Source organism: Roseivirga pacifica (assembly GCF_900111145.1).
Classification (GTDB): domain Bacteria; phylum Bacteroidota; class Bacteroidia; order Cytophagales; family Cyclobacteriaceae; genus Roseivirga; species Roseivirga pacifica.
Genome location: NZ_FOIR01000001.1, coordinates 930,244 through 987,914, shown reverse-complemented (window position 1 = coordinate 987,914; position 57,671 = coordinate 930,244). Strand labels below are relative to the sequence as shown.

The 57,671-nt window shown below is 42.7% G+C and carries 41 protein-coding genes (2 of these 41 only partly in view); 15 read left to right on the top strand and 26 right to left on the bottom strand.

Features of this window, described 5'->3' with window-relative positions; genetic code table 11:
- A protein-coding gene (locus BMW98_RS04355) for an anti-sigma factor (RefSeq protein ID WP_222843601.1) crosses the window boundary here: on the bottom strand, positions 1–815 show its 5' portion. It extends 73 nt beyond the left edge of the window; 815 of the gene's 888 nt are visible here — the first part of the coding sequence; its start codon is at positions 813–815; the stop codon falls past the left edge of the window.
- 112 nt (positions 816–927) lie between these two features.
- Here BMW98_RS04355 and BMW98_RS04350 point away from each other — a divergent pair, with 112 nt between their 5' ends.
- The 7 genes from BMW98_RS04350 to BMW98_RS04320 all read left to right on the top strand — a co-directional run bounded on the left by BMW98_RS04350 (position 928) and on the right by BMW98_RS04320 (position 22,886).
- Positions 928–1,428 (top strand): hypothetical protein, encoded by a 501-nt coding sequence (locus BMW98_RS04350; RefSeq protein WP_090257221.1) that lies wholly within the window; start codon positions 928–930, stop codon positions 1,426–1,428.
- A 37-nt stretch (positions 1,429–1,465) separates the two neighbouring features.
- Entirely contained in the window at positions 1,466–3,538 is a 2,073-nt protein-coding gene (locus BMW98_RS04345; protein WP_090257219.1) for a CHU_0125 family OmpA-like outer membrane integrity protein, read from the top strand.
- A 71-nt stretch (positions 3,539–3,609) separates the two neighbouring features.
- Positions 3,610–4,773, top strand: coding sequence for an AIR synthase related protein (locus BMW98_RS04340; RefSeq protein ID WP_090258208.1), 1,164 nt, complete (start codon positions 3,610–3,612; stop codon positions 4,771–4,773).
- A gap of 274 nt (positions 4,774–5,047) precedes the next feature.
- A complete protein-coding gene (locus BMW98_RS04335; protein WP_090257217.1) occupies positions 5,048–5,251 on the top strand; it encodes a hypothetical protein in 204 nt (67 codons plus the stop codon).
- A gap of 351 nt (positions 5,252–5,602) precedes the next feature.
- The gene (locus BMW98_RS04330) at positions 5,603–11,131 is read left to right on the top strand and encodes a DUF8202 domain-containing protein (protein ID WP_162844675.1); all 5,529 of its coding nucleotides are present in this window, start codon (positions 5,603–5,605) and stop codon (positions 11,129–11,131) included.
- Positions 11,132–11,370: 239 nt separating this feature from the next.
- Positions 11,371–17,076 carry a DUF8202 domain-containing protein gene (locus tag BMW98_RS04325; protein WP_090257214.1) on the top strand — a complete coding sequence of 1,902 codons (5,706 nt, stop codon included), beginning with the start codon at positions 11,371–11,373 and terminating at the stop codon, positions 17,074–17,076.
- A 296-nt stretch (positions 17,077–17,372) separates the two neighbouring features.
- Positions 17,373–22,886 (top strand): DUF8202 domain-containing protein, encoded by a 5,514-nt coding sequence (locus BMW98_RS04320; protein WP_139177412.1) that lies wholly within the window; start codon positions 17,373–17,375, stop codon positions 22,884–22,886.
- Here BMW98_RS04320 and BMW98_RS04315 read toward each other — a convergent pair.
- Both BMW98_RS04315 and BMW98_RS04310 read right to left on the bottom strand, forming a co-directional pair.
- Positions 22,872–23,489, bottom strand: coding sequence for a class I SAM-dependent methyltransferase (locus tag BMW98_RS04315; protein WP_090257210.1), 618 nt, complete (start codon positions 23,487–23,489; stop codon positions 22,872–22,874). The two genes, BMW98_RS04320 and BMW98_RS04315, sit on opposite strands and share 15 nt — an antisense overlap.
- Positions 23,486–24,295, bottom strand: coding sequence for a hypothetical protein (locus BMW98_RS04310; RefSeq protein WP_090257208.1), 810 nt, complete (start codon positions 24,293–24,295; stop codon positions 23,486–23,488). The genes BMW98_RS04315 and BMW98_RS04310 overlap by 4 nt, the downstream gene beginning before the upstream one ends.
- A gap of 473 nt (positions 24,296–24,768) precedes the next feature.
- On the opposite strand from BMW98_RS04310, the gene BMW98_RS04305 reads away from it, so the two are divergent.
- Positions 24,769–25,875: a BF3164 family lipoprotein gene (locus tag BMW98_RS04305; protein WP_090257207.1), complete on the top strand. Its 1,107-nt coding sequence runs from the start codon at positions 24,769–24,771 to the stop codon at positions 25,873–25,875.
- 65 nt (positions 25,876–25,940) lie between these two features.
- Here BMW98_RS04305 and atpG read toward each other — a convergent pair whose 3' ends face one another.
- The 10 genes from atpG to BMW98_RS04255 all read right to left on the bottom strand — a co-directional run bounded on the left by atpG (position 25,941) and on the right by BMW98_RS04255 (position 32,924).
- Positions 25,941–26,819: an ATP synthase F1 subunit gamma gene (gene atpG, locus BMW98_RS04300; RefSeq protein ID WP_090257205.1), complete on the bottom strand. Its 879-nt coding sequence runs from the start codon at positions 26,817–26,819 to the stop codon at positions 25,941–25,943.
- A 26-nt stretch (positions 26,820–26,845) separates the two neighbouring features.
- Complete coding sequence (gene atpA, locus BMW98_RS04295) at positions 26,846–28,420, bottom strand: F0F1 ATP synthase subunit alpha (protein WP_090257204.1); 1,575 nt, start codon at positions 28,418–28,420, stop codon at positions 26,846–26,848.
- Positions 28,421–28,439: 19 nt separating this feature from the next.
- Entirely contained in the window at positions 28,440–28,997 is a 558-nt protein-coding gene (atpH, locus tag BMW98_RS04290) for an ATP synthase F1 subunit delta (protein WP_090257203.1), read from the bottom strand.
- A gap of 9 nt (positions 28,998–29,006) precedes the next feature.
- Positions 29,007–29,510: a F0F1 ATP synthase subunit B gene (atpF, locus tag BMW98_RS04285; RefSeq protein ID WP_090257201.1), complete on the bottom strand. Its 504-nt coding sequence runs from the start codon at positions 29,508–29,510 to the stop codon at positions 29,007–29,009.
- 71 nt (positions 29,511–29,581) lie between these two features.
- Positions 29,582–29,845: an ATP synthase F0 subunit C gene (gene atpE, locus BMW98_RS04280; RefSeq protein WP_090257199.1), complete on the bottom strand. Its 264-nt coding sequence runs from the start codon at positions 29,843–29,845 to the stop codon at positions 29,582–29,584.
- 35 nt (positions 29,846–29,880) lie between these two features.
- On the bottom strand, positions 29,881–30,915 hold the full coding sequence (atpB, locus tag BMW98_RS04275; RefSeq protein ID WP_090257197.1) for a F0F1 ATP synthase subunit A: 1,035 nt from the start codon (positions 30,913–30,915) through the stop codon (positions 29,881–29,883).
- 3 nt (positions 30,916–30,918) lie between these two features.
- The gene (locus BMW98_RS04270) at positions 30,919–31,320 is read right to left on the bottom strand and encodes a hypothetical protein (protein WP_090257195.1); all 402 of its coding nucleotides are present in this window, start codon (positions 31,318–31,320) and stop codon (positions 30,919–30,921) included.
- A 100-nt stretch (positions 31,321–31,420) separates the two neighbouring features.
- On the bottom strand, positions 31,421–31,651 hold the full coding sequence (locus BMW98_RS04265; protein ID WP_162844674.1) for an AtpZ/AtpI family protein: 231 nt from the start codon (positions 31,649–31,651) through the stop codon (positions 31,421–31,423).
- Positions 31,620–32,042 carry a bactofilin family protein gene (locus BMW98_RS04260; protein WP_090257191.1) on the bottom strand — a complete coding sequence of 141 codons (423 nt, stop codon included), beginning with the start codon at positions 32,040–32,042 and terminating at the stop codon, positions 31,620–31,622. Before BMW98_RS04260 ends, BMW98_RS04265 begins: the two co-directional genes overlap by 32 nt.
- 27 nt (positions 32,043–32,069) lie before the next feature.
- Complete coding sequence (locus BMW98_RS04255; RefSeq protein ID WP_245733478.1) at positions 32,070–32,924, bottom strand: M23 family metallopeptidase; 855 nt, start codon at positions 32,922–32,924, stop codon at positions 32,070–32,072.
- 105 nt (positions 32,925–33,029) lie between these two features.
- Here BMW98_RS04255 and porW point away from each other — a divergent pair, with 105 nt between their 5' ends.
- From porW to uvrC, 3 genes are read left to right on the top strand one after another with little or no spacing between them, the layout of a single operon-like run.
- On the top strand, positions 33,030–35,597 hold the full coding sequence (gene porW, locus BMW98_RS04250; RefSeq protein WP_147407714.1) for a type IX secretion system periplasmic lipoprotein PorW/SprE: 2,568 nt from the start codon (positions 33,030–33,032) through the stop codon (positions 35,595–35,597).
- A gap of 2 nt (positions 35,598–35,599) precedes the next feature.
- Positions 35,600–37,924: a penicillin-binding protein 1A gene (locus BMW98_RS04245; protein ID WP_090257188.1), complete on the top strand. Its 2,325-nt coding sequence runs from the start codon at positions 35,600–35,602 to the stop codon at positions 37,922–37,924.
- A 9-nt stretch (positions 37,925–37,933) separates the two neighbouring features.
- Complete coding sequence (gene uvrC / locus BMW98_RS04240; protein ID WP_090257186.1) at positions 37,934–39,742, top strand: excinuclease ABC subunit UvrC; 1,809 nt, start codon at positions 37,934–37,936, stop codon at positions 39,740–39,742.
- 34 nt (positions 39,743–39,776) lie between these two features.
- Here the strand turns inward: uvrC and BMW98_RS04235 are convergent, their stop codons facing one another.
- The 8 genes from BMW98_RS04235 to BMW98_RS04195 all read right to left on the bottom strand — a co-directional run bounded on the left by BMW98_RS04235 (position 39,777) and on the right by BMW98_RS04195 (position 49,278).
- Positions 39,777–40,841 (bottom strand): hypothetical protein, encoded by a 1,065-nt coding sequence (locus BMW98_RS04235; RefSeq protein ID WP_090257185.1) that lies wholly within the window; start codon positions 40,839–40,841, stop codon positions 39,777–39,779.
- 6 nt (positions 40,842–40,847) lie between these two features.
- The gene (porM, locus tag BMW98_RS04230) at positions 40,848–42,659 is read right to left on the bottom strand and encodes a type IX secretion system motor protein PorM/GldM (RefSeq protein WP_090257183.1); all 1,812 of its coding nucleotides are present in this window, start codon (positions 42,657–42,659) and stop codon (positions 40,848–40,850) included.
- 10 nt (positions 42,660–42,669) lie between these two features.
- Positions 42,670–43,488, bottom strand: a complete 819-nt coding sequence (gene porL, locus BMW98_RS04225; RefSeq protein ID WP_090257182.1) for a type IX secretion system motor protein PorL/GldL — start codon at positions 43,486–43,488, stop codon at positions 42,670–42,672.
- Positions 43,489–43,531: 43 nt separating this feature from the next.
- Positions 43,532–44,818 carry an SUMF1/EgtB/PvdO family nonheme iron enzyme gene (locus tag BMW98_RS04220; RefSeq protein ID WP_121505231.1) on the bottom strand — a complete coding sequence of 429 codons (1,287 nt, stop codon included), beginning with the start codon at positions 44,816–44,818 and terminating at the stop codon, positions 43,532–43,534.
- Positions 44,819–44,968: 150 nt separating this feature from the next.
- Entirely contained in the window at positions 44,969–45,937 is a 969-nt protein-coding gene (locus tag BMW98_RS04210; protein WP_090257178.1) for a PorP/SprF family type IX secretion system membrane protein, read from the bottom strand.
- A gap of 92 nt (positions 45,938–46,029) precedes the next feature.
- Positions 46,030–46,806, bottom strand: coding sequence for a uroporphyrinogen-III synthase (locus BMW98_RS04205; protein ID WP_090257176.1), 777 nt, complete (start codon positions 46,804–46,806; stop codon positions 46,030–46,032).
- A 31-nt stretch (positions 46,807–46,837) separates the two neighbouring features.
- Positions 46,838–47,527, bottom strand: coding sequence for a DUF4271 domain-containing protein (locus tag BMW98_RS04200; RefSeq protein WP_090257173.1), 690 nt, complete (start codon positions 47,525–47,527; stop codon positions 46,838–46,840).
- Positions 47,528–47,529: 2 nt separating this feature from the next.
- A complete protein-coding gene (locus BMW98_RS04195) occupies positions 47,530–49,278 on the bottom strand; it encodes a BamA/TamA family outer membrane protein (RefSeq protein ID WP_090257172.1) in 1,749 nt (582 codons plus the stop codon).
- 35 nt (positions 49,279–49,313) lie between these two features.
- Between BMW98_RS04195 and hemW the strand changes: the two genes are divergently transcribed.
- The gene (gene hemW, locus BMW98_RS04190) at positions 49,314–50,453 is read left to right on the top strand and encodes a radical SAM family heme chaperone HemW (RefSeq protein WP_090257171.1); all 1,140 of its coding nucleotides are present in this window, start codon (positions 49,314–49,316) and stop codon (positions 50,451–50,453) included.
- Here hemW and BMW98_RS04185 read toward each other — a convergent pair whose 3' ends face one another.
- The gene (locus BMW98_RS04185; protein ID WP_090257169.1) at positions 50,454–51,233 is read right to left on the bottom strand and encodes a hypothetical protein; all 780 of its coding nucleotides are present in this window, start codon (positions 51,231–51,233) and stop codon (positions 50,454–50,456) included.
- A 114-nt stretch (positions 51,234–51,347) separates the two neighbouring features.
- Here BMW98_RS04185 and BMW98_RS04180 point away from each other — a divergent pair, with 114 nt between their 5' ends.
- Entirely contained in the window at positions 51,348–51,662 is a 315-nt protein-coding gene (locus BMW98_RS04180; RefSeq protein WP_090257167.1) for a DciA family protein, read from the top strand.
- Between the two features lie 61 nt (positions 51,663–51,723).
- Here the strand turns inward: BMW98_RS04180 and BMW98_RS04175 are convergent, their stop codons facing one another.
- Positions 51,724–52,293, bottom strand: a complete 570-nt coding sequence (locus BMW98_RS04175; protein WP_090257165.1) for a DUF4287 domain-containing protein — start codon at positions 52,291–52,293, stop codon at positions 51,724–51,726.
- An 86-nt stretch (positions 52,294–52,379) separates the two neighbouring features.
- On the opposite strand from BMW98_RS04175, the gene BMW98_RS04170 reads away from it, so the two are divergent.
- Positions 52,380–53,477: a DegT/DnrJ/EryC1/StrS family aminotransferase gene (locus BMW98_RS04170; protein ID WP_090257163.1), complete on the top strand. Its 1,098-nt coding sequence runs from the start codon at positions 52,380–52,382 to the stop codon at positions 53,475–53,477.
- Positions 53,478–53,513: 36 nt separating this feature from the next.
- On the opposite strand, the gene BMW98_RS04165 is transcribed toward BMW98_RS04170, so the two are convergent.
- Positions 53,514–54,425, bottom strand: coding sequence for an ROK family protein (locus tag BMW98_RS04165; protein WP_090257162.1), 912 nt, complete (start codon positions 54,423–54,425; stop codon positions 53,514–53,516).
- Positions 54,426–54,517: 92 nt separating this feature from the next.
- On the opposite strand from BMW98_RS04165, the gene BMW98_RS04160 reads away from it, so the two are divergent.
- The gene (locus BMW98_RS04160; protein WP_090257161.1) at positions 54,518–55,672 is read left to right on the top strand and encodes a DUF4221 family protein; all 1,155 of its coding nucleotides are present in this window, start codon (positions 54,518–54,520) and stop codon (positions 55,670–55,672) included.
- On the opposite strand, the gene BMW98_RS04155 is transcribed toward BMW98_RS04160, so the two are convergent.
- Both BMW98_RS04155 and BMW98_RS04150 read right to left on the bottom strand, forming a co-directional pair.
- On the bottom strand, positions 55,669–56,337 hold the full coding sequence (locus BMW98_RS04155) for an SGNH/GDSL hydrolase family protein (RefSeq protein ID WP_090257160.1): 669 nt from the start codon (positions 56,335–56,337) through the stop codon (positions 55,669–55,671). The two genes, BMW98_RS04160 and BMW98_RS04155, sit on opposite strands and share 4 nt — an antisense overlap.
- Positions 56,338–56,395: 58 nt before the next feature.
- Positions 56,396–57,671 carry the 3' portion of a vanadium-dependent haloperoxidase gene (locus BMW98_RS04150; protein ID WP_090258205.1) on the bottom strand. 53 nt of this gene lie beyond the right edge of the window, so only the last 1,276 of its 1,329 coding nucleotides appear in the window; its start codon lies beyond the right edge, outside the window — the gene reads right to left on this strand; the stop codon is at positions 56,396–56,398.

Sequence of the window (57,671 nt, the reverse complement as noted above, 5' to 3'; positions counted from 1 at the left end):
GCCGCATCTACAGGTAAGTTAGCTATTAATGGCTTGAGTAAAAATGGCCCAGCTGCATTATCTGGCTCAGGCTCAACGGTAATCACCACTGTTCTTCCCCTTAAATCCAATGGAAAATTCTCTCCTGCAGGGGCATTGTTAAAAAAGTCTTCTCCCGGAATTGGAGGCCCGGCATTGTTTTCCGTTCCACTAAACGCGTTGCTTTCGTCCATTTCATCAAAGGCAGTAAACCTACCAGTAGTAATTGGTCCAGCCTCGCCAATAACCCAACCTTCGTACACCCAGCCCTCAGGCAAAACAGGCAAATCTAAACCTGATGTAGGCGGTGTTCCAGGGTTGCCAAACCACACACCAAATTGGTCGTTTCCATTATTCCCATCGGTTTCATCTGTTGGAGTTCTTAAAAAGAATTTACCCGAAGCATTTTCAAAGGCACCTAAAGCTGGTGCCACACCCGTAGATAAGGCGGCTTGTCCATTGGCAATATCTCCGGCCAACAGCTTTTGAGCAGAAGGAGCAGGGTCTGTATCTGGTATCGGCTCTACGGTTAATACAAACTTTGTGGCGTTGGCTGCATTGGCCGCATCAACACTAAAAGCCGATTGAGAAAGGTTTCCGCCATCGGTAACTGTAAATACCCCGGTGCTTATTGGGGCACCATCAACAATTAGCCAACCCTCGTATTGCGCGCTACTCCCCAAGTCCTCGAGTCCATTAATACTTAAATTTAAGTTGGCCTCACTTGGCGCATCATCATCGTTGCAAGCCACCAAAAAGAGCGCTGCAAGCCCTAAAGTCAAAAACTGTTTTTTCATGATTTTATGGTTTTAGTTCAACCTTCTAACCTTTGTATCGGAATTTTTGTGTCATTGGATTGGTTACAAATGACAACAGCCCGACATTTGGGCAGAAGAACTGTAGAAAATCATGCTAACACCATTCGAAAAACTAAGTGACAACGCCAGAATTTGGATCTATCAAGCTGATAGAGTGCTCAATGCGAGTGAGCAAAAGGAAATTCTTGCGCAAACAGAGTCATTCCTTCACCAGTGGGCCGCCCATGGCCAGGCGCTTTTAGCTTCGGCCAAAATTGAGCATGGCCACTTCCTTATCATTTGTACTGATGAGTCTTTTAACCTAGCTAGTGGATGCTCTATCGACAGCTCGGTTCGATTTGTTCAAGAATTGGGCGAGCAGTTCAAAGTAAACTTTTTCGAGCGAAGCAATCTGGCGTTTTTAATTAACAGCACTGTTAAGCTTGTACCAATGCAAGCTGTTAAGGCTGAAGTGGCCAACGAAAACATTGCTGCCAATACTTTGTTTTTCAATAACACCGTTGGTACTAAAGCAGAACTTGATACCAAATGGTGCGTAAAAGCGAATGAAAGTTGGCTAAAAAGATACTTTCAGCAAGCCGAGAGCGTATAATATCTAAGCATTCAGCTTAATTCATTATTTTACAAGCATGATTAAAAGGAGATTCATACTCGCTACATTGACGGTTGCCCTTGTTTGGGGCTGTGGATCGTCAAAAGTGAATTTCTTGGGGGTGCAAGAACCTCCTAAAAAAACAGCCGCTCCACCTGCAAACCCTACCTTAAGCCAACCAACTTCGGCAGCCGCTGTGGCCAAAGCGCAAGAGGAGGAAGACAAAACACCAAAATACATGGAGAGCTATGTAGAGGACGAAAACTACATACAAGCCATTGCAGATTTTGAAGAAGAGCTGAAAGAAAACCCTGATGCTGCTGACCTGAATTTCTACACTGCCGAGTCTTACAGAAAGTTAGGCAACATTAAAGCTGCTTTACCTTACTACACCAAAGCACGCGAAAACGGATACGACAACGAGCAACTAGAAATTTATTACGCACTCTCGCTAAAAGCTCATGAACGCTATGACGATGCCAAAGAAATTTTGGAAGAATACCTGACTTACGGCACTACCGAGATCTATAAAGAACGCGCTCAAAAAGAAATTGCCAACCTGGCCAAGCTAGACTCAATTAGCCTGTATGTAAGAGACGTAGACCTCAATTTGTTAGGCGAAATCAATACCGAACAATCTGAATACAGCCCTTTTTATTTTAACGGGGAGCTTTATTACGTAGCACTTTCAGAGCCAGAGAAATTTGCCCGCTATGACATTCCTTACAGTGATTTGCGCAAGGTTAAAATGAACGGCCTTTCTCCCGAAGCTGGCAGTATTGAAACCCTATCTGAGATTTTTAATGAAGTGAACATAAACGAAGGCTCCATCACCATTTCGCCCGATGGAACCAAAGCCGTATTCGCAAAAGGAAACACAAACGATAAAAAAGGCCGAAGAAGTGTAGACCTCTACATTTCAACCAAAAGAAACGGCCAATGGACACAGGCGCAAATTATGCCTATTAACAGTGCCGACTCTTGGGACACTTCCCCAGCCTTTAACAACTCTGGAGAAACCATTTACTTTGCCAGCGATAGACCAGGTGGCTATGGCGGTTCCGACATCTACAGAGCTACAATAAACGCCCGTGGACGTTGGGCCGATGTAACCAACATGGGACCAGACATCAACACAGCTGGAGATGAGGTTTTTCCGTACGTTTCGCCTGACAATAAACTATACTTTGCCAGCGATGGCCATGCAGGTTTCGGTATGCTCGACCTTTTTGAAGCAGTGAATAGCGGTGGAAATGTAACAGTACGCAACCTTGGCCCTTCGTTCAACTCGCCTGCCGATGATTTCGGACTGGTTTATTCCGATTTTCCTTTTGAGGGTTTTTATAGCTCGAACCGTGAGGGCGGAAAAGGTGGAGACGACATCTACAGCTTTATTGATAATTCTAGCGATCTAAAGCAAATCACCTATTTACTAAAAGGCACCACTTATCAGAGAGGTGAAGACAGTACGGTTACTATTCTGGGCAACGTACAAGTAAAACTTTTAGATGAAAACGATCAACTGGTTGACGACATTTTGAGTAGCCGAGGTGGTTCATTTAGCTTCCCTGTTGACCCTGAAAAGCGTTACACCTTAGTGGGTGAAAAAGAAAATTACTTTACGGAAAGAACCCTGTTTAGCACCGTTGGTGAAGGTGTAGCGCAGGAAGATCTGGTTGAGCGATTTACAGAGAAGGTATTCAATGCAGATGTTACGCTTGACGAGATAGTGCTTAATAAAGCCATAGTGGTTCCTAATATTTACTACGATTTGGATAAAGCCGAAATTCGTGCTGATGCTGCTGTAGAGCTCGACAAACTTGTGATTCTGCTTAAAGATAATCCGGAGATATCAATTGAATTGAGTTCACATACCGATGCCCGATCAGGAGATGATTACAACCAAGACCTTTCTCAGCGAAGAGCACAAGCCGCGGTTGACTATATTGTTTCGCAAGGCGTTCCACGCAACCGACTTGTGGCCAAAGGCTATGGCGAATCGCAGTTGATAAACGGCTGTACCAATGAGCGGATTGACGAATGTTCGGAAGAAGAGCACCAGCAAAACAGGCGTACCGAATTTAAGGTAACCAACATTGACAAGAATTGATCTGAGATAATCTCATGAATTGAGCCTCCTTTTGGGAGGCTTTCTTATTTTTGCACCATAATTCATTGATGATGAGCGACCGTTACATGCAGCGAGGTGTTTCAGCCTCTAAAGAAGATGTGCACAATGCAATTAAAAACCTTGACAAAGGCCTTTTTCCAAAAGCTTTTTGTAAGGTAGTACCCGATTTTATGGGTAATGATGATGCCTATTGCAACATTATGCATGCCGATGGTGCCGGTACAAAGTCCTCTCTGGCTTACATGTACTGGAAAGAAACCGGAGACCTCAGCGTATGGAAAGGCATAGCACAAGATGCCATCATAATGAATATTGACGACCTACTTTGTGTAGGTGCCACCGAAAATATTCTGCTTTCTTCAACCATTGGTAGAAACAAGAACTTAATTCCTGGCGAAGTAATTTCTGCACTAATTAACGGTACAGAAGAAGTACTGCAAATGCTGCGCGATAATGGAATGAACATTATAAGCACAGGTGGAGAAACTGCCGACCTTGGCGACTTGGTACGTACCGTTGTGGTAGATTCTACCGTGATTGGCCGGATGAAGCGTGAAGACGTAATTACCAACGAAAAGATAAAGCCGGGTCAGGTAATTGTTGGCTTAGCCTCTTTTGGCCAAGCAAACTACGAAAGCGAATATAATGGCGGTATGGGTTCCAATGGACTCACTTCTGCCCGCCACGATGTTTTCGATAAATATTTAGCAGAAAAATACCCTGAAAGCTTCGACCCAGATGTACCAAACGATTTGGTTTATGCTGGCACGAAAAAGCTAACTGACACCGTAGACGGAAGCCCACTCGATGCTGGTAAACTTGTGCTTTCTCCAACAAGAACTTACGCCCCTGTAATCATAGAGATTCTGAAGCAATTCAGAGATCAAATTGGCGGCCTTATTCACTGCAGCGGTGGCGCACAAACTAAGATTCTTCACTTTATCGATCAGCTTCATGTAGTGAAAGATAACCTCTTTGATGTGCCTCCACTCTTCAAAATGATTCAAGAAGAAAGCGGTACCGATTGGAAAGAAATGTACAAGGTTTTCAATATGGGCCACCGAATGGAAGTGTACATTGATGAAACCCATGCTGAAGACATTATTGCCATCTCCAAGAGCTTCGGCATTGATGCACAAGTAATTGGCCACACAGAAGCCCTTGACAAAGCCCAAGTAACTATAAAGGCCAACGGCAACAGCTACATTTACTAAACTCTCTTATTCTTTTCGCTTGGTCGTTTAATCACTCAACGGCCAACAAGCAAGCATTACAACCTATTTGGGCTGTAGTAGCATCTCTGTGCTCATTTTACAGAAATGAGAAATTGTGATACCTTCTACATGGATAATTAATTATAAATACACATATTTGGGTTACTCATCCAAAAACCTGTCATTTGTCACGCCAACTATACACTAGTTGGTAAATTATTATTCACCTAAACAAAATGTAGGGCTCTAAAAAGCTCTGCAAGAGACAAACTACATGCGACAAATTGCCAAAACGGTAGCCCTTGATTCATCAAGAGGCTTCTACATCACCCGTGGTACCTTAAAAACTATCAATAGCTGGGGAGAACAGCTATTTCAACTACAGCTATCACTCAAGCTAAGCGAGAGGTTGAAGACAGCTCCAGCACCCATTTTTTTCGATCATTCGGCATTCAGCAAATCATTTGATTTAGCATAGCCGAATTGGAACGCGCTCTGATTTTGACGAGCACTTTTACTATGCGGGCATCAAGGAAAACAACAACTACACTCTTACTAAAAGACTAATTTTTCAGTAAATCATTCCATAAATGAGTTGATTTTTCCCGATTTGGGAAGCACCATTTATGGCGTCAGTTGCTAATTCCTTACGCATAGGCTTTAAACCTGCTTCCAATACATTTTTAATGCGATGGCATGGTTTTCACTCGAAAGAAACCTCCTGTCTCTGATAGTTGAGTAAACAGAGACAGTAAAAAAGTAATAGCATTCTAGCACCTAATAGATGGTATTAATTTCTTCACCTAAACACCAAATAAGAGGCCTTCTTATGGCTTCCCTATTGCTCATTGCCTTTTACGGAAAAGCGCAAACGGGCATTAGTGCAATCAATGTTTCACCTGTTTCGGCAGATTCTACCGGCTATGTACAAAGTTCGCCCAGCGATGCCAGCAATGACATTCAGGCTAACTCAAGCTACACTATCCACAATGGTGTAGGCAATAACCTTTTTGTAAATAGCTACGAAGTTTCCGGTACCATCTACGATAACTTTCTTGAGCCCGATACACTTGCTATAAGAAGAACGGATGGTAGCCGTTTCATCAATATTTGGTACACCCTAATTACAGACCCTAATGGGGTTTTTACACTAAAACTAGACCCTGATGCAGTTACAGATGCTGATGAAATATATAAGCTAAGAAGTGTAAATGCTGGATACGATAACATATTGGTGAATGAAGATGATCAGGCTGCGGGCAGTATTCAGGCACAAACGGAAAGGGTTGATATAATTTGGTACAATGGCATTGTTACTTGTGCACCAGAAAATGCCGTTTTCCCTGTGGTAGAAAGAGGCGGAAATGATGAGATCAAAGTAGCTGCCATTACATCGTTAGATGCCAACGGTGACCCCAATGGCTACAGTGACATGGTGCTTATTGAAGACAGCGATTGGCCACAAGTAGGCCAGTCCTTCAACAATTACCTTGTTTTTAGAAGGCAAACAGTTGGTCAAGATCCACTCCCCTTACTTAACATTGGTACTTTTGTGGGACAAACTGGGCAAACAGTTCAAGGCGTAGCCGTTTCGTTTACCGAACTCGGCATTGCTGCCAACCAAGTTGTTTACGGATACTCCATTTTCGCATCGGATGTAGACGATGTTTCTCACGACCTAACAGACATAAGTACCTTCCCCACAACTACAACAGCAGCCAACTCTGGTATTGACCTAGTGGCAGGGGTTACCGCTGCGGTTTCTTCAGACAATTGTTTAACAAATGCGCACGGCCCTGGAGGCTATAAAGCCGCTCTATCTACTTGGTTGAAAGCCAACGAAACCGATGAAGTAACCACCTCAACTGATGGTTCCTTGGTTAGCCTTTGGGAAGATCATTGGATAGCCGAAAACGACTTTAGCACTGGCAATGGCTCCCCTACCTACAGAAGCACATCAAGTGCCATTAACTTTAACCAAACCGTAGACTTTACCGGAAGTACTTCTCTCACAACAAGCAACAACGATGAGATGAACGACTTTACTTCCTACACCAAAAAGGGAATAAACCTAGCATTCAGAACCGATGCATCGGACATAAATACAAGGCAGGTAATTTTTGAGCAAGGAGGCGGTAGCCGAGGACTGAACGTTTACATATTCAATGGTTCGCTATACGTAAGCGCTTGGAACAGAAACAACGATGGCCCTGGCGCACCATGGAACAACGGATCGCTACTTACTGCCAGCGGAAGCATAGCCACCGACACCGAATATTTGGTAACGTTGGAGCTAGATGGTAACAGCGGTGGATCAGGTAAATTATATGCTTATTTAAATGGCCAACTTATCGGCACTATCGACAATGTGGGGCTTTTATACAGACACACTGGCGGGGTTGAATTAGGCGGCTCTGACAACTCAAGATATGAAGATGGTTCTACAGGAAGTGGTCACTATTTTCAGGGAGAAATTTCTGAAATGATTTACTGCAATGAACCAGGCAGTTTCTCAGTAGCCCAACGCAACAAAATTGAATCGTACTTAGCCATTAAGTATGGCATTACGTTAAACCAAAGCCCTTCGGCTTACAACTATGTAAACTCGAAAGGAAGTATCATCTTCAACACTACCCTCGATGCATCTGTAGGTGGCTATTTGCAATACAATAATGACATTGCCGGAATTGGTAGAGACGATGCTTCCGAGCTAGAGCAACAGGCCTCGCGAAGTGAAAATGATGGATCGGTAGTAACTATTGATAAAGGCAGCTCGTTTACAAGCGACAATAAGTGGCTTATTTGGGGAAATGATGGCGGCTTGGATACAGATACCGAAACAACAGACGTACCTCCTATTGTAAGCCAAAGGCTTGAAAGAGTTTGGCGTGTAGCTGAAACTGGAGAAACAGGCACTTCATCAATCACCTTCGATCTAAACGAACTAGGCATTTCTGGAACTCCTGGTGAATCGGACTATAGCTTACTAATTGCTGCTCAATCTTCTGGAGCAGATTTTACCGGTGCACAAGTAATTACCGGAGGGGTACTTTCTGGTAATACCATAACTTTCAACAATATTAACCTTGAACATGGCGAATACTTTAGCCTTGGCACTGGGTTTATCGCCTGTGCCCCTGGTGGAGTAACCAGCAATTTGGCGCTATGGTTAAAGGCCGATTTAGGCCCGAACAATACCACAAACGGAGGTAATGTTTCTACTTGGAACGACAGAGCAGGCAGCAACGATGCTACGGTTGGCGCAGCAAATGCACCGAACTATGCTACTAACTCCATCAACTTTAACCCAGCCATTAACTTCGACAACGCCAACAGCGAACAACTTACAGGTTCTGCCGGTTTCTATTCGAATGCCTACTACATGATTATGAACTCAAATAGCACGTTTACCAGTGCTACAGATGAGCAAATACTTATTGGCTTTAATGTACCTGCCGGAGCCTCCGATGAGTTTGGCGCACTGGCCTTAGGTTCTGTAACTGGTGCCTTTACTGAAGAAGTGATCACGCATGCAATTGGAGGTACCGGAACAAGATGGAGAAGGGGTATTTCTAGTGCCAACGTATCTTCTGTAAATGCCAACCAAACCTATATGTTGAGCATCAAGAACAACTCTGGCAATTCTAGCACAGACATGTTTGTAAACGGACGCTCACGTGCCAACCTGAGCTCTGGATCATTCTTAACTTCGGCTAATGTTGATTATGAAATTGCAAGTTATACCGCAACCAACGACTTTCTAACGGGCAATCATTTTGGTGGTAGAATTGGGGAAATCATATCATTCTCTTCAAGACCAAGCAATGCTGAACACAACCGAATTCAATCGTATTTGGCTATAAAGTATGGCTTAACGCTAGATCAGAATACTGCGCAAAACTATGTGGCATCTGATGGTGGCACAATTTGGAACGCATCTACCCATGGAAGTTACGATGCCGACATAGCAGGAATTGGCCGAGATGACAACTCTTGCCTAGAACAAAAACAATCTAAAAGCACAAACGCTGGTAGCATAGTTACTATTGGTAATGGTGGCATTTACACAGATAATGTGAGCAACCCAAATAGCTTTGGAGCAGACGACTCTTTCCTAATTTGGGGAAGCGATGCCGCTTCTGCTACGGAAGGTAACGCCATTAATAGCGGAGATGGTGATGACGACCTTCCAACCGGTGTTGATCAACGCATGCGTAGAGTCTGGCGCGTGGATGAAACCGGAACGGTGGGTGAAACATCTATTTCATTCGACTTAACAGGCCTTGGCTATGGTACTCGCGCTTCAGACTTTAAATTACTAATAGACTCTGATGATGGAGATATGTCGAATGCTACAACCGTAACAGGTGGAACAGTAAATGGCAACGTAATTACCTTCGACAATATAGACTTTGCCGATGGCGATTACTTTACACTGGGTACATCGAACAGCATTACATGTGGCCCAGGCGGAGTTACCACAAACCTTGCACTTTGGCTTCGTGCAGACGAAAGCACAGGCACCACCACCGATGGTGAAGACCTAAACACTTGGGATGATCAAAGTGCCGCACTAAGAGGTGCCGTAGAAGTAGACGGAGGCGGTACAGTGCCAGTGGAGCCAACCTACGAGGCCAGCGAGATCAATTTTAATCCTGCAATAGAGTTTACGGATCCAGGCTCTTTGAATGCTTCTTATATGGAAACCACTAATGGAAACGATGTTTCGGGTAGCATGACACTGATCACCATTTTCGAAACTGGTCAAGCAGGAGGCTCTACCTCCTCGTTTGAATCGGCTCCGACCTTAATTGGTGCCGGAGATGCAGCCAGCAACCAAGACTATGGCTTGGGGATGAGCAATGGCCGACTACACTTTAACGCTGGCAATAACAATACGCTTGGCGATGAGAACGCAACAACAAACAATGCCCGCACACCAGCAGGCACCCTATACAACAACTTTGAGCCTTATATGGTTACAGGCACCAGAATTAGCTCTACGGCAAATGGTTCGGTCCAGCTCTATGTAAATTCTGCCAACGTGGCTTCCGGACGTTCAACCAATACGGCACTTACCGGCCCTACCAGCTTTGGTATTGGTAACCACGATGACTTTAATGTTAATGCCCAATTTGCGGGAAGAATTGCCGAAGTAATCGTATTTAGCAGTGTGCTATCAACTACTCAACGCCAACAGGTAGAGTCGTACTTAGCTATAAAATACGGCATAACACGAAATAGTACTGCCAATTACTTGGCTTCCGATGGCTCCACTTCAATCTGGACATTCAGCGAAGCCTCAGGCAACTACAATAGCGACATTGCCGGTATTGGCCGTGACGATGGTAGCTGTTTGGTACAACGAAAGTCAAAAAGTGAAAATGACGATGCCCTAGTTACAATGTCGGCTACCGCTTTTGGAGCAGATAATTCTTGGCTCATTTGGGGTAATGACGATCAAGAAATTGAAGGAACACGCGAAGATGGAAATACAGAATACAATTCCTCGCAAGTAAGTAGTAGACTATGGAGGGAGTGGTATGTGCAAGAAACCGGAACTGTGGGTAACGTTACACTTACCTTCGACTTAAATGAAATCACAGGTCCTATGGGACAAGGAACGAACAACTTGAACCAACTGAGGCTGATGATTGATAATGACGGTGACTTTACCTCAGGAACTAGCTTGCTTAGTCCATCGTCAATCAACGCAGTTGACAATACCGTGAGCTTTACCGTAAACTTTACCGATGGGCAGTACTTTACCCTAGGTTCGGAAGAAACAGCTGCCTTACCAATTACCTTGGTGAGCTTTAATGCAGAAAAGCTGAGTAGTGGTAAGGTTAGGCTCAATTGGACAACAGCATCGGAAACCAATAACGCCTACTTTGCAATTGAGAGAAGCCTTGACGGACGAAACTTCCAACAAATCGGAACAAGAGATGGAGCCGGAAACAGTACTGCAATCAATGACTACAGCTTTTTGGATACACCGACCCAAGGCTTTAATTACTACAGACTAAAACAGGTAGACTTTAATGGAAACCATGACTATTCTAGCATTAAAGCCATTTATGTAGAAGAGACTGCTACTATATCATCATTTGCTATTTACCCTAACCCTGTGGTGCAAGGAGAAAAATTCAACCTCTCCTATGCTGTAAGCGAAGCTACCCCAGTTACAATATCCATTGCAGATGCAACAGGACGAATGCTTTACCAATTTGGGACAATATTGAACCCAGAAAGTGGAGTATTAGAACTCACTTCTTACAAGCTGAACAAGGGTTTAAACCTAGTTAGGGTTACTGATGGAAGATCCAACACGCATTCATTCAAACTAATAGTACAGTAATCACTCCTTTAAACACCATTTTATACCAAAAATGGTGTTTAAAGCCCGCCTATTAAATATTAACAAAACGTAACATAAATTATAAACACGGTCTTTGTTAATGTTATAAAAAATACATTTTTTTGCACTTCATACCTAAGAAAACGTTCTTCGAGCTATTTTCTGACTTGTAAGAAGTCTGAAAATTCTCAGATAAACACTGCTTAACCACCAACGTACCAACAACCTATCAACCAGAAATGCCACGCAATTATTGCACTCGGTACATTTCCAGCATGTCCTACGCGCTGCCAAGGGGAGTATTCTCCTTGATGATATTGCTATGTAGCTACAACATAAGCATATCCCAAACCGGCATTAATAGAATTGACACCCTACGCGTATCACCCGTTGAAACTACTTCAAACCAAACCGCTCCAAGCGATGCAAGTGGAGATATAGTTGAAAATACTCCTTACACGCTGAATTTCGGAAGAGGACATGATGTAATTGTAGAGTCTTACACCATAGGCTCCACAGTTTATAACAACTTTTTAGCTCCAGATACACTCATTATTAGACGCACCGATGGAAGCCGTTTTATAAATATTTGGTATGAGCTCCTAACCGACCCATCGGGACAAGTAGAAACACTCGATTTGGCGCCTTCTGAATCTGAGGACGCTGATCTAATTTATCAAAACAGGGTGGTTAATGCTGGTTACGACAATATTTTGGTGAACGAAGATGACGAACTTGCGGGAGCCCAAGCCGAAACAGAAAGAGTAGACATTATTTGGTTTACAGGTGTAGTTACTTGCGAACCAAACAATGCCATCTTTCCGGTGGTAGAACGTGGAGGAAACGACCACATTAAAGTTGCGGCCATTACCTCGCTCGATGCCAATGGAAACCCAGATGGTTTTTCTGATTTAGTGGAGATTACTAAATCTGACTGGCCTTATGGAGTCGGAAAAACCCTTACGACAGATGGAGAGTTAACCACATTTGACGATTTTTTGCTTTTAAGAAGGCAAACCTTAGGGCAAGATCCATTACCCCTTATAAACATTGGTACCTTCAGAGAAGAAGCAGACCCTCCACAAGGAGAGCAAACTGTACAAGGCGTTGCAGTATCATTTACCGAATTGGGGATTAGCGCTAGCCAAGTAGTTTATGGTTACTCCATTTTTGCGGCCGATGTGGACGATTCAATTCACGACCTTACCGATATCACCACATTCCCTACAGATACAAAAGCGAGTGTATCGGGTTTAGATTTAGTTGCCGGAGTTACCGCTGCTGTATCTTCCGACCAGTGTTTAACACCAGCCAAAGGACCAGGTGGTTACAAGTCTTCGCTTTCTACCTGGCTAAAAGCAAATGCTGAAGATGACATTACAGCATCTGGTGGAGAATTAACCGATTGGCAAGATCATTGGATTGGGAACAATGATTTTAGTACTGGCAGCACGAGCAACCCAGACTACTATGCCAATGGAGATGCCACCAACATAAACTTCAACGCAACAGTAGGTTTTTATTCATCGCCAAGTGATGCCACTTTAACACTCAACTCTCCAAGTAATGAAGATGGTGATGCCAATAGCGATACAGATATTGACTTTAATTCTGCAGCCTCTTACACGCGAAAAGGCATAAACATCGCCTTTAGAACAGACGCCTCCGATATAACTTCAAGACAAGTGCTCTTTGAGCAAGGTGGCGTTTCTCGCGGTATTATCATTTATGTAGAAGGCAGTGATATTTATGCTAGTGCCTGGAACCGCACCGCTGATGGCGTTGGATCCCCTTGGAATAATGGCACTAATATTAGTACGGTATCTGACACCATAAACCAAAATAGAGAGTACATTATTACACTTGAACAGAACGGAAATACAACACCAGGTAGTGGTAGCATTACCATATACAAAAACGGACGTAGCATAGGCACCCTTAGTGGTGGCGCTGGCTTGCTCTATGCAGATACAAATGGTGTTGAACTTGGTGGGTCGGACGGTAATACGCAGTATAATGATGGTACAAACAGTGCCACCAATGCCTTTGAAGGCCATATTTCCGAGTTTATCTACTGCAATGAACCGAACAACTTTACTGTTGCGCAGCGCAACCGAACAGAAAGCTATTTAGCCCTAAAGTATGGTATTACGCTAGATCAAAGCATTGCCTACAATTACGTTAACTCAAAAGGGAATGTAATTTTTAACACCACCACCGCGGCCAGTGCAGGAGGTTACCTAGAGTACAATAGCGACATAGCCGGAATTGGCAGAGACGATGCCTCCGAGTTTGAGCAAATAAAGTCTAAAAGCGAGAATGACTATTCAGTTGTTACAATAGAAAGAACTGGGTCTTTCCCAAAAGATAACACCTGGCTCATTTGGGGGAATGACAACGAATCTAAAGACGATTCGGATTCTGAAACAAAGCCATCATTAATAAGCAGAAGAATTATCCGCACTTGGAGGGTTGCCGAAGAAGGCGAATCGGGTAGTTTAACCATGACTTTCGATGTTAGTGAGCTTAACCCAAGCGCAACAGTAGATCTAAACGACCTTACACTCTTAGTCGCATCAAGCGATTCGGATGGAGATTTTAGCGCAGCCGAAATTATAACACCAGTTTCATACGACAGCGGTAGTGGCATACTAGTTTTTGAAGGAGTTGATCTTGAGGGTGGAGAATATTTCACCTTAGGCACCGGCTTTATTAGCTGCGCCCCGGGCGGAGTAAGCACCAACCTTACACTCTGGCTGAATGCCGGAATTGGCACTAGCACAAAGCAAGACGGAAACGATGTAAGCACTTGGCTAGATAGATCTGGTGGAGGTAATGGTCCGGAACAATCTGGCAACAGACCAAACTATGTGAGCAACAGCATTAACCACAACCCTTCTGTTAATTTTAATGCCAGCAATAGCGAAACACTAAGAGGAGATGGAGGATTTAACACCACAGGCTACTACCTTGTAACGAAACCAAAAGAGAACATTAGTGCATCAACGGCCTTCAGGCCTGTTATCGGATTTGAAACATCCACTAGCAATAACCTGGGCGGACTTTGGCTTGGAAACTTCACCGGTGGCGTTGACGAGCTAATTACCCATGCAGCCAATTCATCATCTCCAACTAACTCTTACCGCAGAGCAGTTAGACAATCGCTTTATTCCGACTATAATGGCACCAACACCATCGTTCAAGATCAAACTTACCTCTTTGGCATTAGAGATAATAGTGCAGGAACCTCAACACAAGTATACGTTGATGGTAGAGATTTCTCGGTTCTGACAGGTGGTAGCAAGGTAACTTTTACCGATAGTTATTACAATATCGCTCGACTAGGTGATCCAAACGCATCTGGATACCCACAACACTATAATGGAGAGTTTGCCGAAATCATTTCATACTCTGGGAGACCTACAGATACAGAGCACGCCAAAATACAATCATATTTAGCCATAAAATACGGGGTTACGCTATCAAACAATACCGATAATGATGGTACACCTGGTGAAAGTATTGGTTCATTTACCGAAGGCGATTACCTGAACTCTTCATCAACAGTTATTTGGGATTACTCCGCCAATAGCACTTACCATAATGGCGTGGCAGGAATAGGAAGAGACGATGGTTCTTGCCTAGAGCAAAAGCAATCGACAAGTGATTATGCTGATGCCATTGTTACAATTGGGAACAATGCTATTGCCGCAAGCAATGCAGCCAACACTAATGCTTTTGGTACAGATAACTCCTTCCTTATTTGGGGGAACGATGCTGGCGACACTGATGCGGCTAACGTAGAAACCACAGATGTTCCGGCCGATATTTCTGAAAGAATGACCCGCGTGTGGAAAGTGCAAGAAACAGGCACTGTAGGCAACACTTCTGTAGCCTTCGACCTCACCGATTTGGGCTATTCCACGGCTTCTTCCGACTTTAAACTAATTGTGAGCAACTCGTCTACCATGGCTTCGGGCACTACATATGGAGGCGGAACATTTAGCGGAAACACCATTACTTTTAACAACATTGATTTTAGCAATGGCGACTTTTTTACATTAGGCACTGGCACTAGCATTACTTGCGGCCCTGGAGGAGTAGAAACTGACTTAGCATTATGGCTTAAAGCGAATGAAGGCACCGTAGGAAATATGGATGGTGAAGCGCTTACTAGTTGGGCAGACAGAAGTGGTTCTCCGGTAAGAAATGGTGCTAACCAGACTTTGGGCGGTAGCGTACCGGTTGATGTTCAATACACAAGCCAATGGATAAACAACAATGCCGCTTTAGAATTTATAGACCCAGAATCTACCAATGCCACCTACATCAAAACAAGTAATGGTAATACGGTTGAGGACGATCTTACAATGGTTGCCGTTTTCAGAACAGGCCAAACCACAAGCAGCGATCAAAACTTTGAGCTGGCTCCTGCACTGGTTAGTACTGGAACAGACGCCACATTTGCAGACTATGGCTTAGGAATTTCAGGAGGCAAGGTGATTTTCAATGCCGCCAACAATTCTTCGTTCACCGTTGAAAGTCCAGGGACTTACAATGATCACCAACCATACATTGCCACCGGAACTAGGGTGAGAAATGGCGCGGTTGAGTTATATATGAATTCATCAAATGTTGATTCTGGAACTTCGGCAGATGTAGCCTTAGATGGTTCTTCGGCCTTTGGAATTGGCAACCATGCCGATGCCACTGTAGCAGGCCAATTCAACGGATACATTTCAGAAGTAATTGTCTTCTCAAAAGCACTATCGGCAAGTGAAAGACAAAGGGTAGAATCGTATCTGGCCATTAAATACGGTATTACTAAATCGGCTTCGGAAAACTATTTGGCATCAGATGGTACCACAGAGGTTTGGGACTTCTCTGAAAACGCTACATATAACAATGACATAGCGGGAATTGGAGTAGATGAAGGCGCTTGCTTGGTTCAAACAAAATCGAAAAGTGAAAATGACGATGCCATTGTAACAATGGAAGTCGCATCCTTTTCGGCAGACAACTCATGGTTAGTTTGGGCAAATGACAATGTAGCTTTGGAAGGAACCAAGGAAGAGGGCAACACAGAGTTTAACCCTGAAGAAATAAGTAGTAGGTTGTTTAGAGAATGGCGTGTTCAAGAAAACGGAACTGTGGGAGCCGTTTCCATTACATTCGACCTTTCGCAGGTAAGTGGTCCTTCAGGTATAGGTACCAACAACTTAAGTCAGTTAAGACTTATGGTTGACAACGATGGAGACTTCACCTCAGGGACAAGCTACATAACGCCAACTAGCACTAATGCAGCAGAGAAAACCGCTACGTTTACTGTAGATTTTACCGATGGGCAATACTACACCCTCGGCTCAGCAGAATACGCTGCTCTGCCAATTACCTTGGTTGAGTTTTCCGCTAATCTCTATTTGAGAAACCAAGTGAAACTAGATTGGACCACCGCTTCAGAAAGCAACAATGCATTCTTTGCCATAGAGCGTAGCACAGATGGCAGAAACTTTGAAGTCATTGGCTATGTAGAAGGTGCTGGCAATAGCAACAGTTTACTTTACTATGATTATGTAGACACTAAACCCGCTTCTGGATTCAACTTCTATAGGTTGAAACAAAATGATACTGGGGGTGAATTTGAGTACTCAAAAGTGCGTTCTGTGTACATTGAGGCAGCAAATGACGAGATCTACACCCTATTCCCTAACCCAAGTATTAAGGGAGAAGATGTATACATAGACTACTCCGTTTCGGAGGATAAAGAGGTAAATATTAAGATATTAAACACAGCAGGAACCCTCTTCCTCAACCACCAAGAACAGCTTTCAAAGGCCGGTGGAAAGTTGGTAATTTCATCAACCAACTTACCACGCGGCATGCTGCTCGTTCGTATCACAGATAAGTCCAATAAATACAAAACTCTCAAATTGGTACTTAAATAGCCTCTAAAACATTTCCATTTTACTCAAATCGATTTTTATTAATTACAAATACATTTTTTTGTCGTTCAAAAACATTGTCAATTTCTCTTATTGACTTTGCATGTATTTTTTTGTTGTTTTCTAATGTGTTCGAGTCATTCAACCAGACCGAACCTTACCTGCCAATAATAGATAAATCCTAATTACTTATTAAAAAACATGTGCTAATGGAGTGTCCAAAACACTTCCGTTATACGCATGAATTTGCTGTTCATTGAAACTCAACCTGATAGACTGAAACCGTAAAATGGAAGTTTATGCAGGTACAAAATAATTCACACTGTTCTTTTGCCATTGCATGTATATTCATGCTACTATGGGTGTTTTGTGTCAAATTGAATGGTCAAACGGGAATCTCATCCTTTAACACCACCACGGTTAACCCACCCAATACGACCTACTCAGCCACCGCGCCTAGCGATGCCTCCAACGACATAAACCCCGGTCAAACTTACGATGTAAGCTATGGGCAAGGCAATGACTATACGTTGCTCAGCTATACCATTGGCGGCACTACTTACTCCAACTTTCTTGAACCTGACACGCTTATGCTACAGCGCACAGATGGAGGCCGTTTTGTGAATGTTTGGTATACACTTATTGATATTGATGTGCCCCTCCTTTTCGGCACAACTGAACTGATTATGGATGGACAAGAAGTAGACGATGCAGACGCATTATATCAGACTGGTAGCCTAATTAGTGGCTACGACAACATTCTGGTTAATGTGGACAACGAAGCTGCTGGAAGTATTCAAGCCCAAATAGAACGCGTAGATGCCATTTGGTACACAGGCATAGTAAGCTGTGCTCCAGAAAACGCGGTATTCCCAGTGATAGAACGTGGAGGAAATGACAGCATAAAAATTGCTGCCATTACTGCGCTAGACATAAATGGAAACCCTTCTGCCTATGGCAACATGGTGGAAATTGTAGATAACGATTGGCCAAACACCGGCCTAACTTACAGCGATTACTTAGTACTAAGAAGACAAACCGTAGGCGAGAACCCTTTGCCTTTATTAAACATTGGTGATATTGCCGGCCAAGCAAGTCAAACCATTCAGGGGGTAGCAGTTTCTTTTGACGAATTGGGAATAGCTGCAGGCCAAGTGATCTACGGTTACTCTTTATTTGCCTTCGATACTGACGATGCCCTTCACGACCTTACCGATATCTCCACCTTCCCGGAAACCACTACCGCAGCAGCCTCGGGTATCGATCTAGTGGCAGGAGTCTCTGCGGCAGTGTCTTCGGATAATTGTTTAACACTAGCAATAGGCCCTGGCGGGTATAAAGGTGCACTTTCTACCTGGTTAAAAGCCAATGCTACCGATGATGTAACCACCTCTACAGAAGGAGCCACAATTACCGATTGGCAAGACCACTGGATTGGTGATAACGACTTTACAACTGCCCAAAGTGCCCCCACCTATCGCAGCAGTTCTTCAACCATTAACTTTAATCAAACTGCCGATTTCACTACAGGAACCCGAGGCCTAACAACCTCAAACAATGCCAGTTTTAACAATAATGGTAGCTCCTACGAGCGAAAAGGCATTTCAATCGCCTTTAGAACAGAAAGCGATGTAACTACCAGGCAGGTACTCTATGAACAAGGTGGAAACACCAGAGGCATCAACATTTACATTAGAAATGGCAGCCTATACGCACACGCCTGGAACCGCAACAATGATGGCGCAGGCGCCCCATGGAACGAAGGCGATGTTACTGCCTCTGCAACGGTTGAACCCAATTCCGAATACATTCTAACCTTCGAATTTGACGGCAATGTTTCAGAATCCGGCACATTTTCGGGTTACCTGAATGGACAGCTGTTCGGAACAGTATCTTCCATTGGCCTACTTTTTTCACATACTGGAGACATTAACATTGGCCTATCGGGCAGTAACCAGCGCTATGATGACGGAACCAACGGTAGCTTCAACTCCTTTAGGGGAGAAATACCCGAGTTTATTTATTGTAACGAACCAAGTGGTTTTTCTATCAATACTCGAAACCAAATAGAAAGTTATTTGGCCATAAAATATGGTATCACCTTAAACCAAGCTACCCCTATTAACTATGTCAATTCTAGCGGAGCGGTAATCTTTAACACCACACAAAGCGCAAGCTTAGGCGGCTATTTAGAATATAATAACAACATAACAGGTATTGGCCGAGACGATAATTCAGAGCTCGATCAACAACAGTCTAGAAGTGAGCATAATGAGTCTGTCATCACTGTGTCGAATGGTGGTAGCTTCTCGGCCAATAACACATGGTTTATTTGGGGAAATGATGGGGAGGCCTTAACCGATACAGAAACAACCGATGTTCCCTCAGTGATTAATCAGCGCATTGAAAGAGTTTGGCGCGTATCGGAAACTGGTGAAACCGGAACGAACCAAATTACTTTCGATTTAGACTCGCTCATTATTTCGGGAAGTCCTATGGCAGCCGACTATAGTTTGTTGGTTGCCAGTAATTCATCTGGAGGAGCATTTACTGGCGCCACAATTGTTTCGGGAGGCGTACTCGATGAGGTCGAAAACACCATAACATTTACTGTTGACTTAAGTCACGGTGAGTATTTCACCTTAGGAACAGGTTATATCGATTGCTCTCCTGCTGGCGTTGGTACTAACCTTTCCTTATGGCTTAAGGCAGATTTGGGGCCGAACGCTAGTGCCGGAGAAGTAACCGAATGGAGCGACTTAGCGGGCGCCAATCATGCAGAGGGCAGTGGAGGCACATCGCCTGCTTACAGCGCCAACGCAATTAACTTTAATCCGGCACTAGACTTTGATGGTACCGCGGATTTCCTTGCGTCAGCCACAGGCTTTCATACCCCAGCGTACTACATTGTACTAGTACCCGATGACAACCTAACAAGTGCCTCTGCGGCACAAGTACCTCTTGGCTGGGACACCCAATCGGCATCGCCAACAAACGATATTGGTGGCTTTTTCCTTGGGGGAATCTATGGTTCTGCAGATGATGTGGTAGGCCATATAGTTGGTAATGGAACCATTGGTTACGGCAGTTATGAAAACAACAGTGCTAAAACCATCAGCGCGGGCGTACCATTAGTTTTTGCTACGCTCGATAATAATGTGCCTACCGCAACGCAGTCCGTTACACAGCAAAACGGCACAACCATAACCACAACGGGTACTGGCTCATTTCTTGGGCTTTCGAACGAAGATTATGTACTAGGCAGGTTCTTTACACCAAACGACTTTGGGTTTACCAGGTTCTTCGATGGAAAAATTGCGGAGGTCATATCATACAGCGCACGACCTACCCTAACTCAAAACAGTCAAATCACATCTTACCTCGGTATAAAGTATGGCATAACACTAAGCATTGACTATTTAAATGCAGCTGGGAACACCGTGTGGAGCAGAACCACCAACACTTCTTACAACAACGACATCGCAGGTATAGGTCGTGACGACAACGCCTGTCTTAATCAAAAACAATCTACTAGTCAGAATAGCGATGCGGTTGTTACGATTGGGCTAGAAAGCATAGCCACCACCAATGCTGCCAACACTAGTTCGTTCGATTCCGATGCCTCATTTCTCATTTGGGGCAACGACAACGCAGCGCTTACGCAGGCCGCTGCCAATACGGTAGATGTACCGGGTACGGTTACTGAAAGAATAAGCCGAGTTTGGAAAGTACAAGAAACAGGCACTGTAGGCAGTGTTGACGTTTCTTTCGACCTTACTGGGCTAGGATACACCACGGTGTCATCCAACTTTCAGTTAATCATTTCCTCAACTTCAACCATGGCTTCCGGAGTTACTTACTCCGGAGGCACCTTTGATGGTAATGTGATAACATTTGAAGATGTGGATTTCACCAATGGCGATTTCTTTACCCTTGGCACCAACAAAACAGCGTGTGCCCCAGGTGGGGTTACTACGGACTTGGCCCTATGGCTTAAGGCCAATGAAGGAACAAACACCGTAGTAGACGAGGCAAACATTAGCAGCTGGACAGACTTTAGCGGCAATGGCCGAAATGCGGCTGTGGTAGGTTTAGGCGGATCGAACCCGGTAAGTCCAGTGTACCATACTTCTGAGATCAACTTCAATCCAAGTATAGAATTATTCGATCCCAACTCTACCAATGCCACTTTTATTGAAACAAGCGGAGGCAACAATGTGTCGGAAGACTTGAGCATTGTAGCCGTATTCAAGTCGGGATTAGGTGGCGGATCTACGACCAATTTTGAGGCCGCGCCAACAATTATTGGTGGTGGCGATAGCGGTGGAAACAACGACTATGGCTTGGGTATGTCTGGAGGTAGACTCCATTTAAATGCAGCCAGTAATGCCACTTTAAACGCCAGATCCCCTTCGGGCACTCTGTACAATACGCAAGAACCGTTTATTGTAACGGGTACAAGAATTAGGTCCACTGCAAGTGGCGCTATACAACTCTATGCCAACTCAACAAACATTGCCAGCGGCATCTCTACCAATACGTCATTGTCTGGGCCAAACACTTTTGGTATTGGCAACCATGACGACCCACAAGTGGCGGCACAATTTCAAGGTCATGTGGCCGAAGTAATTGTGTTTTCCGATGACCTAACAAGCACCGAAAGAGCACGGGTTGAGTCTTACCTAGCCATAAAATACGGTATCTCAAGGCTTAGCACCACCGACTATTTAGCTGCCGATGGCGGTGCAATTTTTAGCTATACCACTAACACTGGTTACACCAGCGATATAGCCGGAATTGGCCGAGATGATAATAGCTGTTTAGTTCAGAAAAAGTCGAAAAGCGAGAACAATGATGCGCTTGTTACCATGTCGGTAAGCAACTTTTCTGCTGATGACTCCTTTTTAATTTGGGCAAATGACAACGCAGCTATAGAAAGCAGCGAAAACACTGAGTTTGACGCGAGTCAAGTGAAGGGCCGTCTAAACAGGGAATGGAAGGTACAAGAAACAGGAACAATAGGTAACGTTACACTTACCTATGACCTATCGGCTATTAGTGGGCCAAGCGGAATTGGAACGAACAACCTTAATCAGGTAAGATTAATGGTAGATGCAGATGGCGATTTTTCCGCAGGAGCTACTTTAATATCGCCAAGCAGCATTAATGCTGTGAATAAAACCGTTTCATTCACTGTGAACTTTAGTACTGGCCAGTATTTTACCTTAGGTTCTGAAGAAAAATATGCGCTACCTATAGAGTTGCTGGCATTCGATGCCCAAAAAATAGCGCGTAACCATGTTAAGCTAGACTGGGCTACACTTTCTGAATCGGACAATGCTCAGTTTGTAATTGAGAGGAGTGCAAATGGCAGAGAGTTCGAGGGCATTGGAAGCTTAACCGGAGCCGGAAATAGCGAGGCCATTAAGTATTACACTTTTACTGATTTTGAACCAGAAACGGGATATTCATTCTACAGGTTAAAACAAATCGATTTTAATGGTCAAACAGACTATTCCGAGATAAAATCTGTGTTTGTTGAAGCGGAATTTGAAGAAGAATTTGGCCTTTTCACCAACCCCATAAGAATGGGAGATGAAGTGAAAATCAACTATAACTTAAAAGAAGACAAGGAGACACTGATACAGGTTTTGAGCCCTAATGGTCAACTGCTTTGGGAGAAAACACATTGGTTAGACGCATCAAACAATCACGTTCGCCTAAGCAGCGACAGGCTTATAAAAGGGTTGAACGTTATTAGAATTATGGACAACCAAAACCGTAGCAAAGTGCTAAAGCTACTTCTTCACTAGTTTGAATGCGGCCGTAAACACAAAGCCTCTCAAACCAAAACTAAGGTAATGCTCGTTAAAACCTGCCGCTTTAAGCTTCTGTCTTATTGGTTGCAATTTGCCTGCCTCAAGGTTTGAAGCATGCTTGAAAAACTTAAGCATGCTTGCGAGTAAAACCTTGTGCCATAGCATTTGCGGTTGCTTAAAATCCGTGACCAAAAGTACTGCATTGGGGCTCATAAGAGACTTCAGATGTATCACCATTTCTTCAAGCGATTCGGCATCAAAACAATCTAAAAAGAAGTTGGCAACAACTGCATCGTAACTTCCTGTCAACTCTGCTATATCTGCATGAATAAAGTTGACTTTAGCACTATTGCACCTTACTTTAGCTTTCCGCAGCATTTTGGCCGAAAGCTCCACATAATCAATATGCTTTACTTTGTTTAGTAAATCATCGCACAGAATTTCTCCAGAGCCACCGCCAACGACCAGCACATTCGCACTAAGGGGAACATTTACCAAATTCTTCTTTTGGGCGTTTATTAATGCGCTACCAAATACCAATTTGGACAGGCCATCGTAAACTGGAGCAACCCTATCGAACTGATTCTTTTGGCTCATACAAACATTAATGCAGGTAGAAAAAAAATGCCATCGCTTAGTATTCTATACAGTTGAAACTTCCTGAACCATTCTGGTTTAATCAAAATAACCAATATGGTCAGGTGCATTAGCAATAGAATAAGATACGGTTTTATTTCCTGCAACTGAAAAAATGCCACCTGGTTAAGCCCCAAACCAATTACAAGCAACACACCTATCAGCTTTTTAACGGTCGGCCCACCCAACCTGGTAACAATGGAGTGTTTGCCATCGCGGGAGTCTACACCCTCTTCGAAAATCGGAATGAGTAAAAGGTTAGCATAGGCCAAAAGAAAAAAACAGCCAACAACCAGCATTGGCAGCAAAGTGAACACCTGAAGCTGACTTATTGGAGCCGTGGCAATACCCGCAGTGTAGACAAAAGCCGCAAAGAGCTCCTTGCTACTATGCTTGCGTACAAACGTGATGTAGAGAAAATACAGACCACTTAAGGCTACCAAAACACAACCCAATATGAGCGTGCTTTTCGGCAAGAAAAACAGATTGTAAACACCTAAACCGAAAACCAACACCGCCAAAGCCACCATTAGTTTAAAGTGTCTTTGGTGGAACGCATGCCGTGGATTTGTGGCACTTCCTTTAGTACGATAGGCATCGCTTAGGTGGTCGAAGGTGTAAATAAGCCAAATGGCAACCGCCAAACCTATGGCCATAGCACCATCCATGGTTACGCCCATTATTTCCGACAGAAAAAGTGCCGATATTACCGCACCAGCCGTAATATCCAAACTCAAATTCTGAACAAAGTGAATGACTCTAAGCATAAAAAAACCCTGATTCCGACAATTCGCAATCAGGGTTTAAATATAAAGTAAATCCAACCACTACAATACCACTAATAGTAACCAGTATACTTCGAACAATTGCCACTCATACAAACTCTTAAGGATATTTAGTATTTTTCTTTGTCTTCATTGGCTTTATTAGCCTCATTAAACAAATAATATTATTCATAAGAAGCAACTTTAAAAAATGGATTCTGGCAATTGCATTGCTACCGGGTACTGTATTTATGTTTAATGCCAATGAGTCTAACGGACGAATATTAGTTGATCCAGATGGGAACCAATATGTTTGCCGCCAAAAACAGTCTAATGGCTGTACAGATTTACTAGGCAACTATCACCCCGAAGATGAAAAGAAATTTGCTGAGACATGCTATTAGTTTGTTTAGCATTGACTTTTAGTAATGTCAGGTTAACAACCTGACGTTTTTACTTTGAATAAACAAAACCACATGCAAAAGAAAAGCCTTTATCAATCACTCCTGATCCTTATACTCATCGCATATTCCTGTTCAAAGAAACCTGTTTCTGACTTTAATATCTCAGAGCAAAGTACATTTGCTCTCACAGGTAACAAAGTCTATTTACCAAAATTAATAATGCCCTATAAAATAGAGCGAAAAGATAGCTTCTTGATTGTTATTGAGTCATCAAGACTTCCTGAAAACAAACCCCTTATTCACATTATCAATAAAAAAGACTTAAGCTATCATTCAGGGAAAGGTGTAATGGGTATTGGTCCAAATGAAATTACAGATGCCCACTTATTCGACCCCGGGTTCTCAGATTCTACTTTTTGGGTTAACAGTACAATTAGCAAGAGGATGGCCGAATTCTCTCTTTATGACTCATCAAAGCTATCAATATCTGAGTTTAAACAGCCTCAAAACATGTACTCAGCCATCAATATGCAATTGATAACAGACTCTAGCTATTTATGTGTGATGGCTGCGGATCCTAATAAATTGGTTGCATTTAATAGGAACGGAGAAAGGCTCGGAGGTTATGGAAAATGGGAAACTCTAGAAAGTAGGAGCATTGAAAGTGACGGTAGCCAAATCAATAATTACATTATTTCCGAGGTGAACTCTGGCTGGTTTAAGAGATCATCCTTTGGCAATTTATATGTTAAAGCAGGCATACACCGAGACAGGTTAGAAATCTTTGACTTTGAAACAAAAAGGTTTATCACTCTGGATGGGCCTAGAATGCAACTGCCAGACTTTGACATTGTTGGCTCAGGAGTAAATACAGCAGTAATAATTGCTGATAACCATGCATATGGACATAGGGATATTGCCTTTAGCGAAGACTTCATCTATGATTTATATGGTGGCTATTCCGAACAAGACTATTTATCTGAAGGAATCTTAGCCAAAACAATCTATGTCATAGAAAAACGTGGTTCCGTAAGATACAAACTAGATTTAGATATCTCGATACGTTGCTTAACAGTCGATCAAGCCCTCGGCAAAATCTATGGCATTACAACCGATGAGGATCCAGGCATAGCAGTATTCGATATGCCGCAAGAACTGCTGGACCTATTAGCGGAGTAAAACAAAAAACCCTGATTCCGAAGTATCGAAATCAGGGTTTAAATATAATGGTTTTTAAGAACGGCTTAGCTAGATGCTAGGGCTTCTGCACCACCAACAATCTCTAGGATCTCTTTGGTAATGGCCGCCTGACGCGTTCTGTTATATGTCAACTTAAGTTCTTTCAGCAATTCGCCAGCGTTGTCAGTTGCTTTGCCCATGGCTGTCATTCTAGCGCCATGTTCCGAAGCATTTGACTCCAACACTGCTTTGTAGAACTGAATCTTTAAAGACTTAGGAATAAGCTCTTCAATAATAAATGTTTTTGAAGGCTCATAAATATAGTCTGTATTGGTAGTTGCTTCGCCAGCCTCAGGTGCAATTTCCTGAATTGGCAAGAACTGCTCAGTTCTTACAATTTGCGTAGCTACGTTTTTGAATTCGTTGTAAACCAACACTACTCTATCGTAGTTCTCATTCACAAAACCCTCCATTGCAAACTCTGCCGCCTCGCGCACATTGTCGAATGTTAAGTCTCCGAAAACCTCATAGTAATTGTCTATTACTGTGAAGCCTTTCTTACGGAAGAAGTCATAAGACTTTCTACCGATAGGAAGAATCTCAACATCTCTATCGCTAAGATTGTTCGTTTGCATCATAGCACGAACTGCCTTGAAAATATTGGTATTGAAAGCACCACAAAGTCCTCTGTCTGATGTTACAGGAACGATCAACACTTTCTTTACTTCTCTTTCTACAGCGTACGTATCGAAACCAGCATCACTGTTGCCAGAAGAAACATTGGCTAGCAAAGCACTCAGTTTTTCTGAGTACGGACGTAGCTGTACTGTTCTATCTTGGGCTCTCCTCAACTTAGCAGCCGCAACCATTTTCATGGCCTTGGTAATCTGCTGAGTAGATGATACCGACTTAATACGTTCTTTTACTTCTTTTAAGCTTGCCATAAGCTATTAGTGGCCACTGGCCAAGATTAATATTTAGAAGAAACCTCTTTTGCTACCTTTACTAATGCATCGATAGCTGCATCGTCAAGCTTACCAGCCTTCAACAAGTTCAAGGCATCTGCATGACTATTTCTCAAAACAGTTAAAAACTCTGTTTCGAATTCTCTTGCTTTATCTACAGGCACGCTGTCCATCAAACCTTTAGTAGAAGCGTAGATAATAGCTACTTGCTCTTCTACAGGTACTGGAGCAAACTGTCCTTGCTTCAAAATCTCCTGGTTTCTTCTACCACGATCGATCGTCAATTTAGTAGCAGCATCAAGGTCAGAACCGAACTTAGCAAATGCTTCTAGCTCGCGGAACTGCGCTTGGTCTAGCTTCAATGTACCAGCTACCTTTTTCATTGACTTGATCTGAGCCGAACCACCTACACGAGATACAGAAATACCTACGTTAATGGCTGGTCTTACACCAGAGTTGAAAAGGTTAGTTTCCAAGAAGATCTGACCATCGGTAATTGAAATTACGTTAGTCGGGATATACGCAGAAACGTCACCAGCTTGCGTTTCGATAATCGGAAGGGCCGTTAATGAACCACCACCTTTTACTTTTCCTTGCAATGAAGGAGGAAGGTCGTTCATAGCTGCTGCGATTTCATCGTTATCGTTCAGCTTGGCAGCTCTTTCCAAAAGTCTTGAGTGAAGGTAGAATACATCACCTGGGTAAGCTTCACGTCCCGGAGGTCTTCTAAGTAGAAGAGAAACCTCACGGTAAGCAACAGCTTGTTTAGAAAGGTCATCGTAAATCACAAGTGCCGGACGACCAGTATCTCTGAAGTACTCACCAATAGCAGCACCAGTAAATGGCGCAAAGAACTGCATTGGAGCAGGGTCAGCAGCAGAAGCTGAAACTACTACAGTGTAGTCCATAGCACCACCTTTTTCAAGGGCTGCAACCACACCAGCAACAGTAGAAGCCTTTTGACCTACAGCAACGTAGATACAGAATACAGGCTCACCAGCTTCGTAAAATTCTCTTTGGTTAATGATTGTATCAATAACAACGGCAGTCTTACCAGTCTGACGGTCACCAATTACCAACTCACGCTGACCACGACCGATCGGAATCATTGAGTCAATCGCTTTGATACCCGTTTGAAGAGGCTCGTTTACCGGCTGACGGTAGATTACACCTGGCGCTTTACGCTCCAATGGCATCTCGAAAGTTTCGCCTTGGATAGGGCCTTTTCCGTCAATTGGGTTACCTAGTGTATCAACAACACGACCAACCATGCCTTCTCCTACATTAATAGAAGCAATTCGGCCGGTTCTTTTTACCGTGTCACCTTCTTTAATTTCTGCTGAGTCACCCAACAATACCGCACCCACATTGTCTTCTTCAAGGTTCAATACCAATGCGTTCAATCCGTTGTCGAATTCCAAAAGCTCACCAGATTGAGCCTTAGAAAGTCCGTAGATTCTGGCTACACCATCACCTACTTGCAACACGGTACCTACTTCTTCAAGCTCAGCTTCTGATTTAAAGTTCGAGAGTTGTTCTCTCAAAATTGCTGATACTTCATCAGGTCTTACATCTGCCATTTTATGATACAGTTAATTTTTAATATGCTTTTTGATAATGGTTTTTCAAGAAATCTACCTTTAGGGCACGTAATCTTGAGCTTACAGAGTCGTCTATCTGGCGGTCGCCAATTTTTAATACAAAACCACCGATCAACGATTCGTCAACCACTTCTGTTAATTCTACTTCTTTCTTAGTAATACTCTTTACCACTTTTTCGAATTCAGCCTTGGTTTTAGCATCCAAAGCAAATGTAGTGGTAACTGTAGCTTCCTCTATGCCCTTGTGCACATTGTACAAGTGATGAAACTCTTTGGCAATTAGAGGTAAATAACCTTCTCTGTGCTTCTTTGTAAGAATACTGAAAATAGAAAGGCTCAACTCATTCACCTTACCTTTGAACACATCGTTCAAAATGGCCAATTTTTTACCATGAGTAACAATTGGGCTTTTCAGCATCAACACAAAGTCTCTGTTCTCGCTGGCAAGATCAGAAAGCAATTTCATGTCGGTATGTACTTCTTCCAACTTGCCTTGCTCTACTGATAGCTCGAGTAGAGATTTAGCGTAACGGGAAGCGATTCTATATTCAGACATGCGTCAGAATTAGTTTAGGTTCAATTCTTTGATATACTCATCTACAAGAGACTCTTGCGCTTTCTTGTCGGCAAGTTCTTTACGTAGAATTTTTTCGGTGATTTGGAGAGACAATTCAGCCACTGTAGTTTTCACTTCAGCCAAAGCAGCTTTCTTCTCATTCTCAATGGCAAGTCTAGCATCTTCCATCATCTTAGCGGTGATTTTGCTAGTCTCTTCTTTTGCTTCTTCCTTAATAGAATTAGCGGTAGCAACAGCTTCTTTCAGTAGGCTATCTCTTTCAGCACGTGCGTCTTTCAACAACTGCTCGTTTGCCTGCTGTAGCTTGGTCATGTCTTTTTTGGCTTGCTCGGCAGCTAATAGTGCTCCCTCAATGCTTTGCTCTCTTTCTTTCAAAGAAGCAAGAATTGGTTTCCAAGCGAACTTGCCTAATAAAAACAACAAGATTAGAAAGCCTATCGCCTGATAAACAATTAAACCTGTTCCTGGTGATAATAAATCAGCAGCAATCATAATATATCTCTCTTTAGTAACTTATTTCAACTAAAAAAAGGAGAGACCTAACGCCCCTCCTTTAGTACTTTTTATAGCGCCTCTGCAATAGTTGGGTTAGTAGCGATCAAAAGACATACTACAACACCGAACAGAGATACTACCTCGATCAAAGCAGCGATGATCAACATAGCTGTTTGAATTTTACCTGCAGCTTCTGGCTGACGAGCAATACCTTCCATTGCTTGTCCACCAATTCTACCAATACCAAGGCCCGCGCCTATCGCAACGATACCAGCACCGATACCAGCTCCAACTAGAGCATAACCTGCAGTAAGTAAGATTGTAAGTAACATAATCTGTAGTTATATAAATTAAACAAATAAGTTTCTTAGTGATGATCGTGATCTGCAACAGCAGCACCAATGTACATGGCTGAGAACAGCGTAAATACATAAGCCTGAATAGTTGCTACAAGTATCTCGATCAGATTAATAAAAGTAACCATAATGGTACTTGCCACACCCGCTGCGTGAGATTGGAAGATAAATACCAAACCAATCAAACTTAAGATCACAATGTGACCTGCAGTAATTGCCACAAACAAACGTACCATTAGAGAGAAAGGCTTGGTAAACAAACCAACAAACTCTACCGGTACCATAATAAGTAAAAGTGGCTTTGGCACGCCCGGAGTAGCGAACACGTGCTTCCAGTAATCTTTGTTACCATTTACATTGGTAACTATAAATGTAAACACAGCCAAAGTGAACGTAACCGCAATGTTTCCTGTTAGGTTGGCAGCTCCTGGCAAAAGACCAAGGATGTTACCAATCCAGATAAAGAAGAAAAGGGTTAACAAATACGGCATAAAACGCTCGTACTTTTTGCCAATGTTTGGCTTAGCAATTTCGTCTCTTACATAAAGAATAATTGGCTCTAAGAACGATGCAACACCTTTTGGAGCAGTGTTAGGGTTCTTTTTGTAGTGCCTAGCAGCACTTAAAACCAAAAGAAGAACAACAGCCATGGTAACAAATAACATAGCAGTGTTTTTAGTGATAGAAAGATCAGTAATACTTCTGTCATGATCTACAGCAGCAATATGACCATCGTGAATTTCGTAACCGTTGTAAGCTACAAGCTCATGGTGCTCGCCATAAAAATGGTGCGATGAGAATACTTCTAAACCACGATCTTGTGAGTAAAGTATAACTGGTAGATAAATTGTACCGTAATGACCATCAAAGAAATGCCACACATAATCATCAACAACGTGATGCAAAATGAAGTCCGTAGCACCTTCTTCCTTATCGCCACCGCCCGATGGAGCAGCCTGCGAAACTACGGGTAAGAACAATAAAAAGAACGCTAAAATATTGATCGATAGCGTTTTACTGTAAGATTTTGATGGTTTTCCAAACATTGCTTATCCAGCCTCCTGTGAAATCGCGCGCAAGTTAGCTATTAACCCTACGATTTCAAACATCATATATAATAAATAGATGATAAAAACATTTATCACCCATTGGAGCCGACCTTCAACTCCTAAATAAAGTACAATTCCTATATAGCCTGCGGTAAACAACAAACGTGCTACCATTACCCCCATAAACAGGCCTGTCCATGAATCCTGGGCACTATTTTGCATAATGAAAAAAGTACCCACACTCAAAATGAAACTAACAACTGTTAGGTAAGTATAAATTTCATAAACTCGCTGGTGTACCGCGCCTTGTGTAAAAGGCAGGTTGTCTAAAATGATAATGAGTACCAAAATGGCTACTGCAAAGCCTAACAGCTTGATCAATTGCGACTTTAGTGAGTTCATCGCGCAAAGGTAGATAAATAACTTTTAGCAGCGCACAATTTTGTAAGTAAGATTAAAAAGGATGGGCTTGACAGTGAGGAGCCAATGCCTTGTAGCAGACTTAGTCTTTAGGTAAACTTCTGAAAAGCTGGTAAAAACCACCAAAGGCGCCCAGAAACATCATGATAATTAAGAAAAGCGGCTTGCCGTTGTTCCACCACTCATCCATTTTGTAACCCAGCCAAGTAAACAGCCCTATTACGGCAAACAACTGAAAGCCCAGTTGAGAGTATTTAAAAACGTTGTTTGGTTTTTTTGGCTTATGCTCTTTTAAAGGTTTGTTCTGTGGCACGGCTTTCAGGTTGCTCTATTTCAATGTCTTTGGCCAAGTGCCCCATTTTGCAGCCGCCATTAAATGTTGCCCCTGGGTCTACTACTAATTTATTGGTAAGTATATCGCCATGAATTACGGCTGTAGGTTTTAGTATCAGCAGCTCGGCTACTTCAATATTACCAATTATTTTACCCGCCACTTCGGCTGTTCGGGCAAGCACATTGCCTTCTACAACAGCGTCAACACCCAAAGCAAACTTGGCTTTAGCCTTTACACTTCCGAGCACTTTTCCTTCTATTCTCACATTACCGGCAGAGGCCAAGTCGCCATCTAGGGTAGTTTCTTTGCCAAGTATGTTGCTGATAGTTGAAAGGTCTTCTGTTGGTTTCTTTTCTTCCTTAGAAAACATAGGGTAAATATATGTAATAATTCACGACTAAAACGAAATGAATTCTTCTGGATTAACTGCCGCACCATTGTACCATAATTCAAAGTGCAAATGTGGCCCCGATGTCAGTTCTCCTGTATTACCAATTATTGCAACTATCTCACCGGCAGATACAAAGTCGCCAACCGCCTTGGTTAAACTAGAGTTGTGTTTATATATAGATACTAAGTTCTGCTGATGCTGAATGGCTATAACATTGCCTTCGTTTTGGGTCCAGCTGGCAAAAACCACCGTACCATCCGCAATACACTTTACGGGTTCATCTTTTTTGGCCACAATATCAATTCCAAAGTGGTCGTCTATAGGGTTGAAAGGCTCTGATATATAACCTGCCAAAGGGGCAAAAAAGTATATCTGTCTTAGTTCTACGTTTTCTTCCAAAGCACCAAGCAAAAAGTCTCCTCCCCTTTCAAATTCCGACTTAAAGGCCGAATCGACCAAGGCAAGGTTTTCATCATTTTGCGGTTGTGGCGTATTAGCAGCAGGCTCTTGTTGCACTTGCTCTTCTTCCTCTTCGCCAGAAAGTATACGCTTAATGTTCAGTATATATTGATCTCTATGCTGCAACTCTAGCCCCAGTGAATCTACAGATTGTTGCATTTCCACCAACTCTAAACGGGTTTGTTGCTCGTCAAAACGTGGATCGAACCATTGTCTCAAAATGGTACTACCTAGGTAGAAGGTTATGGCAAAAATCACCGTGAGCAAAAGAAAGCTAAAGAAAACAACTTTGGCGTAGGTGAACTTATAGGTAGCTTTTTCCGAGAAATTCTCTTCATTCTGAATGATGAGAATATGCCGGGCATTAAGCCAATTCGAAAGGGTCTTTTTAACTCTGGCCACAATTAAGCTTCAAAGAGAGTAAAAATTTCATTGAAAAAACAACGCTCTCCGATTAAATGTATTATTTGCACATTAATTTCGTTCAGGAAGAAGGCAAACCAAACTTTGAAATTCCATTCTTCACATATCGTAAAAATCGGGCTGCTTTTGCCGGTTTTTGTTCTTATGGCTTGCAACTCCAAAGGCTATCAAAACCTGAATGCAAGGTACAATGGTTACTTCTATGCCAACCAATATGTTAACGAGGTTTACCAAGCCATAGAAGACCAATACGAGTATAATTTCAACGATGTTTTAAAAGTTTTTCCCGAGATAGACTCTAGCACTATTCAAGCCAATGAAGAAAAGCTTGACGATGCATTTAAAAAGAGTTCGCAGGTAATAGAATGGTACAGCGGCAGCGACTGGGTAGACGACAACTATATTGTAATAGGTAAAATACGTTACCTAAGAGCGCAGTTTCAATTTGCCAGAGAAACATTCCAATACGTTTATCAAAACTCGCAAGACGATAACGCCAAGCAGCAAGCCCTAATATTACTAATGCGCACCTATATGGATAATGGCGATTTTGACCGAGCCGTAGAGGTAACCGACTATATTAAGCGCGAAGAGCTAACAGCCGAAAACGAAATAGCCTATAAACTACAGTTGGCCTATTTGCACCAAGTGCAGAGCGATAATGAGGCCTTGCGCGATGCATTGGACGATGTACACCTTGACATTAAAGACCGAGACCTAAAAGCACGGGTTAACTTTATTCTCGGTCAACTGGCCGAGAAATCTGGCGATATCAATTTGGCCATGGCCTATTATGATGAAGCCATTAAGGGCACACCTCCCTACGAACTACTTTTCCATACACAGATTAAGAAGCTAGGCGTACAAGACATTCGAACGGATGCCCAAGCCGAAAAGGCATACAAAACCTTTGACAAACTGCTGAAAGACGGAAAGAACTTTGAGTACCAAGACAAGATTTACTACGCCATGGGCCAAATGGAACAAAAACGTGGTAGATACAAGGAGGCCATAGCACATTACAAAACGGGCACTCAGGTAGAACAACCCAACCAACGCACCCAGGGCTTATCGTACCTGCGCATTGCCGAAATATATTATAGCTATTATGAGCAATACCAAAATGCCAGTATATACTACGATAGCACTGTAATGAAACTTCCGAAAGATGAAGAAAACTACGAGGCAATTGCCAAAAGGCAAGAAGTGCTAAAAGACTTAGTGGTTCAGCTGAATGTAATTGACGAAAAAGACAGCCTACTTTCTCTAGCCGAAATGAACCCTGTATCCTTAGACGCTTATCTCGATAAATATCTGGACGAAAAAGAAGCGGCTGAAAAAGCAGCAGAAGCTAAGGAACGCGCCAAGAATAAAAGTTCTTTTGCCGGAGCAAACATTGCCCAAAGCGGAGACGCACTCAATGCAAGCGCTGATGGATCTTGGTATTTTTACAACGATGCGGCCATAAGTCAGGGGCAGCAAGAATTTCAACGGGCATGGGGCAATAGGCCGTTAGAAGACAATTGGCGCAGGTCGCAAAAGGCAGTAATAGGCATAGCCAGTGCCCAACCTGACGAAAGCCCAGATGATGAAGCGGTAGAAGCAGCCATTACCGATGAACCTGCCGCACCAGACCGAGCAGATGAGAAAGCCAAACTACTCGCTACTATACCACAAACAGAAGCCGCCAAAACCGAGGCACGCCAGGCAGTAGCAACTGCCTATTTTGAACTTGGAAGGATTTATCGATTTGGGTTGGAAAGACTCGATTTGTCCGAAGAAAGCTATAAAACCTTGCTCAGTAAATTCCCTGAAACAGAACATAGGTTAGATGCCCTTTACGCGCTGTATACACTCAACGAAACATCGGACGTTACAACTGCCAACAATTACAAAAACACCATCATTGCCGACTATCCCGATAGCCTCATTGCCAAGTTGCTCATTAACCCTAATTACCTGCTTGAAAAAGAGCAACGCAACATGGAACTGCAGCGGGTATATGCGGAAGCTTACGATGCCTACGAGGCTGGCAACTATATAGTGGCCGATCAAAAAATTCGTTCGGCACTCAACGATTTTGAAGATGTGGACTTTCTACCTACAGTAGAGTTGCTTGCGGCTATGCTAAAAAGCCACACCGAAAACATGTTTGCTTACGAAAAGGCACTAAATGACTACACCGAAAAATATCCGGAAGGCCAGTTACACGATTACGCCAAAACACTACTTGCAGCGATTAACCCAGCTAAAGAAGACATCGTGCGTTCTCCCGACTTTGAGTTTAGCGAAGATTTTAGGCAACAACACTTGGTTGCCATTACCTTCGAGACTGCCAACAACAAACAAGCGGATATAAAAGCCGTGATTAACGCATTCAACCAAGAGAATTTTGCCGGTGAACGATTGAACATTGGCTACCTAGAATTTAATAAAGAAGCCGACACTGGCATACTCTTTATAAGCCCGTTTAAAACAAAACCGGCTGCACAAACATACAATTTGTTGTTGGAGAAAGCGTTAGTTGACCAAAAGCCCCAAACCGACACTATTTTTCATAATTTTGCTATTTCACAAGATAATTTCTCCATGCTCTTCCAGAGTAAGGCATTAGAGAAGTATCTTCAATTCAATAAGAGATTTTATCAGTAACTATGGCTGACCAAGGCGCATTAAAGGCAAACAGAAAATGGTTAAAAATAGCTACCCGAGTAGTTTGGGTTGGCTTTGTGTTGGGAATTGTAGGCTTTCCACTTTACATATGGTCTGTTAGTGTAAATCTAAACAATTGGTTTGGAGAGTTACCGAGCTATTCGCAGCTTGAAAACCCAGAGCAAAACCTTACCTCAATGCTCTACACTGCCGATGGTGTTCCGTTGGGTTCTGGATATTTTCGAGACAACCGTAACCCTGTTACTTATGACGAACTGGGTCCTAATTTGGTAAATGCCCTTTTGGCTGCCGAAGACATCCGTTTTCAGTCTCATTCCGGTATCGATTTAGAGAGTATGTTCCGTGTGGCTTTTGGCGTACTCACATTTAGCCCACGTGGCGGTGGTAGTACTATTAGCCAGCAGTTGGCCAAAAACCTTTTTAGAACACGTGTGATCAACGATGATGAAAAAGGTAAACTGGAAGGCAAAATTGGAGTGCTCGATCAGCTCATCTACAAAACCAAAGAATGGATTCTTTCTGTAAGGCTAGAGCGCTCTTACACTAAAGAAGAGATCATGGCCATGTACTACAACACGGTAGAATTTGGCAATAATGCATTCGGTATTAAATCAGCTGCTAAAACCTATTTTGGCAAGTTACCAAGTGAACTTAGCGTGCCCGAAGCGGCAGTTTTAGCAGGTATGCAAAAGGGGGTGACCACCTTCCGTCCCGACATTAACCCTGAAAGTTCTAAATGGCGAAGAAATGTGGTAATGAGCCAAATGGTGAAATACGACTTTTTAGCGCAAGATGCTTTCGATACCTTGAGGGTACAGGACATAGACCTTTCTGAGTTTAAACAGCAAGACCACAATCAGGGGTTGGCGCAGTACTTTAGAGAAGAAGCTAGAAAAGAATTACGCGTACTCGCCTCTAACTTGGGCTACGACCTTTATGGTGATGGTTTGAAAATTTACACCACCATAGACAGCCGCATGCAAGGCTATGCCGAAGAAGCAGTGGATAGTGCAATGACCCGCGTACAACATCTGTTCGATTCATTACTGCTGAAAGAAGGGCGCGACCTTTGGATAGATAGCAAAGGCCGTGAGCTCGATGATTTCTTTGATGATTTTGTAGTACCGCGTAGCACCGCCTATCGGAACTTAGTGAACAAGTATGGAGAGGATTCGGACTCGGTTAATTACTACCTGAACAAAAAGAAAAAGCTAACGGTATTCTCTTGGCAAGGCGAAATTGATACGCTAATGAGCTCATTAGATTCTATGCGTTATTATAAGCAGTTTCTGCAAACCGGTTTTATGGCTACAAACCCGCAAACCGGAGCCATTAAAGCTTGGGTAGGTGGTATCAACTTTAAACATTTTAAGTTCGACCATGTGCAGCACGGTAAACGTCAACCGGGCTCTTTGTTTAAGCCATTTGTATATGCCACTGCGGTTGAACAGGGTTATTCGCCTTGCTACACTTTTAAAGATGAGGCGGTAACCATTAACGTACCCGGACAAGACGAACCATGGAGCCCACAAAACGCAGAAAGCCGATTTAGCGGAGAAGAAATGACCATGAAGTTGGCCATGGCCCGATCTGTAAACTCAATTACGGCTCGTGTAATGGACATTGTTAAACCTGAGAAGGTTTCGAGCATGGCGAAGCGTGTCGGTATAAAAAGTACAATTCCTCCTTATTACTCCATTGCCTTGGGTACGGAAGATGTTTCGCTACACGAAGTTATTGGTGCTTATGGCACGTTCGCCAACAAGGGCACCCATATTGAGCCGTATTATATTGATAGAATTGAGGATAAGTTTGGGAATGAAATCTACAGACATGTACCAAGAAAAAGCCGTGCTATCAGTGAAGATGTAGCCTATATAATGCTCAATATGTTACAAGAAACTGCCAAGTCTGGTTCAGGACGAGGCCTAGCCTGGACCTACGGATTGGTAGACCTTGCCCAAAAGCAGAACGAGATTGGTGCCAAAACAGGCACCACGCAAAATGCCTCTGATGGTTGGTTTGTAGCTGTTACCAAAGACTTGGTAGCCGGAGCTTGGGTTGGTGGTGACGACAGGGCTATTCACTTTACACGTTGGCCTGACGGACAAGGAGCCAGAACTGCCATGCCAATTGTGGGCATCTTTATGCAAAAAGTATATGCAGACGAATCTTTAGGAATTGAGAAGAGCTTCTTCGATAGACCGGCACAACTGAACATGGAAATTGACTGTGCAAGGTTTGAACAAGTATTAGCGCCTAAAGACACTACCGACAACATCATTTTTGAAGACGATATTTACTAATTTCGGCCTATGGAGGCGGCCAGATTTAGTACGAAGGAGATAAGCAAACTACCCGATCAGCCGGGTGTTTACAGGTATTTCAATGCAGACGATGTGTTGATATACGTGGGCAAGGCTAAATCGCTGAAGAAACGTGTATCCAGTTATTTCAATAAGCTTTCGGGCAATAGCCGCAAAACACGCAGGCTGGTTTCCGAAATAAAAGCCATTGAGGTTACGCTGGTAAACTCTGAGTTCGATGCGCTGCTTTTAGAAAATAACCTGATCAAGCAGAATCAGCCCAAGTACAATATTCTGCTAAAAGATGATAAAACCTTTCCCTATATATGTGTGTCGAACGAACGATTTCCACGCATATATAGCACGCGAAAGCTCATTCCATCATTAGGCACATACTTTGGCCCTTTTGCCAATGTAAAGGCCATGAACAATGTTTTACGGCTTATAAACTCCCTATTCACGCTACGTACTTGCCGCTACGATCTTTCCGAAGACAATATTCAAAAAGAGAAATACAAGGTTTGCCTAGAATACCATATTGGCAACTGCAAAGGTCCTTGCGAAGCACTACAAACCGAGGCCGATTATTTAAAGGATGTTGATCAGGCTGTTCATATTCTAAAGGGAAACCTGAGCCTGCCAAAGTCATTTTTTAAAGAAGCCATGCAAGAAGCTGCCGCCAATTTAGAGTTTGAACAAGCACAAAAATTTAAAGACAAGCTGGAGCTAGTTGACAAGTTCCAGTCTAAGTCGATTGTAGTAAGCCCTAAGCTGGCAGATATTGATGTCTTCTCTATTATTTCCGATGAAAAATTCGCGTTTGTAAATTACCTGCGCATTAAAAACGGAACCATTAACTTGAGCATCACGCATGAAGTTAAAAAGAAGCTAAACGAAGCCGATGAGGACGTACTGAGCTTGGTAATGGTTCAAATGCGCGATAAGTATCAAAGTGAGGCCAGAGAAGTACTTACGAATGTTGCATTAGATATTCCTGCAGATAATTTTAAAGTATCCGTTCCTCAAATCGGGGATAAAAAGAAACTCATTCAGCTTTCGTTAAAAAACTCGCTCTTCGCCAAAAAAGAGAAGTACGAATCACTGGAAAATGTAAAAGACAAAGGCAACCGCGTACTCAAACAACTACAGGCCGATTTACAACTAAAGGAGCTGCCAACGCATATCGAGTGTTTTGATAACTCAAATATTCAAGGTACTAACCCGGTAGCTTCCATGGTGTGTTTCAAAATGGGGCGACCATCCAAGAAAGACTACCGACATTTTAAAATCAAAACGGTTGTTGGCCCTGATGACTTCGGCTCCATGACGGAAGTGGTTGGCAGGCGATATAAGCGCATGGTAGAAGAAAAACAGCCACTCCCAAAGCTAATCGTAATCGATGGTGGTAAAGGCCAATTAAACGCTGCCTGCGATGCGCTCAAAGCCTTAGATCTATACGGGGTAATCCCAATCATAGGCATTGCGAAAAGATTGGAAGAATTGTATTTCCCAGAAGACTCCTTCCCCCTACATATCGACAAAAAGTCTGAATCTTTACGACTTATTCAACAACTACGGGATGAGGCACACAGGTTTGCCATTACCTTCCATAGAGACCTGAGGAGTAAGAATAGCTTCAATTTTGAATTAGAAAATGTAAAGGGTGTTGGCCGTGTAACGGTTGACCAGCTGCTCAAGCACTTCCGTACCATGAGTAAAATTGAAGCTGCCACTGAAGATCAAATAGCAGCAATTGTAGGTGCCTCACGCGCCAGACTAATCAAGACTTACTTTCAACAAAAAAAGGAAGCCAATTGACTTCCTTTCTTCATTATTATCTTCAAGCTTATTGCTAGTATTCCCAAAGGTTGTGAATACGCTCAAGCAATTGCATTCTGATTTTTTCTGAGTATTCCAATGAGCTATAGTTTCTGTTCTCATCTTTAGCCAAAGTAGTTACAACATTTTCGTTGTCTACATTCTGTACAGACACCACATAGCTATTAAACAAACGCTTGTCTATGGCATCACTAAAGCTGATTTCTTTACTGCCCGGGTTACCTGGATTGTACCAATAAGCCCTCTTCTTTTTGGTTGTGTTGTACACATAGTCAACATAGCGCTTAACGTCTGCATACTTAACACGGAAAAGGTTTTTGATAATACCTGGGTTTGGGCTACCAGCTGGCGCCACAGGCCCTACTACAATAAGCGAAACAACATCCCACATTGGTACTGAATGATTCTTATCGAAGATCAAGTCTTCTTCAAAAATGATTTCAGTGATCTCTGTATTTTTATCAAAGTTGTTGGTTACAGCGCGCTCTGCCTGCAATTGCCTTCTTGCCTCTTCCTGACGTTTAAGGTCAGTGTCAAGGTTAGCATATTGAGGATCAATTCTCAACTCATCAGCTCTCGATTGAACTTCTGCATCGGTAATGGCCGATTTGTTTTGTGTATAGTCTTCAGTAACAATACTAAACTGTTGCTCAGTCAATACAGAGTCTTCAGCAGTATATGTACTTGGATCATACGTATCGATACTTAAAACCTCGGCAGTATATGGTTTAATTGAAGGGATGTCAGTATCACCTTTGTAATACTCTTCAATTCCTTCAAAAATCAACTGTGCCAACTTTGAGTCTTTAGAGTTAAAACTCCTATTGATCTTCTCATTGAAGTTCATTCGGCTCCAAAGACGAACTTTGAACATAACATCGGCTTCGCGAATTGGTCGCACTGAAGCCGTGTCATTTTGTTTTCCATAAGAGTCAAGGTTAGCCAGCTTAGTTTTCTTATCACTCTTGCGCGCTTGCTCAAGAATATCAAGAAAATCATCAGCTCCTCCTTCTTGTGCCGACACGTTCAGTGCAAGCACCATCATCATACAACTTAAAAGCCAACCTAACTTTTTCATAGTTTCTTATTTCAAAGTGATTGTTGCATTATCAAATACAGGGGTAGCAATTCGCTCGTTTTTGAAATTGATACGTACTACCTCTTCTACTTTTACAATTACCTGAACACCCGGACGCAAAATGCTTCTGTGTTGGTTCATATCAATTGATCCTTGTGGCGAACTAATTCTAATCGTTCTAGCCACTTGGTTACCCGAAACGATCAATATCTCACCTTTAGAAACAAGGAACGATGCATCTTCTGGGAAAGCAGCTCTCCACTCACTATCAACGGAGAACGACAAGGTCAAATTGTTCAAAGTACCTGAGAATCCTTCTTCTGGGGCATACGCCTGACCGTTAGGAAGTACACTCATTTTTGGTGTTGGAGCAGAACGTACAGGGAAGGTCTTTTTACCAATGTAAAGACCAGAGCTGTATACATCTAGTTCCACTTCGTTACCTTTTGGAGCAATCACGATGTTTCCTTTATCAGCACCTTTTTCGAATGAACCAGCGCTTAACCTGAACTCAGGATTATAAGCAGGACCCAAACTAGGTACGTTAATCGTTACATCATTTGCACAGTCTCTGTAAAGTACTTGAACGGCATTTGATTCTACCTCGATTACCGGACGCGCCACATTGTATTCGTGACGAGTAGTTCGTGTAATCTTAGATCCAGTACCATCATCAGCAGTGATTTCCACTTCAAACGACTTTGTTGCCAAATCATTGGCATCGTACTCACCTGCCGCTGCAGAAGTCTTGAATTTGATAACACCTCTACCATTAACAACATCTACTTTTTCACCATTCAACTTTACTTCTGGCTCCAAAGAAGAGTTACCCAAAGTAAGGAATGCTTGTGCTTCAAAGTCCAAACCGGCTGTTACCGTATTTGATGATGAAAGAATAGTAGCTTGTGCGTAATCAATACCTCTGAAGGCACCATCCAAGTAATCCTCTTCCTTAATATCTGCACTAGCCAAACCAGATGACGCATTGCCAGGGTTTGATGTGCTAGGAGAAGTAGAAGGTGTGCTTGAAGGTGTTTCAGTAGGAGTGCTTGGGTTACTGCTAGGTGCAGCCGCCTCAAGTCCTCCCAAATCTGGAACATCAGATGGGCTAGCAGAAACACCTGTTCCTACCATACCTCTCAATTTGTTCAATACTTCAGATTCTTTACTGTACAATTGGTTCTTATAGAACGTTAATTGCGCCAATACTGAAGCCAACGGTGCTTTGTAGAAGTTAAAGTGAGCATAGTCCTTTTTCTTCTCCTCTTGGTTGTTCGCATAGAAAGGAATGTCGTTGGCATCCTTTGCTAAAGACTCACTCCAAGAAGCATTCATTGGTTCTGCACCAAGAATTTCAAGTACTCTATTGATTTGTCCTGCGTACGCATCGAGTTCTTCTTTAAGTTTCTCAGCATTCTTTTGTTCTACTAAGAAAAGAGAAGGCTCTTCATACTTTTTAAGCGTAGATCTCTGGTAAACTTTTGCGGTATCACCACCCGAAGAGATTTTACCTACTTCGTACTTGAAGTTATCAAGTGTAGCAACAATTCCGTTAGTATATTTTCTAATGTTCTCAGCTGCCTTAGCCACTGCCTGGTCTCCTTCTTTGTTACCTTGGTTGGCAACATCAGACTGGATAGATGTTAAAACATCAGCATTATAGCCATAAAAAGCCTCATTAGATTCTTTCAGTCCATTCTCGATCAATACGAACTTCTCCAATACAGAATCCTTGATCTGTAGTGCAAGAAGGGCAGTCAGTACCAAGTACATCATGCCAATCATCTTCTGTCTAGGGGTTTCCTTTCCTCCTGCCATGATCGATTAATTACTGGTTATTCACTTGCTTCATAGCGCCAAGCATTGCACCATAAACTCCGTTCAATGCACCAACATTGGCGTTAAGTTTAGTAAGCTGTGCTTGGAATTTCTCCATTTCTTTAGAGCTCTTAGTTGCTCCTTCAATGGCAGACTCCATGTTTTTCATGTAAGCCTCAAAGTATTTTTTCACAGAATCAGTATCAGCAAATTCAGACTTATACATTGCTGTCATTGCTTTAAGACCTTCTGTAGCTTGGTTCAACTGACCCAAGTACTGCTCAGATGCAGTTTTTAGTTGCGTTTGGTTTGTAGAAGAACCTTTAACTGATGTTGCTACCTCAGCAAAAGCAGCTGCTGCAGCACCAGAAGACTGATCGATTTTGGCCAAAGAACCTGCAGCACTTTTAGCACTCTTAGCGTACTCGTTAGTAGCTACAGTAGCGTTTGTCATGTCTGCCATTTCTTTAGCGTTAGCTGCCAAAGTACCGAAACCGGCTTTTAGCTGCTGAAGGTCTTCTTTCTTAAGAGCACCTTCCTGAAGTAACTTCTTGAAAGAAACATCATCATCGCTGCTTGCTTTACCATTCGGCTTAGCGCTCCCTTCATAAAGTAACTTGGTGTAATCTGTAGCTTTTGGTTCAAAAGCACTGAATGCAAAGATCAAAGCTTCCACGCCCAAACCAATAATAAGCATAGTAGTTGCACCAGCCCAGCCGTTAAGCTTAAACATAGCTCCTACAATTACTACAGCCGCTCCGAGACCGTAGATTTTTGGCATTATATCGCCATAGAATTTCGAAGTAAATGAATTGTTACTGTCAGCCATTTTTTTTGTACGTAAGGTTGAAGATCAAATTTTGGTGTTTAGGTTATTTTCCAAGATAATCCATCGCACATCTAAAACCGATTGATGCAGATGCGACATCTCTGTATTCAAAAGTTCTTGTACCAGTTTGAATGTAATATGATACATCGTTCCAAGCACCGCCACGAACTACCTTCTTTTTAAGGTGCGGGCTATATCTGTCGTTCGGGTTGTTTTCCGGATCGTAAAGGAATACCGGGTTCAAATCCCAAACTAATGGGTTATATACAGGTGAGAAATCATCTTGACACCACTCTGCTACGTTACCAGCCATGTTATACAATCCGAATGGATTTGGCAAAAAGGCATTCACTGGAGCAGTGTAAGGATAACCGTCATCTGCATAAGCACCTCTACCTGGTTTAAAGTTGGCCAAGAAACAGCCATCTTTATTTCTGGTGTAAGGGCCACCCCAAGGGTATTTTACAATTTCTTTACCACCTCTGGCAGCATATTCCCATTCCGCCTCAGTTGGTAATCTAAATCTTGGGTACCTGGTTTCAATCTTAGCTTCGGTAGCAAAAGGGTCTACATCTTGTGCCCCTGCACCCGCATTACCTACTGGCGCATTGCCAACAGGGCCGGCAGGACCAGCCGGAGCTGCAGCATCATTGCCGCCTCCTCCACCGAAGAGTCCGCCAAACAAACCACCACCTGATAGTTGAGACAATTGGTATTCATTTTCATTCAACCAATAAGTTCTCCACAAAGTAAAATAATCTGCTGCCTCCCATGTAATACCCACAACAGGGTAATTATCGAACGCAGAGTGGTCAAAGTAATATTGTTGCATTCTGTCACCATAGTGATATGCAAACTCTTCCTTCCAAACATCTGGATTAGGAATAAGCAATGGAAGCTCTTCTCTAAGCGCCTGCTTTACCTGAGGTGAAAGCGTAGCATAGTTAGCTCCAATATTATCTACATCACGTGGTTGAGTAGAGATCATTTTGCTGACCTCGTATAAGAATTGTCGGTATTCGTTGTTGGTAATTTCTTCAGCATCCATGAAGAATGAACTCACTGTAACCTGGCGGTTATAGTTTATCTGAGACGCGGCCACGTCTTCATCGGCTTGCCCCATATAGAAGGTACTTCCGGGTATCTCAACCATCCCATAGGGAAGTTCTTGATACCACCCCTCACGGTCTAGCACACCCATTAGCTGTCCCTCATTATACTTACCCTGATCTTTTCCTCCGCTGCCGCCAAGAAATCCTTGGAACATGCTACACCCTTGTGTTAAGAACAGTGAGGTTACAATCGTCAGACCCAGTACTGTCTTCCTCATTGTTTTTGTTTTAGTAGTTTATTTTGCTTTTCGCGCTGGCATTCTTGCCTTAGCAATAAATAAAGCGCGAAAAATAATATTTTATTTTTCAGTTTTCAATCTGCCGTTCCAATTTTCTATAAATCTTAACGTACAGAAAACTTTTGTTTCTTAGTAACGGTATCGTGGGGTTCTTATGATATTCTTTCCAAATTTTCTTCCCCCATTTTTTGATTTGAAGGTATAAATCAGCATCACCTCTTGCGAAGTAGGCTGTTTTGCCGATCTATCATTCACCACAAAATCAAACGCATAACCAAACGAAAGAGAACGATCTTGCAACAAACTGTAGCCAATTAAAGCCGATGCCGACTCTGACTGCCTGTAGGCAAGTCCTGCCCAAAGCCTGTCGTTGTACCTTCCCATAACTGTAAAGTCCCAGCTAAATACATCTAGGCCTACGTTCTTTACCAATAGGGTTGGAGTAATCGTAATCTCAGAGGTTAGCGCGTAATCGTAACCCGCTGTTAAATAGTAGTGTCGAGTTAATTGATTGGAAATTTGATCCTGTCCGAAGTCAAATTCAGGTTGAATTAAGTGATTTGCGCTGAAACCACCAAAAAAATTTCCCTTCCGATAAAGAAGTCCAAAACCCAAATCTGGCCTCATTTGCGATTCTTTGCCGGTCAGCCCTACTAAATTGTCATTCGGATCGACTACAACGAGTTCATCAAAATTTAAAGAACTTGAAAAAAATCCGGCCTTAAGTCCTAAGGTAATTGAAGAGTTACTTCCGAGGTCTAAAATGTACGAACCCGATAGCTGAACTTCTAAGTTATTGGAAGGCCCGAGATTATCGTTTACAACGTATGCACCAAAGCCTCCATTCCACAAATTGGAAAACCCACTATAGCTAATGTATTGGGTTGATGGTGCCCCACCAGTGTTGGTTGTTCCATCGTAACCAAACCATTGGGAACGGTGAATGGCCGTTAAAGAATTAGCATTGGACAAACCCGCAAAAGCAGGATTGTAGTACAACTGGTTGAACATATAATGCGTGAACTGCGCATCTTGCTGACCAAAGAGTGGAAGTCCGAAAAGAGAAAGGACTAAACAAATAACAGGGACTCTTGTCATATTCTGGTAACGCCTAATTTAAGTCATTTATTCAAACGACTCGATATATATTACAAGAAAACTAACAAGAGCCCCTACTGGTTGCGTACAACCTATAAATTATTCGCCTTTTTTATGTAAAGCTCTAAGGCGCCCGTCATAGACGGTGCGTTAGGCATAGGCGCTTCAATGTCTACAATAAGGTCGGCTTCTTTAGCTGCCTTTGAAGTAGTAGGACCAAATACTGCAATTCGCGTGTTGTTTTGCTTAAACTCCGGAAAGTTTACAAACAACGAGTTAATTCCGCTTGGGCTATAAAAAGCTACAATGTCATAAGTAACATCGTCCAAATCGGAAAGGTCGCTGGCCACAGTTTCGTAAATAATGGCTTCTGAATAATCATAGCCATTGTCGCCCAAAAACTTAGGAATATCGTCTTTTCGAATGTTCGAGCATGGGAACAAGTACTTCTCATTCTTATGCTTTTTCAATATTTCGATAAGTTCTTGTGCTGTGCGAGAACCAGTAAAGATCTTGCGCTTTCTTACCACAATGTATTTTTGCAAGTAGTATGCTGTTTGCTCCGAAATACAGAAGTATTTCATATCTGCCGGAACTTCAATTTTCAAATCTTTGCAGATTTGGAAAAAGTGATCCACTGCATTTCTACTTGTAAAGATTACCGCTGTGTGCTTAAGAATGTCAATCTTTTGCTTTCTGAACTCTTTAGCCGGAATTGGGTCGACCTGAATAAAAGGTCTAAAGTCGATTTTTATTCCGTACTTTTTAGCTAGTGTGTAATAAGGTGACTTTGGGTCAGATGGTTTCGGCTGCGAAACGAGTATACTCTTAACCTCTCTCAGCCTGTCTTCCTGAGTGCTGTTCGACATAAAATTTTCCCTGCTTTTATACTCGATTAAGCTATTTCAATAGTATTCCTATAGTAATAGCTAATGGAATCAATTCTGTGCTGCAAAGGTAAGAAAATATAAACAACATGCTAAAGCCCCCCGCAGCATATAATTTTATGTATAAGTTAATTAGCCGATAAAAACCAAAGGCACACAGAATAAGCGCCAACACATATAGTAAGCTTTCGGCAAAATAAAATTGAGAATATAAGGAGACAGATACCGCTACGGCAAACAATAAATAAAAGTATTGGCTCATTGATTGGTACTCGTGATAGTGCCTACTTACAAATGCCGGAAAATCGAATAACCAGCCAAAAAGCCATATAAACACAAACTTGAGTATAAATAGCAGACTAAAAACAAGTATGCCCGCCAGCCACCAAAGCATCATGGTTCCCCAAGTTTGAGGCAAGGTTGTGGTATCCACACCTAAAAACTGCCCATAACCGTTTAGTAAAACCAAAGTTAAGAAGGACAGTGTACCTGCTAACAAAAAGGTAAACACCACGTTTTCGGTACTCAGCAATTTTATGCCCGAGGTAAACTCGTCTTTTTGCCTTAATGAGAAAAAATCGGCAGCGCTGTATACACCATAGAACATTTTAGGAAAGAGCATGCGCACTGCAGCGTAACACATAAACAATGTTACCGAAACAATTATAAGCGCGCTTCTTACTGAAAGTCCTGTAATTTCCATTTTTAAAACCTGGTGGTGTAACCAAAGTGAATTTTCGATTGGTTAAAATCAAAAGAGCCTACCGAGTCGGACGAGCCGAGTGCATACACAAAGTTGAACAAGCCACGCGAAGTCGCCAATGTAAACCCTGCGCCTATGCCTAAAAAGGCATCTCGCCCCGAACCTTCCGCAAAACCTTTTAATGTACCAAAGTCGGCAAATGTCGAAAGATAAGAATCCTGTTCAAAGAATATTCTGTTTTCTACCGTGGCCTGGACGTATTTGGTGGCAAAAAAGTAGTTCTCATTAAAACCGCGAATACTCTTAAGCCCCCCCAAGCGGTAGGCATCGTTTTTAAACAGGTTTTCACTCTCCATAAAGCCGCCCGTAAGTGCTGTGTAAACCGCCCAATTTTGCTTAATTCTTAAGAACTGATCGAACTTAAAATCTATTTGGTATTGAATAGTATTCAGGTCAATATCTTCGTACAACTCGGCCGGAATATTGGTGTTTTGCCTTATCCGCTTGTTACCCGCTGCAGCACTTATGCTTAGGGCATTGCCACTGCGCGGCAGCACTGGGTCATCCAAATTTTCAAAATTGAAATTTAGCCCATACATGGTTAGCCTAAAATCAATGATATCGGGCAGGGCTGTTGCTTCCTTATATTGTTCGGTGGAAAGTAAGTCAGTACCAATAAAGCTGGTAAAGGCGCCAAGCTTCTTGTTTGCGCCTAGGTTAATGTACAAATCGGTACGCAAATCCCTTTTCGTAAAGGAGGTGTCTTGCTTTAAAAAGTTAAAATCTCCCGCAAAAGAAAGCTGACTACGCAGCAAGTTGGGGTGTTCGTACTGCAAACCGAGTGTTTGCGTTTCTTCGCTCACCCTACGCCAATGCACGCCTATATGTTTACCCGAACCAAACGGGTTGAACAGGTCCATATCGAATTGACCAGTAACGAGCAGCCCGCTCTCTCGGCTCGATTGTGGCAAAAAGCCGATAATACCATCAATGGTATTGATTGGCCGCTTTTCGAACTGAAGCTTTATGCTGGCCTCTTCATTCTGAAAAGTGACCATTGGCGCTTCTGCCAGTCTTAAATATGGTAAGCTTTGTATCCTTCGAACCATATCATCTAAGCGGCTTTCGTCATAGGCATCGCCCAGTGCTATTCCCAAATAAGCACCAATAAATTTCGATTTAACCACTGGCTCGCCCTGCACATGAACGCTATCGAAAGTTATGGCAGGTCCGGTATCTAAATTCATGGAAGCGCCAATGGCGTTGCCGGTAATTTCCAGCGAATCGTAGGTTACCGCAGCAAAGGGAAAACCATTGTTCTCCATATAAGAAAGTAGTCTGTTTTCTATTCGGGCAAGTTCTTGGTAATTGAATCTTCTGCCTTCAAAACCCTTTTTGCGATAAGTGATTTTTCGCAATAGGCTATTCTCAATATTGCCCGGCTTAAGGTAAAGCCACTCGAACCTTGGGCCAATGCTTAGATAAGAAATGTAGCTGTTTTGGTTACGATTTACACTATCTTCGGCAGCGAGTAAATAGCCATCGGCATGCAGCTGTTTTACCAATGCCTTTATTGTATTGGCAGCACCTATGGAATCCCTTGGCTTTTCGTTATACTTATATTTTTGGAGCAAATTTGCCTCCTTTGCGTTGGCTACTACCCGCAAATTGATGTTTTCTTGCGCATGCAAAGTGCCTGCACAAAAAATCAGTAAAAGTATCAGTTTGTAGTAGTGGGAACTTACGCTCACGTTGAAGCAATTTTCAGCATAAAACTAACGATTCTTTGGCCGGTTTATATATCCATATTCCATTCTGCAAAAAAGCTTGTCACTATTGCGACTTCCACTTTACCCAATCGGTAAAGCAAATGGACGATATGGTGAATGCCATTGACACCGAGCTAAAGATGCAAAACGAGTTTTTGGGTCACGACCCGGTAAGGACCATCTACTTTGGTGGCGGCACCCCCTCTTTGTTAGAAGACCACCACATGAAGCAGCTTATGCGCACTATTCGGTTTGAATACGACCTAAGCAGCAACCCCGAAATTACGCTTGAAGCCAACCCGGATGACCTAAGTAGAGAAAAATTAGACATGTTTTATGCCCATGGTGTGAATAGGCTTAGCATTGGCGTGCAAACCTTTAACAACGAACTGCTAACGTGGATGAACCGCCAGCACAATGCAGATGAGGCACTGAACTGCTTCTACCAAGCCAGGCAGGCGGGCTTCGAAAACATAAGCATGGATTTAATCTATGCCTTGCCAGCAGAAAACCATGACATTTGGTTGAAGGACTTGAAGCAAATGACCCAGCTGAGGCCAGAACATATTTCAGCATACTGCCTTACTATTGAACCCAGAACGGCTTTTGGCAACTGGCTAAACAAGGGAAAGATTTCTGACATTGACGAAGAACATGCTGCCAGTCAGTTTGAAATATTGACAGAAGTACTGAACAAGTACGGGTACGAGCAGTACGAGATTTCCAATTTTGCACAGCCTGGTTATGAGTCGCAGCATAACTCTGGTTATTGGAAAGACGAAAAGTATTTGGGCATTGGCCCTTCTGCACACTCATACAATGGCAAATTCCGTAAGGCCAACATTGCCAACAACGCCAAGTACATGAAGAGTATTCACGATGAACGAAAAATACTCTTTGATGTGATGACCCTTAGCCCCGAAGATCAGGTGAACGAATACATATTGACTTCGCTACGCACAAAATGGGGCTGCGATATGGATTTGCTTCAGTCGAAATACGGGGTAGATTTAAAGCAGGTTCACGGTTTTTACCTTGAAAAACTCGCCTATAAAGACCTGCTTTTTGAAGACGAAGGCTTTTTGATTCTTACCGATAAAGGGAAGCTGCTCGCTGATAAAATTGCGGCTGATTTATTTATTGATGCTGAGGATTAATTAGAGCGCTTGCTGAATTTTGCGAACCTCTTCATCAAACTCTTCAGTGGTATACTGAGGAAAGAATTCCAAGAAGACTTCTTTCACAAAGTCAATTTCAACATCGGCCTCCACGTACTTTCTAAGCAATAGCATATCGGCTTGTCGTGTCTTCTCAGTCCCGAGTTCTCGATTCACCATTATTAGTAATTCGGCCGATTCGCGGGCTACATCACGTAAGCTTCTTGTCCGGCTTTTGGCAGCTTCAATAAACTTGTAAAACGTAAACCGATTTTCGGCATTCATTGTGGTTCGTTCGGTTGAGTTTTTTGGCAACGAGGCAGGAATGAGTCGATAGTTTTCTCCAAAAGCAGTCATCTTTCGCTCGGCAAATTCAAGCTGCTTAATTCTGGCGTGCAGCTTAGACAGCTCATCGTAAATCTCAAAATTGATGACATCCGTACCTTCTTGATTCAAGGCATATTCTATAATTCGAATGTTATACTGAGGCTCGTAATAGCGCCAATTGTAGTAGTCACCCACTTCTTCAATCGCAAAAAGACTGTCCCATTCATCGGTTTTTTCTTTTTGAAAAACAGAGAACCTCGGAAAGCCCGTTCTAAACTCTTCGAGCTCTAGCTTTAAACTGGTAAGTACCTTGTCTTTTTCCTTTTGCAGCTTTTTGTTTTCGCCATATTGTTGAAAAAGAAAAGCCATGTAAACGCCTATAAAAACAATGAGTAGTTCCAGCGCCAACCACTTGGCTTTATCGCCTACTTTAAAGAGTTTTCTAATGAACATACCTTTTAACCTTATCACAATTTATTGATTATTAAGAAATATGTTCTTGGTTAAAAAGAAGGATTAAAACTTTCGCCTAATTATTCTCACCTTTGCTATCTACAACAAAAGAAATTGGCACAGAGAAAAACTCCATTTGGTAGAAAAAGCGAGCCCGAAACAATTGGCTCAGCAATTCAAGATTTTCTTAAAGCGTTTAAGATTGAAGACCGCTTTGCCGAAACCAATTTGGTCAATTCGTGGGAGCGTGTAATGGGCGCACCAATTGCCAAGCGAACCGAAAAAATCTACATCAGGGATAAAAAGCTCTTCGTTTACCTTACCTCTGCCCCGCTTCGCCACGAGCTGAACATGCAGCGCGACAAAATTCTGGTAATGCTTACCAAAGAATTTGGCCAGCCAATTGTAAATGAGGTGATTATTAAATGAGTTTGGGATAAATAAAGCTTCACAGTGCCGCTAGGTACTGTACAAAACTACCTTAACGGAACTAAGCATTTTCATCATACGCCCTTTGCAGCCAAGCCTGAATATCGCTCGATAAATCTGCCGTGCTGGTTACTTTAATTCTGTGTGTAACCATACTATTCCAACTACCGGCTGCCTCCACCGCACCTTCCGGTTCAATGCCCTTTAAATTCAAACCAATATCAACCCTGGTTTTGGTGCTTGGTTGCAACAGCGCGAATTGCTTTTTGGGTGTTCTTAGGCTTATGTAAGTTTTCTTATAAGCAAACTCTACTTCTCCTTTAATCGCTTCGAACATCGATTTTGCCTTGCCGAAAATCTCTGTCAACCCTTCCTTTCCTGCCAAAAGTGCTTCATCAGGATTATCAACTTTTGGTCCACCACCTAGTAGTTCTGGCTTAAGGTAAACCTGCGATACCAAGTTGGCATATCCATGCGTCATGCCATGGTCTTCCTTTAGCATTTTTACAATTTGCCCATGCTTTTCTAGCCCCGAAGCTTTGGCCACAGCTAACCATTCATCTAGTGGTTTGCCTGTTTTTTCAGGAAGGTTAGCAATCATAGTCTGCACCATTTCTTCTGGAGTCGCCATAGTTTTTGAGTTTTAGTGGATAGACAAAATAGCCAAAGCAAATTAATCTTGCTTGAAAGCATTGAAAAATCGGGTAACTTTCCACCATGCAAGTGCCCTTTGTTGATCTTTCGGCCATACACAAACCGCTGGAAAAGGCGTTGAAAGACCTATTCTCCACTGTTTTGGAAGAGTCTTACTTTGTACATGGCAAGCAGGTAAGCACATTTGAAAATGCATTTGCCAAAGCCCACCACATAACACACTGCCAAAGCACGGGCAACTGCACAGATGCCCTTTACATTGTACTAAAAGCCTTGGGTATTGGCCCCGGAGATGAAATACTGGTGCCGGCAATGACCTGGATAACGGATGCTGAAACCGTGAGCCTGCTTGGTGCGGAACCGATTTTTGTGGATGTAGATGAATTTGGGCTGTTGAATGCAAATTTGCTTGAGGAGAAAATCAGCCCTAAAACCAAGGCTATAATTCCCGTGCATCTTTATGGGCGCATGGCAAATATGGAAACGGTTATGCAAATCGCCCAAAGGCATGATCTGAAGGTAATAGAAGATTGTGCCCAGTCGGTTTTTGCATCGCACAACGGAAAACTGGCAGGCACTTTTGGCCATGCAGCCGTTTATAGTTTTTACCCCACAAAAAACTTAGGCGCCTTAGGCGATGCTGGAGCGATACTTACCAATGACAAAGTCCTTTTTGAAGCTTGTAGAAAACTGGCGAACCACGGTGCTTTAGATAAACATAACCACGAATTTCCGGGAACGAACAGCCGAATGGACACGCTTCAGGCTGCTGTACTTTTACTAAAGCTGCCTTATGTTCAGCAGTGGAATGAAGAGCGACTTGCGCTGGCCAAAAATTACGATAAAGCGTTTGCCAGCATAAAAGAAATCGGCATTCCAGAATGTACTGACGGACATGTTTTCCATGTGTATGCTATTCAAACCAAAAAGCGAAACGAACTGAAAAGCCACCTAAAGTCGAAAGGAGTTCAAACGCAAATTCATTATCCACAAGCTCTGCCATTTACTAAAGCGTATGCCTATCAAAACGCAACGCCAGCAGATTTCCCAAGGGCATACAAGTTGCAACAACAAGGGCTTTCGCTCCCGTTATTCCCCGGAATGACTCAAGAGCAGCAGGCGTATGTGATTGAGTGTGTGGAAGAGTTTTATAAGTGTTGAAGTATTCATTTCAGACCTCTCTAAAAACGCTCTATCCTACTCACATAAATATGCGGCACCAAATACTCCGGCACTATCGCCTAGTTTGGGTTTTACAATCTTGGTTTCTAGGCGTGGGTTAAAAATGTATTTGGTAGCTTCGGCCACGCCCCTATCGTACAGCTCGGGAATATTGCCAACCCCTCCACCTAGTACAATCACATCGGGGTCCAGTACATTGATGATGGTTGAGATAGCCAAACCAAAAAAGTGCACCAAACGATCAAGTGTTTTAACCGCGTTTTCGTCTGTTCCCGAACGGGCGTCAGGAATAATCTCTTTGAGCTTTTTTCTAGTACCTGTCAATTGTTCGTAGTAATCTTCCAGGCCAGTGCCCGAAATTATCTTTTCCGTACAACCAGACTTTCCGCAGTAGCATTTGCCTCCTGATTCATCCAGAAAGTTATGCCCCCATTCTCCGCCAATACCATGCTTTCCACCAATAATTTGGTTATTCACTACCACACCGCCACCACAGCCGGTCCCCATTATCACCCCGAAAACCACCTTGGCGTTGGGGTCAACCTCCGGTACAATTCCCATACGCGTTTCGGCCAAGGCAAAGCAATTGGCATCATTAGCCATTAATACAGGGATTCCCAAAAGTGTCTCTAGATCGGCCTTAAACGGCTTTTTGTTAATGGCCTGCGAATTACTGTTTTTCAGCAATCCTGTTGGCGGGTCTATGGTTCCGGGGGTGCCCATACCAATAATTTCTGGCTGCTCGCCAACTTCATCGGCCAACATATCAATTAAACGTTTTATGTTGTTCAGCACATGCTCATAGCCTTTGTCAGACTCGGTATCAATCCGTGTCCGAACCAGTGTTTTGGGATTATCGCGCGACTCCAGCACAATTCCTTCAATTTTAGTCCCCCCAAGATCTATTCCCCACAGTTTATTTGCCATAACAGTCAATTTTCACCCCTTAAAATAGGCTTTTCATCACAATGTTCTGTAAAGCTTTATTAATTTGGTTTCATTAGTAGAAAGAACTTTTCATGAAACACACACTAATTAATACAATGGCCATTTTGGCTATTGCCTGTCTTGTAAGCTGCAGCGAGAACCAAAACACCGAAACCACCACCAAAAGTTATAAAGCCGTAGTTGCGGATTCGGTAGTCTTTAATTATCTACCTGAGGTACAACTAAAAGATTATGATGAAGAAAGTGAACAACTACTTTTAAAAGACAGGAGCTCACAAAAAATAATCATCCTCAATAAATCGGGGCGAATTGAAGCGGAGTTTAACCCTTTTGTGGAAGGTCCAAACTATGTAGGTCCATGGGATTTTGGTTGGATATTCTTTGGGGAAGACAGCTTGATCTGTTATGGTCAAACCCATATATATTTGCTTACAAGAGAAGGTGAGATAATTAATAAGATGCCCTTTCCTGTAGAAATTGAGTCACAATGGCTGCTTGATTTCGACCCTAGAACTTTGTTCAATTATACTGATAAAGAAAAAGAGAAGTTTGTGGCAATGATTAGCGGACCACTAGGTCCTAAGCCAAGAACTCAAGCCTTTCAAGACTCTGTCAATATGGTTTATTCCATAGACCTAAATACTGGACAAGGCAATGCCATTATGCCGAAACTGCCCGAATCTACATACAGAAGCGCAGGTGAATACTTAGGCCGAGGCTGGCCTTATATGGTAAACTATTCTGGCAGTAAGTTCGCTCAAATGTACGAACTGGACCCCAGCGTTTACTTTTGGAATGCCGATAAAAATGAGCTAATCAACAGCATTAAAATCCCTGAAACATATTGGCCAGAGTATAAAGGAGTGGCATTTGAAGAAAAAGGGAAACCAGAAATACTGAGGCATAATGTCAATATATTTTCAGCCGGAAAATTCATTATAGTACAGAACCTTGGCAGAATTCCTGATGAACTCGACAAACAAATTAAACAACTCGATAATTGGCAAGAAAGTGAAGAATACAAATCTGCCATCAGAAAATATCTAAAGTCCGTCTATTTACTCTTTGATGAAAATCAATATTTAGGAGAACTCGATATAACTGAGATTACTCCTATAAGTTGGCTTAAGCTAGATACTAAGGAAGACTTCTTCTGGGTGCAACGCACGTATAACGATGAACGCGACTATCGCACATTCTTAAAAGTGAAGATTGTTGAAGACTAAAGCTTTTTAATTGTTGCCAAGGCCAAAGGCGCCATTACTTCGTAGCCAGCCTTGTTTGGGTGAACACCGTCATAGGTCAATTCATCTTTTAGGCCATCTCTATCGTCCACCATCGCGGAGAAGTAATCTAGGTAAACAAAGCCCTTCTTTTTGCAGTAGTCCTTTAGCATATTGTTGAGCTTTACAATTTTGGGTGCTGGGGTCAGGCCGGGCTTCCAAGGATAGTCGTAGGCTGGTAAAACAGATGAGATAACCACTTTAATGTTATTCTGATCGGCTAACTCTGCCATTGAAACAATGTAACCGAAGGTTTCTTCCAAGGTCATTGGCCCGGTGTTACCAGCAATATCGTTTGTGCCAGCCAAAATCACCACAGCCTTTGGTTTAAGGTCAATCACATCTGGCCTAAACCTTACCAACATTTGAGGTGTGGTTTGGCCACCAATTCCCCTGCCTACAAAGTTATTTTCATGAAAAAACTCTGGCATCATATCGTACCACCCTTGGGTAATGGAGTTACCCATAAACACAACCTTGTCTTTGGTTTTATTGTGCTTCATTAAAGAGTCGTTTGCCTCCCTATATCTATTTAAGTTTCCCCAGTCCTGAGCTTGTACTTGGGTGTACACAACCATAAGTACTAGTGCTAAAAGGAGTCTTTTCATTTGCTCGATATTTGAAAAAAGCCGACACTAATTGTCGGCTTTCGTATTAAATAAGTCTCTATTTTTTGCTTAGGCTCTCATTGGTAAACTCTAATTTGTTCACCACAAACTCACCTAGTTTTCTACCTTGGGTAACACCATTGGCAATGGCAGGCATATAGTGAATACCTCCATACAAACGACTAATGGCGGCTTCCTCCGATGCTTGCGTAAACGAATCGAAAGAGCGAACGCTTAGTCCATATTTCTCTTCAGTATCATCTCTAAACGAGAAATTATCGCCATAAATTGAGGTAAGCACTGTTGCTGCTGCATTTGAAATTACCGAGTGACCACTAGTGTACTCAGGGAACGGGGGCGTTTGTAGCAACGGCAGCCATTCCTCATCAATGTATCTGTTAATTACCGTTTCAGGGCGAATCAAATTACTTCTAAACTTCTCGTCCCAGCAGCTGATAAATCCGTCTGCCAAGGCAACCGAAGTGAGCGCATAAGTTTGTGCTGTTTTCATAGGGTCAGCATCAGCCTTTTTACAAGCAATTTTCACAATGCCAATCCAGTGGCCACCCGGTGTAATCTTTTTGGTAGCCGCCATTACGTGGCCGGTTACATTCATTACATATGGGTTGCAATCCCAAAACGATGCTATTTCCTTTTGCTCTTCGGTTAGGTTAACTCCCGTGTTGTACACCTCCATTGTTTCTTTATAAAACTGGCTGTTCTTATCCATATCGAACTGCGTAGGTCTTTCTGGTGTAAACTGATTGGCCGAATCCAACACAAATGGTCTAATCTGATTCCAGTGTGGTTCAATCGCCTCAAAGTAACCCGGAGGTGTTGGCTGCCAACGGGCAGGGTCGTCAATTACGGTAAACTTAGGAAAGGTGCGTGTTTGCTTATACATGTCGCCATCGGCCCATTTTAAAATGTGCTGCGCCACCTCGTCACCATAAGCAACCGAAGCCTCAAAATACTTGCTATTTACGCCTTCACCCAGCTTGGCATAAAGCTCCTCTTTGTAAGTATCCATCTTGTCTTCAGAGAAAATCAAGGTGGTACCCAGTTTCAAAAATGCTTCCAGAGCCGCTAGCTCGTAGCTTACTTCTTCTGTTGGTTTAGGAATTGGCTCCAGCTCATTAAGCTGCCCTGCCAAGGATTTGTACTGCGGGTTGTCCAAGGCCAAAATCTCATACATGGCTACACTGGGGTACGCATAAATTCGACTAGCTATTGGAGGCGAAAAAATATCGTGCACGATTACCTCGCTTAGCTGATCCATCGACTGGTGATAAACATCCGCATCGATGGAAACCTCTTTCTTTCCGGTGTCGCAG

What these genes read in the sequence shown, in the direction of transcription:
- BMW98_RS04320 (WP_139177412.1), top strand. Translation starts at nt 17,373, where the DNA reads ATGCAGGTACAAAATAATTCACACTGTTCTTTTGCCATTGCATGTATA.
- porL (WP_090257182.1), bottom strand. Translation starts at nt 43,488, where the DNA reads ATGGCTGACAGTAACAATTCATTTACTTCGAAATTCTATGGCGATATA.
- BMW98_RS04155 (WP_090257160.1), bottom strand. Translation starts at nt 56,337, where the DNA reads ATGAAAAGACTCCTTTTAGCACTAGTACTTATGGTTGTGTACACCCAA.
- BMW98_RS04340 (WP_090258208.1), top strand. Translation starts at nt 3,610, where the DNA reads ATGAGCGACCGTTACATGCAGCGAGGTGTTTCAGCCTCTAAAGAAGAT.
- atpG (WP_090257205.1), bottom strand. Translation starts at nt 26,819, where the DNA reads ATGGCAAGCTTAAAAGAAGTAAAAGAACGTATTAAGTCGGTATCATCT.
- BMW98_RS04165 (WP_090257162.1), bottom strand. Translation starts at nt 54,425, where the DNA reads ATGGCAAATAAACTGTGGGGAATAGATCTTGGGGGGACTAAAATTGAA.
- uvrC (WP_090257186.1), top strand. Translation starts at nt 37,934, where the DNA reads ATGGAGGCGGCCAGATTTAGTACGAAGGAGATAAGCAAACTACCCGAT.
- BMW98_RS04170 (WP_090257163.1), top strand. Translation starts at nt 52,380, where the DNA reads ATGCAAGTGCCCTTTGTTGATCTTTCGGCCATACACAAACCGCTGGAA.
- BMW98_RS04335 (WP_090257217.1), top strand. Translation starts at nt 5,048, where the DNA reads ATGCGACAAATTGCCAAAACGGTAGCCCTTGATTCATCAAGAGGCTTC.
- BMW98_RS04160 (WP_090257161.1), top strand. Translation starts at nt 54,518, where the DNA reads ATGAAACACACACTAATTAATACAATGGCCATTTTGGCTATTGCCTGT.
- BMW98_RS04205 (WP_090257176.1), bottom strand. Translation starts at nt 46,806, where the DNA reads ATGTCGAACAGCACTCAGGAAGACAGGCTGAGAGAGGTTAAGAGTATA.
- BMW98_RS04325 (WP_090257214.1), top strand. Translation starts at nt 11,371, where the DNA reads ATGCCACGCAATTATTGCACTCGGTACATTTCCAGCATGTCCTACGCG.
- porM (WP_090257183.1), bottom strand. Translation starts at nt 42,659, where the DNA reads ATGGCAGGAGGAAAGGAAACCCCTAGACAGAAGATGATTGGCATGATG.
- BMW98_RS04235 (WP_090257185.1), bottom strand. Translation starts at nt 40,841, where the DNA reads ATGAAAAAGTTAGGTTGGCTTTTAAGTTGTATGATGATGGTGCTTGCA.
- BMW98_RS04220 (WP_121505231.1), bottom strand. Translation starts at nt 44,818, where the DNA reads ATGAGGAAGACAGTACTGGGTCTGACGATTGTAACCTCACTGTTCTTA.
- atpH (WP_090257203.1), bottom strand. Translation starts at nt 28,997, where the DNA reads ATGTCTGAATATAGAATCGCTTCCCGTTACGCTAAATCTCTACTCGAG.
- BMW98_RS04185 (WP_090257169.1), bottom strand. Translation starts at nt 51,233, where the DNA reads ATGTTCATTAGAAAACTCTTTAAAGTAGGCGATAAAGCCAAGTGGTTG.
- atpB (WP_090257197.1), bottom strand. Translation starts at nt 30,915, where the DNA reads ATGTTTGGAAAACCATCAAAATCTTACAGTAAAACGCTATCGATCAAT.
- BMW98_RS04210 (WP_090257178.1), bottom strand. Translation starts at nt 45,937, where the DNA reads ATGACAAGAGTCCCTGTTATTTGTTTAGTCCTTTCTCTTTTCGGACTT.
- atpF (WP_090257201.1), bottom strand. Translation starts at nt 29,510, where the DNA reads ATGATTGCTGCTGATTTATTATCACCAGGAACAGGTTTAATTGTTTAT.
- BMW98_RS04260 (WP_090257191.1), bottom strand. Translation starts at nt 32,042, where the DNA reads ATGTTTTCTAAGGAAGAAAAGAAACCAACAGAAGACCTTTCAACTATC.
- atpE (WP_090257199.1), bottom strand. Translation starts at nt 29,845, where the DNA reads ATGTTACTTACAATCTTACTTACTGCAGGTTATGCTCTAGTTGGAGCT.
- BMW98_RS04310 (WP_090257208.1), bottom strand. Translation starts at nt 24,295, where the DNA reads ATGCTTAGAGTCATTCACTTTGTTCAGAATTTGAGTTTGGATATTACG.
- BMW98_RS04330 (WP_162844675.1), top strand. Translation starts at nt 5,603, where the DNA reads ATGGCTTCCCTATTGCTCATTGCCTTTTACGGAAAAGCGCAAACGGGC.
- BMW98_RS04200 (WP_090257173.1), bottom strand. Translation starts at nt 47,527, where the DNA reads ATGGAAATTACAGGACTTTCAGTAAGAAGCGCGCTTATAATTGTTTCG.
- BMW98_RS04305 (WP_090257207.1), top strand. Translation starts at nt 24,769, where the DNA reads ATGCAAAAGAAAAGCCTTTATCAATCACTCCTGATCCTTATACTCATC.
- BMW98_RS04245 (WP_090257188.1), top strand. Translation starts at nt 35,600, where the DNA reads ATGGCTGACCAAGGCGCATTAAAGGCAAACAGAAAATGGTTAAAAATA.
- BMW98_RS04175 (WP_090257165.1), bottom strand. Translation starts at nt 52,293, where the DNA reads ATGGCGACTCCAGAAGAAATGGTGCAGACTATGATTGCTAACCTTCCT.
- BMW98_RS04315 (WP_090257210.1), bottom strand. Translation starts at nt 23,489, where the DNA reads ATGAGCCAAAAGAATCAGTTCGATAGGGTTGCTCCAGTTTACGATGGC.
- BMW98_RS04350 (WP_090257221.1), top strand. Translation starts at nt 928, where the DNA reads ATGCTAACACCATTCGAAAAACTAAGTGACAACGCCAGAATTTGGATC.
- BMW98_RS04270 (WP_090257195.1), bottom strand. Translation starts at nt 31,320, where the DNA reads ATGAACTCACTAAAGTCGCAATTGATCAAGCTGTTAGGCTTTGCAGTA.
- atpA (WP_090257204.1), bottom strand. Translation starts at nt 28,420, where the DNA reads ATGGCAGATGTAAGACCTGATGAAGTATCAGCAATTTTGAGAGAACAA.
- BMW98_RS04345 (WP_090257219.1), top strand. Translation starts at nt 1,466, where the DNA reads ATGATTAAAAGGAGATTCATACTCGCTACATTGACGGTTGCCCTTGTT.